54 protein-coding genes, 3 pseudogenes and 2 riboswitches (2 of these 59 cut by a window edge) are annotated in these 57,023 nt (G+C 70.0%); of the genes and pseudogenes, 37 read left to right on the top strand and 20 right to left on the bottom strand.

What is annotated here, in order from left to right; translation table 11 throughout:
- A protein-coding gene (gene nadA / locus M2283_RS18800) for a quinolinate synthase NadA (RefSeq protein WP_280877420.1) crosses the window boundary here: on the bottom strand, positions 1–676 show its 5' portion. Its footprint begins 509 nt before the window's first position; only the first 676 of its 1,185 coding nucleotides appear in the window; its start codon is at positions 674–676; its stop codon lies off the left edge, out of view.
- Positions 677–952: 276 nt separating this feature from the next.
- Here nadA and M2283_RS18795 point away from each other — a divergent pair, with 276 nt between their 5' ends.
- Positions 953–1,309 (top strand): iron-sulfur cluster assembly accessory protein, encoded by a 357-nt coding sequence (locus M2283_RS18795; protein WP_280877419.1) that lies wholly within the window; start codon positions 953–955, stop codon positions 1,307–1,309.
- A 133-nt stretch (positions 1,310–1,442) separates the two neighbouring features.
- Here M2283_RS18795 and M2283_RS18790 read toward each other — a convergent pair whose 3' ends face one another.
- Both M2283_RS18790 and M2283_RS18785 read right to left on the bottom strand, forming a co-directional pair.
- Positions 1,443–3,347: a hypothetical protein gene (locus M2283_RS18790; RefSeq protein ID WP_432423095.1), complete on the bottom strand. Its 1,905-nt coding sequence runs from the start codon at positions 3,345–3,347 to the stop codon at positions 1,443–1,445.
- Between the two features lie 169 nt (positions 3,348–3,516).
- The gene (locus tag M2283_RS18785) at positions 3,517–3,726 is read right to left on the bottom strand and encodes a hypothetical protein (protein ID WP_280877417.1); all 210 of its coding nucleotides are present in this window, start codon (positions 3,724–3,726) and stop codon (positions 3,517–3,519) included.
- A 130-nt stretch (positions 3,727–3,856) separates the two neighbouring features.
- Between M2283_RS18785 and M2283_RS18780 the strand changes: the two genes are divergently transcribed.
- The gene (locus tag M2283_RS18780; RefSeq protein WP_280877416.1) at positions 3,857–4,831 is read left to right on the top strand and encodes a carbohydrate kinase family protein; all 975 of its coding nucleotides are present in this window, start codon (positions 3,857–3,859) and stop codon (positions 4,829–4,831) included.
- A 58-nt stretch (positions 4,832–4,889) separates the two neighbouring features.
- On the opposite strand, the gene M2283_RS18775 is transcribed toward M2283_RS18780, so the two are convergent.
- Complete coding sequence (locus M2283_RS18775; protein WP_280877415.1) at positions 4,890–6,266, bottom strand: cysteine desulfurase/sulfurtransferase TusA family protein; 1,377 nt, start codon at positions 6,264–6,266, stop codon at positions 4,890–4,892.
- A gap of 258 nt (positions 6,267–6,524) precedes the next feature.
- Between M2283_RS18775 and ctaC the strand changes: the two genes are divergently transcribed.
- From ctaC to M2283_RS18755, 4 genes are all read left to right on the top strand, one after another.
- Positions 6,525–7,484 carry an aa3-type cytochrome oxidase subunit II gene (ctaC, locus tag M2283_RS18770; RefSeq protein ID WP_280877414.1) on the top strand — a complete coding sequence of 320 codons (960 nt, stop codon included), beginning with the start codon at positions 6,525–6,527 and terminating at the stop codon, positions 7,482–7,484.
- The gene (gene ctaD / locus M2283_RS18765) at positions 7,481–9,217 is read left to right on the top strand and encodes an aa3-type cytochrome oxidase subunit I (RefSeq protein WP_280877413.1); all 1,737 of its coding nucleotides are present in this window, start codon (positions 7,481–7,483) and stop codon (positions 9,215–9,217) included. The genes ctaC and ctaD overlap by 4 nt, the downstream gene beginning before the upstream one ends.
- Positions 9,214–9,612: a cytochrome c oxidase subunit 4 gene (locus tag M2283_RS18760; protein WP_280877412.1), complete on the top strand. Its 399-nt coding sequence runs from the start codon at positions 9,214–9,216 to the stop codon at positions 9,610–9,612. Before ctaD ends, M2283_RS18760 begins: the two co-directional genes overlap by 4 nt.
- A gap of 130 nt (positions 9,613–9,742) precedes the next feature.
- Positions 9,743–11,005: a L,D-transpeptidase gene (locus M2283_RS18755; protein ID WP_280877411.1), complete on the top strand. Its 1,263-nt coding sequence runs from the start codon at positions 9,743–9,745 to the stop codon at positions 11,003–11,005.
- A 101-nt stretch (positions 11,006–11,106) separates the two neighbouring features.
- On the opposite strand, the gene M2283_RS18750 is transcribed toward M2283_RS18755, so the two are convergent.
- A complete protein-coding gene (locus tag M2283_RS18750; RefSeq protein ID WP_280877410.1) occupies positions 11,107–11,508 on the bottom strand; it encodes a hypothetical protein in 402 nt (133 codons plus the stop codon).
- 178 nt (positions 11,509–11,686) lie between these two features.
- Between M2283_RS18750 and ctaE the strand changes: the two genes are divergently transcribed.
- From ctaE to M2283_RS18720, 6 genes are all read left to right on the top strand, one after another.
- The gene (gene ctaE / locus M2283_RS18745) at positions 11,687–12,307 is read left to right on the top strand and encodes an aa3-type cytochrome oxidase subunit III (RefSeq protein ID WP_280877409.1); all 621 of its coding nucleotides are present in this window, start codon (positions 11,687–11,689) and stop codon (positions 12,305–12,307) included.
- 77 nt (positions 12,308–12,384) lie between these two features.
- Complete coding sequence (gene qcrC, locus M2283_RS18740; RefSeq protein WP_280877408.1) at positions 12,385–13,194, top strand: cytochrome bc1 complex diheme cytochrome c subunit; 810 nt, start codon at positions 12,385–12,387, stop codon at positions 13,192–13,194.
- Positions 13,191–14,246 carry a cytochrome bc1 complex Rieske iron-sulfur subunit gene (gene qcrA, locus M2283_RS18735; protein ID WP_280877407.1) on the top strand — a complete coding sequence of 352 codons (1,056 nt, stop codon included), beginning with the start codon at positions 13,191–13,193 and terminating at the stop codon, positions 14,244–14,246. The genes qcrC and qcrA overlap by 4 nt, the downstream gene beginning before the upstream one ends.
- Positions 14,243–15,886, top strand: a complete 1,644-nt coding sequence (gene qcrB / locus M2283_RS18730) for a cytochrome bc1 complex cytochrome b subunit (protein ID WP_280877406.1) — start codon at positions 14,243–14,245, stop codon at positions 15,884–15,886. Before qcrA ends, qcrB begins: the two co-directional genes overlap by 4 nt.
- A gap of 134 nt (positions 15,887–16,020) precedes the next feature.
- Entirely contained in the window at positions 16,021–17,085 is a 1,065-nt protein-coding gene (gene trpD / locus M2283_RS18725; protein WP_280877405.1) for an anthranilate phosphoribosyltransferase, read from the top strand.
- Positions 17,086–17,159: 74 nt separating this feature from the next.
- Positions 17,160–17,276, top strand: a riboswitch (SAM riboswitch).
- A gap of 166 nt (positions 17,277–17,442) precedes the next feature.
- A complete protein-coding gene (locus tag M2283_RS18720; RefSeq protein ID WP_280877404.1) occupies positions 17,443–18,807 on the top strand; it encodes an aminotransferase class V-fold PLP-dependent enzyme in 1,365 nt (454 codons plus the stop codon).
- A gap of 118 nt (positions 18,808–18,925) precedes the next feature.
- Here M2283_RS18720 and M2283_RS18715 read toward each other — a convergent pair whose 3' ends face one another.
- Together M2283_RS18715 and M2283_RS18710 are read right to left on the bottom strand one after the other, a co-directional pair.
- Positions 18,926–19,207 (bottom strand): Lrp/AsnC family transcriptional regulator, encoded by a 282-nt coding sequence (locus tag M2283_RS18715; protein WP_280877403.1) that lies wholly within the window; start codon positions 19,205–19,207, stop codon positions 18,926–18,928.
- Positions 19,204–19,998, bottom strand: a complete 795-nt coding sequence (locus tag M2283_RS18710) for a rhomboid family intramembrane serine protease (RefSeq protein ID WP_280877402.1) — start codon at positions 19,996–19,998, stop codon at positions 19,204–19,206. Before M2283_RS18710 ends, M2283_RS18715 begins: the two co-directional genes overlap by 4 nt.
- Positions 19,999–20,154: 156 nt before the next feature.
- On the opposite strand from M2283_RS18710, the gene M2283_RS18705 reads away from it, so the two are divergent.
- From M2283_RS18705 to M2283_RS18685, 5 genes are all read left to right on the top strand, one after another.
- Positions 20,155–20,394, top strand: coding sequence for a hypothetical protein (locus M2283_RS18705; protein ID WP_020129990.1), 240 nt, complete (start codon positions 20,155–20,157; stop codon positions 20,392–20,394).
- Positions 20,395–20,430: 36 nt separating this feature from the next.
- Entirely contained in the window at positions 20,431–21,774 is a 1,344-nt protein-coding gene (locus tag M2283_RS18700; RefSeq protein WP_280877401.1) for an NYN domain-containing protein, read from the top strand.
- 236 nt (positions 21,775–22,010) lie between these two features.
- Positions 22,011–23,045, top strand: a complete 1,035-nt coding sequence (locus tag M2283_RS18695) for an NlpC/P60 family protein (protein ID WP_280877400.1) — start codon at positions 22,011–22,013, stop codon at positions 23,043–23,045.
- 232 nt (positions 23,046–23,277) lie between these two features.
- Positions 23,278–24,294, top strand: coding sequence for an NlpC/P60 family protein (locus M2283_RS18690; protein WP_280877399.1), 1,017 nt, complete (start codon positions 23,278–23,280; stop codon positions 24,292–24,294).
- A 33-nt stretch (positions 24,295–24,327) separates the two neighbouring features.
- Positions 24,328–25,515, top strand: a complete 1,188-nt coding sequence (locus M2283_RS18685; RefSeq protein ID WP_280877398.1) for a hypothetical protein — start codon at positions 24,328–24,330, stop codon at positions 25,513–25,515.
- Positions 25,516–25,524: 9 nt separating this feature from the next.
- Here M2283_RS18685 and M2283_RS18680 read toward each other — a convergent pair whose 3' ends face one another.
- Positions 25,525–26,760 carry a glycosyltransferase family 87 protein gene (locus M2283_RS18680; protein WP_280877397.1) on the bottom strand — a complete coding sequence of 412 codons (1,236 nt, stop codon included), beginning with the start codon at positions 26,758–26,760 and terminating at the stop codon, positions 25,525–25,527.
- Positions 26,761–26,879: 119 nt separating this feature from the next.
- Here M2283_RS18680 and M2283_RS18675 point away from each other — a divergent pair, with 119 nt between their 5' ends.
- The gene (locus M2283_RS18675) at positions 26,880–28,022 is read left to right on the top strand and encodes a glycosyltransferase family 4 protein (protein WP_280877396.1); all 1,143 of its coding nucleotides are present in this window, start codon (positions 26,880–26,882) and stop codon (positions 28,020–28,022) included.
- A gap of 117 nt (positions 28,023–28,139) precedes the next feature.
- A pseudogene (locus M2283_RS18670) lies at positions 28,140–28,544 on the top strand (GMC oxidoreductase); the annotation flags it as partial.
- Positions 28,545–28,590: 46 nt separating this feature from the next.
- Here the strand turns inward: M2283_RS18670 and M2283_RS18665 are convergent.
- Complete coding sequence (locus M2283_RS18665; protein WP_280877395.1) at positions 28,591–30,387, bottom strand: AMP-dependent synthetase/ligase; 1,797 nt, start codon at positions 30,385–30,387, stop codon at positions 28,591–28,593.
- A gap of 320 nt (positions 30,388–30,707) precedes the next feature.
- On the opposite strand from M2283_RS18665, the gene M2283_RS18660 reads away from it, so the two are divergent.
- The 6 genes from M2283_RS18660 to M2283_RS18635 all read left to right on the top strand — a co-directional run bounded on the left by M2283_RS18660 (position 30,708) and on the right by M2283_RS18635 (position 35,817).
- Entirely contained in the window at positions 30,708–31,505 is a 798-nt protein-coding gene (locus tag M2283_RS18660) for a metallophosphoesterase family protein (RefSeq protein ID WP_280877394.1), read from the top strand.
- Between the two features lie 134 nt (positions 31,506–31,639).
- Positions 31,640–32,083 carry an SRPBCC family protein gene (locus M2283_RS18655; RefSeq protein WP_280877393.1) on the top strand — a complete coding sequence of 148 codons (444 nt, stop codon included), beginning with the start codon at positions 31,640–31,642 and terminating at the stop codon, positions 32,081–32,083.
- A 133-nt stretch (positions 32,084–32,216) separates the two neighbouring features.
- The gene (locus tag M2283_RS18650; RefSeq protein WP_280877392.1) at positions 32,217–33,383 is read left to right on the top strand and encodes an ArsA family ATPase; all 1,167 of its coding nucleotides are present in this window, start codon (positions 32,217–32,219) and stop codon (positions 33,381–33,383) included.
- Positions 33,384–33,440: 57 nt separating this feature from the next.
- Entirely contained in the window at positions 33,441–33,962 is a 522-nt protein-coding gene (locus M2283_RS18645) for a DUF5304 domain-containing protein (RefSeq protein ID WP_280877391.1), read from the top strand.
- A gap of 55 nt (positions 33,963–34,017) precedes the next feature.
- Complete coding sequence (locus M2283_RS18640) at positions 34,018–34,971, top strand: ROK family glucokinase (RefSeq protein WP_280877390.1); 954 nt, start codon at positions 34,018–34,020, stop codon at positions 34,969–34,971.
- A gap of 87 nt (positions 34,972–35,058) precedes the next feature.
- Positions 35,059–35,817 carry an endonuclease/exonuclease/phosphatase family protein gene (locus tag M2283_RS18635; RefSeq protein WP_280877389.1) on the top strand — a complete coding sequence of 253 codons (759 nt, stop codon included), beginning with the start codon at positions 35,059–35,061 and terminating at the stop codon, positions 35,815–35,817.
- Positions 35,818–35,848: 31 nt separating this feature from the next.
- Here the strand turns inward: M2283_RS18635 and M2283_RS18630 are convergent, their stop codons facing one another.
- A complete protein-coding gene (locus M2283_RS18630; RefSeq protein ID WP_280877388.1) occupies positions 35,849–36,433 on the bottom strand; it encodes a hypothetical protein in 585 nt (194 codons plus the stop codon).
- Positions 36,426–37,205, bottom strand: a complete 780-nt coding sequence (locus tag M2283_RS18625; RefSeq protein ID WP_280877643.1) for an alpha/beta hydrolase — start codon at positions 37,203–37,205, stop codon at positions 36,426–36,428. The genes M2283_RS18630 and M2283_RS18625 overlap by 8 nt, the downstream gene beginning before the upstream one ends.
- 171 nt (positions 37,206–37,376) lie before the next feature.
- Between M2283_RS18625 and M2283_RS18620 the strand changes: the two are divergent.
- The 5 genes and pseudogenes from M2283_RS18620 to M2283_RS18600 all read left to right on the top strand — a co-directional run.
- Positions 37,377–38,141, top strand: a pseudogene (locus M2283_RS18620) (lysophospholipid acyltransferase family protein); the annotation flags it as partial.
- A gap of 704 nt (positions 38,142–38,845) precedes the next feature.
- Positions 38,846–40,081, top strand: a complete 1,236-nt coding sequence (gene macS / locus M2283_RS18615; RefSeq protein WP_280877387.1) for a MacS family sensor histidine kinase — start codon at positions 38,846–38,848, stop codon at positions 40,079–40,081.
- A complete protein-coding gene (locus M2283_RS18610; RefSeq protein ID WP_280877386.1) occupies positions 40,078–40,752 on the top strand; it encodes a response regulator transcription factor in 675 nt (224 codons plus the stop codon). Before macS ends, M2283_RS18610 begins: the two co-directional genes overlap by 4 nt.
- 145 nt (positions 40,753–40,897) lie before the next feature.
- Positions 40,898–41,926, top strand: a complete 1,029-nt coding sequence (locus M2283_RS18605) for a 6-phosphofructokinase (protein WP_280877385.1) — start codon at positions 40,898–40,900, stop codon at positions 41,924–41,926.
- Between the two features lie 118 nt (positions 41,927–42,044).
- Positions 42,045–43,039: pseudogene (locus M2283_RS18600) on the top strand (2-hydroxyacid dehydrogenase).
- Here M2283_RS18600 and M2283_RS18595 read toward each other — a convergent pair.
- Together M2283_RS18595 and M2283_RS51940 are read right to left on the bottom strand one after the other, a co-directional pair.
- Positions 42,991–44,871: an anthranilate synthase family protein gene (locus M2283_RS18595; RefSeq protein WP_280877384.1), complete on the bottom strand. Its 1,881-nt coding sequence runs from the start codon at positions 44,869–44,871 to the stop codon at positions 42,991–42,993. The pseudogene M2283_RS18600 and the gene M2283_RS18595 overlap by 49 nt on opposite strands.
- A gap of 90 nt (positions 44,872–44,961) precedes the next feature.
- Positions 44,962–45,018 carry a trp operon leader peptide gene (locus M2283_RS51940; RefSeq protein WP_076973970.1) on the bottom strand — a complete coding sequence of 19 codons (57 nt, stop codon included), beginning with the start codon at positions 45,016–45,018 and terminating at the stop codon, positions 44,962–44,964.
- A gap of 158 nt (positions 45,019–45,176) precedes the next feature.
- On the opposite strand from M2283_RS51940, the gene M2283_RS18590 reads away from it, so the two are divergent.
- Both M2283_RS18590 and M2283_RS18585 read left to right on the top strand, forming a co-directional pair.
- On the top strand, positions 45,177–46,529 hold the full coding sequence (locus tag M2283_RS18590; RefSeq protein ID WP_280877383.1) for a class II 3-deoxy-7-phosphoheptulonate synthase: 1,353 nt from the start codon (positions 45,177–45,179) through the stop codon (positions 46,527–46,529).
- Between the two features lie 151 nt (positions 46,530–46,680).
- Positions 46,681–46,944, top strand: coding sequence for a (2Fe-2S)-binding protein (locus M2283_RS18585; protein ID WP_280877382.1), 264 nt, complete (start codon positions 46,681–46,683; stop codon positions 46,942–46,944).
- A 12-nt stretch (positions 46,945–46,956) separates the two neighbouring features.
- Here M2283_RS18585 and bfr read toward each other — a convergent pair whose 3' ends face one another.
- Positions 46,957–47,433 (bottom strand): bacterioferritin, encoded by a 477-nt coding sequence (gene bfr / locus M2283_RS18580; RefSeq protein ID WP_019062355.1) that lies wholly within the window; start codon positions 47,431–47,433, stop codon positions 46,957–46,959.
- 178 nt (positions 47,434–47,611) lie between these two features.
- Here bfr and M2283_RS18575 point away from each other — a divergent pair, with 178 nt between their 5' ends.
- Positions 47,612–48,244 (top strand): sulfite oxidase-like oxidoreductase, encoded by a 633-nt coding sequence (locus M2283_RS18575; protein ID WP_280877381.1) that lies wholly within the window; start codon positions 47,612–47,614, stop codon positions 48,242–48,244.
- A gap of 38 nt (positions 48,245–48,282) precedes the next feature.
- Here M2283_RS18575 and M2283_RS18570 read toward each other — a convergent pair whose 3' ends face one another.
- The 6 genes from M2283_RS18570 to thiO form a co-directional block, all read right to left on the bottom strand.
- Positions 48,283–48,798, bottom strand: a complete 516-nt coding sequence (locus M2283_RS18570; RefSeq protein ID WP_280877380.1) for a DUF4396 domain-containing protein — start codon at positions 48,796–48,798, stop codon at positions 48,283–48,285.
- A gap of 86 nt (positions 48,799–48,884) precedes the next feature.
- Positions 48,885–49,757 carry a deoxyribonuclease IV gene (locus tag M2283_RS18565; RefSeq protein WP_280877379.1) on the bottom strand — a complete coding sequence of 291 codons (873 nt, stop codon included), beginning with the start codon at positions 49,755–49,757 and terminating at the stop codon, positions 48,885–48,887.
- A 100-nt stretch (positions 49,758–49,857) separates the two neighbouring features.
- Positions 49,858–51,789 (bottom strand): Stk1 family PASTA domain-containing Ser/Thr kinase, encoded by a 1,932-nt coding sequence (gene pknB / locus M2283_RS18560; protein WP_280877378.1) that lies wholly within the window; start codon positions 51,787–51,789, stop codon positions 49,858–49,860.
- A gap of 118 nt (positions 51,790–51,907) precedes the next feature.
- Positions 51,908–52,702 (bottom strand): thiazole synthase, encoded by a 795-nt coding sequence (locus M2283_RS18555; protein WP_280877377.1) that lies wholly within the window; start codon positions 52,700–52,702, stop codon positions 51,908–51,910.
- Between the two features lie 3 nt (positions 52,703–52,705).
- On the bottom strand, positions 52,706–52,906 hold the full coding sequence (gene thiS, locus M2283_RS18550) for a sulfur carrier protein ThiS (RefSeq protein WP_280877376.1): 201 nt from the start codon (positions 52,904–52,906) through the stop codon (positions 52,706–52,708).
- Positions 52,903–54,057 carry a glycine oxidase ThiO gene (gene thiO / locus M2283_RS18545; protein ID WP_280877375.1) on the bottom strand — a complete coding sequence of 385 codons (1,155 nt, stop codon included), beginning with the start codon at positions 54,055–54,057 and terminating at the stop codon, positions 52,903–52,905. Before thiO ends, thiS begins: the two co-directional genes overlap by 4 nt.
- Positions 54,055–54,166: riboswitch (TPP riboswitch) on the bottom strand. It overlaps the preceding gene by 3 nt.
- A 53-nt stretch (positions 54,167–54,219) precedes the next feature.
- On the opposite strand from thiO, the gene M2283_RS18540 reads away from it, so the two are divergent.
- The 4 genes from M2283_RS18540 to thiE form a co-directional block, all read left to right on the top strand.
- Entirely contained in the window at positions 54,220–54,570 is a 351-nt protein-coding gene (locus M2283_RS18540) for a hypothetical protein (protein ID WP_280877374.1), read from the top strand.
- Between the two features lie 32 nt (positions 54,571–54,602).
- Positions 54,603–55,832 (top strand): NAD(P)/FAD-dependent oxidoreductase, encoded by a 1,230-nt coding sequence (locus tag M2283_RS18535; protein WP_280877373.1) that lies wholly within the window; start codon positions 54,603–54,605, stop codon positions 55,830–55,832.
- A gap of 71 nt (positions 55,833–55,903) precedes the next feature.
- On the top strand, positions 55,904–56,275 hold the full coding sequence (locus M2283_RS18530; protein ID WP_280877372.1) for an Rv2175c family DNA-binding protein: 372 nt from the start codon (positions 55,904–55,906) through the stop codon (positions 56,273–56,275).
- Between the two features lie 254 nt (positions 56,276–56,529).
- On the top strand, positions 56,530–57,023 hold the 5' portion of the coding sequence (gene thiE / locus M2283_RS18525; RefSeq protein ID WP_280877371.1) for a thiamine phosphate synthase. It continues 154 nt past the right edge of the window; only the first 494 of its 648 coding nucleotides appear in the window; the start codon lies at positions 56,530–56,532; its stop codon lies off the right edge, out of view.

Below are 57,023 nucleotides of genomic sequence, written 5' to 3'. Positions count from 1 at the left end.
CGCAGTCCTCCAGGGACAGGCCCAGATCGCGCACCGCGGTGTTGCGGCCCAGGTGCTGGTCCGGCAGGAAGAGGACCTTCTCGCCCTGCTCGAAGGCCCAGTCGAGCGCGCGTTCCGCGTTCGAGGAGGTGCAGATCAGACCGCCGTGCTTGCCGGTGAACGCCTTGATGTCGGCGGAGGAGTTCATGTACGAGACGGGCACGACCTGCTCGGCGATGCCGGCCTCGGTCAGCACGTCCCAGCACTCGGCGACCTGCTCGGCGGTGGCCATGTCGGCCATCGAGCAGCCGGCCGCCAGGTCCGGGAGCACGACCTTCTGGTCGTCGGAGGTCAGGATGTCCGCGGACTCCGCCATGAAGTGCACACCGCAGAACACGATGTACTCGGCCTCCGGGCGCGCGGCCGCGTCCCGGGCCAGCTTGAACGAGTCACCCGTGACGTCGGCGAACTGGATGACCTCGTCGCGCTGGTAGTGGTGGCCGAGCACGAAGACCTTGTCGCCGAGCCTCTCCTTGGCCGCGCGGGCCCGCTCGACCAGGTCGGGGTCGGACGGCGAGGGCAGGTCACCGGGACACTCGACGCCCCGCTCGCTCTTCGGGTCGGCCTCGCGGCCGAGCAGCAGCAGGGCGAGGGGCGTCGGCTGTACGTCGAGCTCCTGGGTCTGGGCGGTGGTCACGACACACACCCTTTCTGTTCTGCGGGACATACCTTCTCGTCGAATTGACGTTATCTATCATAACTGCTTCACGTCAGTTTGACGATGCCCATAGCGTCGATGTGACATCAATCCCCGTACGCAGTCGGTGGGGGACCTTGCGGGCGTGTGCGAGCATGGATGGTGGAACAGAAGAGGAACAGGCGAAAAGAACGCCACCCGGCCCGGAATGAATCCGCGGCCACGCCGGTTGCAACTGTCGGCAAGCAGTCTCCGTACAACCCGGGAGAGATGTAGATGTCCGTATCGGACGAGACCAGCACCGTCACCGACGGCATCATCCTGTCCGACGCCGCCGCGGCGAAGGTCAAGGCCCTGCTCGACCAGGAAGGCCGTGACGACCTGGCCCTGCGCGTCGCCGTTCAGCCCGGCGGCTGCTCCGGCCTGCGCTACCAGCTCTTCTTCGACGAGCGCTCCCTCGACGGCGATGTCGTCAAGGACTTCGGCGGCGTCAAGGTCGTCACCGACCGCATGAGCGCCCCGTACCTGGGCGGCGCCTCCGTCGACTTCGTGGACACGATCGAGAAGCAGGGCTTCACGATCGACAACCCGAACGCGTCGGGTTCCTGCGCCTGCGGCGACTCCTTCAGCTAAGCCTGAAGTACCGGACTGCAGTGCCGGATCGAAGTAACTGAACACGACGAAGGCGGCGGCCCCCTCCGACTGGGCCGCCGCCTTCGTGTTGTCCGCCGGACGTCTTTCGTGTCGTCCGCCGGACCCGGGGCGGCTACTGCGCCATCGACGCCTGCGGCAGCCGCGCGCCCGCCTTCTCCAACGGGATCCCCTTGCCGCCCGACCCCACGACCTTGCGGTCACCCAGCGGCTCGTCCAGCCGGACCGTCTTCTGGATCTCCTTGGCGATCATGATGCAGACCTTGTCCTTCCACGGCGTCTCGGTCACCGTGGCGGTCACCTCGTCCCCGCTCTCGCTCGCCGTCGCCTTGTAGTCGGCGCACACCCCGCCGGTGAAGGTCACGGTCAGCTCCCGCCCGTCGGCCGAGTAACCCTGCACCTCCACGTCCCGCGGCTCCGGAGCCGCGGTCGGCTCGTCGCCCGGCGTGGACGCCGTCGGGGAGGGCTCACCGGTCGGCGTGGTCGAGGGCGAGGCCAGATACTTCGGGTCCACCGCCGGATACGTCACCCGGAAGGCGTCCGCCGCCCCGGCCGACCGCACCTGGAACAGCCACGAAGGCACCAGCGCCTGCCGCCCGTCCACGGACCGCGCGGCCAGCCCGAACACCGCGTCCCCGACGGTCACCGTCTCCCGCGTCGGCTGACTCGTCGACGACCCGCACGGCGCTTCGAGACGGTCCTTCAGCGGTACGGAACTGGCGCAGCCGCCGATGCCCATGCGGTGGTCGGTCGTCGGCGCCGCGTTCATCAGGGCCAGCGTCTTCTTGGCGCTCAGCACGGGATACGTGTCGTCCTTCACCGGCGCCTTCAACTGGCCGGTGCCGCCGACCACTTCGCCCTGCGCGCTCACCGTGATGCCGGTCGTCCAGCCGTAGGTGGGCAGCCCGCCGACCGTCGGATCGGCGTTCACGACCCGCTGGGCGCCCATGACCTGGCTCGCGTCCACCTTCGCGTCGTCCTGCCCGATCGCCTTCAGGACCGGCGCGGCCGCCTTCTTCGCGGCCGCCTCGCTCACCGTGTCGCCGGCCGGGTTCGCGGGATCCTGCGGGCACACCGTCATGCTCTTGCAGGCGTCGGTGCCGGCCGCGAACCGGTGGAAGGTCCAGGTGCCCGGCGCCGCCTTGTCGACCACCAGGCTCGGCCCCGAACCGTCCTTGTCCGGCCCGACCTGCCAGGCCTGCCCCTTCACCACCGGCGACCCGTCCACCCCGAGCGCCTTCGCCAGCCGGGTCACCTCGTCCTTGGTGACCTCACCCGTCGCCCGGTACACGGGCGCCGAGTCCGGCCCGTCGGGCAGGCTGCCGTCGACCTTGTACGTCACGCCGTAGGGATTCGGCTCCCCGGGCGCGATCCCGTTCGAACCACTCTCGGCGTAGCCGTCGAGCACGAGCTGCGGGGGAGTACCACCGTCTCCTCCGGAGGCTGCGGCCCCTGGGTCGGAGCCTCCGTCTCCGCCGGAGGCCGTGGCCGCGAGATACGCTCCACCGCCACCGACGAGCAGCACCGCGGCGGCGACGGAGGCGACGAGAACGCGGGGACGCCGTCGGTTCGGCGGGGTGTCCTCGGACTCGTGTGGGCCGGGAACTTCGGCGGACCCGAGGTCGGCTTCACCGGCATCCGGCGCCTCTTCGGGGACGGGAGCGTGTGCGTCGGCCGATGCCCCGGCGGTCTCGGCGTCACCGGCTTCCGCGCCGGGAGCCTCGGACTCGGTGTCCGCGCCGTCACGGACACCTGCTTCCGCGCCGGGGGCCTGGGACTCGGCACCCTCGTCATCACGGGCGCGCGCTTCCCCGGCACCGGAGGCCTCGACGGGCGCTTCCTCAGCGCCGGAAGCCACGGCAGGCGTTTCCTCAGCACTGGAGGTCTGCGCAGCGTCTTCGGGGGCTCCGGTTTCCGCTCCCCTCACGGCCTCACTGCCGGAGGCTCCGGCTTCCGGCTCGCCCTTTGCCGCCTCACCGCCGGAGGCAGGGGTGTCGTCATCGGGTCGCTCGGTGTTCACCGCATCGCTCCTTCGGCCGCGCAACTGTCCCTTGACCCTGACCCGGCCCTGCCAGAACGGCCGGTGGGAGGGTCGTACCCCGCATCCCCCTTAAAGGGGACGGCGATGGGACGCGGCGGGGGAGCGCGCGGTTCCCTGGAACGCGCCGATACGTACGGTCGAGCTGGTTTCAGTCGCCGTAGTCCGACATCTCGTCCAGCAGTCGAGCCGACCTCGAGGGCACCGTCACACCATGGATCAGCGACGGGGAGACCGGCAGCGCGGCGATCCGGACGGGCGCCGTCCAGTGCGGTGCCATCCGTGCGCAGTCGCCGCGCAGCGACGCGAGGTCGCCTTCCAGATCGGCCGGAGCGGGCGTGTGGACCTTGAGGTTCGTCATACCGGAACCGTAGGCACGCTTCCGCCCGCGAAGAAAGATCTACTATCGGGTAGTTTTGGCGGCTTCAGAGCCCGGCTACGACCCGGTAGCGTGAACTGTCAATCCGTCTCCCCACAGGAGAGTCCCCGCCGTGCGCATCGCAGTCACCGGCTCCATCGCCACAGACCACCTCATGACCTTCCCCGGCCGCTTCGCCGACCAGCTCGTCGCGGACCAGTTGCACACGGTCTCGCTCTCCTTCCTGGTCGACAACCTCGACGTACGCCGGGGCGGCGTCGGCGCGAACATCGCGTTCGGCATGGGCCAGCTGGGCACCAAGCCGATCCTGGTCGGCGCGGCCGGCTTCGACTTCGACGAGTACCGCGGCTGGCTGGAGCGGCACGGCGTCGACACCGACTCGGTGCGGATCTCCGAGACCCTGCACACCGCCCGCTTCGTGTGCACCACCGACTCCGACCACAACCAGATCGGCTCCTTCTACACCGGAGCGATGAGCGAGGCCCGGCTGATCGAGCTGAAGGCCGTCTCGGATCGTGTCGGCGGTCTCGACCTCGTGCTGATCGGCGCGGACGACCCGGAGGGCATGCTCCGGCACACCGAGGAGTGCCGGTCCCGGGCGATTCCCTTCGCCGCGGACTTCTCCCAGCAGATCGCCCGCATGAACGGCGACGAGATCCGGATCCTGCTGGACGGGGCCACGTATCTCTTCTCCAACGAGTACGAGAAGGGGCTCATCGAGTCCAAGACGGGCTGGAGCGACGCGGAGATCCTGGCGAAGGTCGGGACCCGGGTGACGACCCTCGGTTCGCGTGGCGTTCGTATCGAGCGGGTGGGTGAGGACCCGATCGAGGTCGGCTGTGCGGAGGAGGAGCGCAAGGCGGACCCGACGGGTGTCGGCGACGCCTTCCGTGCCGGGTTCCTGTCCGGTCTTGCCTGGGGTGTTTCTCTGGAGCGTGCCGCGCAGGTCGGCTGCATGCTGGCGACTCTCGTCATTGAGACGGTGGGTACGCAGGAGTACCAGTTGCGGCGTGGGCACTTCATGGACCGCTTCACCAAGGCGTACGGGCATGATGCTGCGGCCGAGGTTCAGGGGCATCTGGGCTGAGTTGCCGGGTGCGGCGCGTGGGGGCCGGTCGCACAGCTCCCCGCGCCCCTGCCGGCGACTAGCTCAGCCGGCGTACCAAGTACGCCGTACCCTCCGTCGCCGGTTCCTCGCCTACGTACTCCTGGTTCCGCATCTCGCACCACGCCGGGATGTCCAGGCGAGCTGCCTCGTCGTCGGACAGAACGCGGATCGTGGCGCCCACGGGGACCTCGCCGATGACCTTGGCGAGTTCGATGACGGGGATCGGGCAGCGCTTGCCCAGGGCGTCCACGATGAGGGCGTCCTCAGTCGCGATGGTGATCGGCAGGGACGCGCCCAGTTTCTCCCGCACTGCCGCCACCGCCCCCGGCAGTACCTCCAGGAACCGTTCGACATCCGCCTCCGGAGTCCCCGGCGGCAGCGAAACCCTCACATTGCCCTCACTCAGGACTCCCATCGCCCTGAGCACGTGGCTCGGGGTCAGGGTGCTGCTCGTGCAGGAGGATCCGGACGAGACGGAGAAACCCGCTCGGTCCAGCTCGTGCAGGAGCGTCTCTCCGTCGACATAGAGACAGGAGAAGGTGACGATCCCGGGCAGTCGCCGCTCCGGATCCCCGACCACCTCGACGTCCGGCACCAGCTCCGGCACCCGGGCCCGGATCCGGTCCGTCAACTCCCGTAGCCGTACCGCCTCCTGGGCCGCCTCCGCGCGCACCGCCCGCAGCGAGGCCGCCGCCGCGACGATCGCCGGCAGGTTCTCGAACCCGGCCGCCCGCCCCGACTCCCGCTCGTCCAGGGGCCCTTGCGGCGCGAACCGCACCCCTTTCCGTACGACGAGCAGCCCGACCCCCGCCGGCCCGCCCCACTTGTGCGCACTCGCCGTGAGCACCGACCAGTCACCCTCGACCGGCCCCCACCCCAACGACTGCGCCGCGTCCACCAGCAACGGCACCCCGGCCGCCCGGCACACCTCGGCCACCGCCCCCACCGGCTGCTCGGTCCCCACCTCGTGATTGGCCGACTGGAGACAGGCAAGCGCGGTGTCCGGCCGGAGGGCATCCGCGTACGACCGCACGTCCACCGATCCCGTGCGGTCCACCGCGACTTGGGTGACCGTCGCCCCGTCGGCTTCGTGGACATCGGCCGAATGGAGCACGGAGGAGTGTTCGACAGCTGACACGATCAGGTGACCCCCGACGCGCCGCCGCCCCGCCAACACGCCCGCCATTCCGGTGTGCACGGCCCGTGTGCCGGAAGGTGTGAAGACCAGTTCGTCCGGCCGACAGCCGACCGCTTCCGCAGCCGCTTCCCGGGCGGCATCGAGCAACATCCGAGCCCGCCGCCCTTCCCGGTACAACCGCGAGGGGTCAGCCCACCCTTCGTCCAGAGACGCCAACAGCGCCTGACGCGCGACGGGATGGAGGGGTGCGGAGGAGGCAGCATCGAAGTAGGACACACGGCAACGTTAAGACGCCGGGTGCGTCAACGAAGGGGCGCGGGGAACTGCGCGACAAGCCACAACGCACCCGCAGCCGCCAATCAAGCGAACCCCCAACCGAGTAGGTACCCCTCCCCGCGAACCCTCGGAGAGCGTCGGCTAGGGTTTGGTCCGCATAAACATCCAAACCCCTGCCCGACGCAGGACGGCGACCGACCACCGAGAAGGCCAGGCCGCAGCCATACCGCGCGGGCGAGACTCTCGGGAAGGCGCTACGTGAGTCCCAACGGCTCCGACCGCTCGCCGCGGCGCCCGATGCGGCGGAAGCTGCTGCAGGCAATGACCGCGGGCCTGGTCCTGGCGACCGCCACCGGTTGCACATACAAGGACTTCCCCCGCCTTGGTATGCCCACCCCGACCACGGAAGAGGCTCCGCGGATCCTCTCCCTGTGGCAGGGGTCCTGGGCCGCCGCGCTGGCCACCGGCGTGTTGGTGTGGGGCCTGATCATCTGGAGCACGATCTTCCACCGGCGCAGCCGCACCAAGATCGAGGTTCCTCCCCAGACCCGGTACAACATGCCGATCGAGGCGCTGTACACGGTTGTTCCGCTCGTCATCGTCTCGGTGCTCTTCTACTTCACAGCACGCGACGAGACGAAGATCCTCAGCCTCGACAAGAAGCCCGACGTCACGGTGAACGTCGTCGGCTTCCAGTGGAGCTGGGGCTTCAACTACATCGAGCCCGTCGACGGTTCCACAGGTGACGCGAAGACAGACGCGAACCTGGCCGCCATCCCGGACCGCTTCAAGGACGACTTCCCGGCGAACGCCGGTGGTGTCTACGACGTCGGTACGCCTGGCACGCGGAACCCGCAGACGAACAACCCCGGCCCGACGCTGTGGCTCCCGAAGGGGGAGACGGTCCGCTTCGTCCTCACCTCGCGTGACGTCATCCACTCCTTCTGGGTGGTGCCGTTCCTGATGAAGATGGACGTCATCCCGGGCCACACCAACTCCTTCCAGGTGACCCCCAACAAGGAGGGCACCTTCCTGGGCAAGTGCGCCGAGCTCTGCGGCGTCGACCACTCGCGGATGCTGTTCAACGTGAAGGTCGTCTCCCCCGAGCGTTACGAGCAGCACCTCAAGGACCTCGCCAAGAAGGGGCAGACCGGTTACGTTCCCGCCGGCATCGCGCAGACGAGCCACGAGAAGAACCGGGAGACGAACAACCTGTGAGCATCCTCAATGAACCCCAGGGTGCCGCGGCGGCTGAAGGCGGTTACGCCGACGAGCTTCCGGTCCGGCGCAAGCAGCCCGGCAACGTGGTCATCAAGTGGCTGACCACCACGGACCACAAGACCATCGGAACGCTGTATCTCGTCACGTCGTTCGCGTTCTTCCTGATCGGCGGCGTGATGGCGCTGCTGATGCGCGCCGAGCTCGCCCGGCCCGGTCTGCAGATCATGTCGAACGAGCAGTTCAACCAGGCGTTCACGATGCACGGCACGATCATGCTGCTGATGTTCGCGACGCCGCTGTTCGCCGGCTTCACGAACTGGATCATGCCGCTCCAGATCGGCGCCCCCGACGTCGCCTTCCCGCGGCTGAACATGTTCGCCTACTGGCTCTACCTGTTCGGCTCCACCATCGCCGTGGGCGGCTTCCTCACCCCGCAGGGCGCCGCCGACTTCGGCTGGTTCGCCTACTCCCCGCTCTCGGACGCGGTGCGCTCGCCGGGCATCGGCGCCGACCTGTGGATCATGGGTCTGGCGTTCTCCGGCTTCGGCACCATCCTGGGCGCGGTCAACTTCATCACCACCATCATCTGCATGCGCGCGCCGGGCATGACCATGTTCCGCATGCCGATCTTCGTGTGGAACGTGCTGCTGACCGCCGTCCTGGTCCTGCTGGCCTTCCCGGTTCTCGCCGCCGCGCTGTTCGCGCTGGAGGCGGATCGGAAGTTCGGGGCACATGTCTTCGACGCGGCCAACGGCGGGGCGCTGTTGTGGCAACACCTCTTCTGGTTCTTCGGCCATCCAGAGGTGTACATCATCGCGCTGCCGTTCTTCGGCATCATCTCCGAGGTCATCCCGGTCTTCTCCCGCAAGCCGATGTTCGGCTACATGGGCCTGATCGGCGCCACCATCGCCATCGCCGGCCTGTCGGTGACGGTGTGGGCGCACCACATGTACGTCACCGGCGGCGTGCTGCTGCCGTTCTTCTCCTTCATGACGTTCCTCATCGCCGTGCCAACCGGCGTGAAGTTCTTCAACTGGATCGGCACCATGTGGAAGGGATCGTTGTCCTTCGAGACACCGATGCTCTGGGCGACCGGCTTCCTGATCACCTTCACCTTCGGTGGTCTGACCGGCGTCATCCTTGCCTCGCCGCCGATGGACTTCCACGTCTCGGACTCCTACTTCGTGGTGGCGCACTTCCACTACGTGGTGTTCGGCACGGTCGTCTTCGCGATGTTCGCCGGCTTCCACTTCTGGTGGCCGAAGATGACCGGCAAGATGCTCGACGAGCGCCTCGGCAAGATCACGTTCTGGACGCTGTTCATCGGCTTCCACGGCACCTTCCTCGTCCAGCACTGGCTGGGCGCCGAGGGCATGCCGCGTCGCTACGCCGACTACCTGGCGGCCGACGGCTTCACCGCCCTGAACACGATCTCGACGATCAGCTCGTTCCTGCTCGGCATGTCGATCCTGCCGTTCCTCTACAACGTGTGGAAGACGGCCAAGTACGGCAAGCCGGTCGGCGTCGACGACCCGTGGGGCTACGGCCGCTCGCTGGAGTGGGCGACCTCCTGCCCGCCCCCGCGGCACAACTTCCTCACCCTGCCGCGGATCCGCAGCGAATCCCCGGCGTTCGACCTGCACCACCCCGAGATCGCGGCCCTCGACCAGCTCGAGAACGCGCCTCACGGTGACAAGGCCCTCGCGGGTGGCAAGGAGACCGGCAAGTGAAGATCCAGGGCAAGATGTTCATGTGGCTGAGCGTCTTCGTCCTCGCCATGGCAGTCGTCTATGGCGTGTGGTCGAAGGAGCCGGCCGGTACCACGGCCCTCTTCCTGGCCTTCGGCCTGTGCATCATGATCGGCTTCTACCTGGGCTTCACCGCCCGGCGGGTCGACGCGGGCGCACAGGACAACAAGGAGGCGGACGTCGCGGACGACGCCGGCGAGGTCGGGTTCTTCAGCCCGCACAGCTGGCAGCCGCTCGCCCTCGGCATCGGCGGCGCGCTCGCCTTCCTGTCGATCGCGATCGGCTGGTGGCTGCTGTACTTCTCGGCGCCGATCCTCATGGTCGGCCTGTACGGCTGGGTCTTCGAGTACTACCGCGGTGAGAGCCGCACCCAGTAGCACGCCCGGCGAGCTCTGGAGCCCGGACACTCCGTCAGGAGAGTCCGGGCTCCTGCTTTTGCCGCACGGCCGGTCCCTCGTACGAGTTACTCACCGCGCCGTCGCCGGGGTACGTCCATACCGTGATCGTATGAACCACTCTCCGCGCACCCGCACCGTCGTCAGCTGCACGCTGCTGGTGATCGCCCTCGGCGCGGGCGGCACCGCTTGCGGCAGCGGCGGCAACCCGCTCTCCGCGAAGCCGTACGACGCGACGGACCAGATCTCCTTCAACGGCCCCGCCGGCGACGGAAAGAAGGTCGACCCGGACAAGCCCCTGGAAGTGACCGCGTCGGACGACGACGGCCGCATCACGGACGTCACCGCCGTGGACGCCCAGGGCCGCTATGTGACGGGCGAACTCAGCGCCGACGGCACTCGCTGGCACAGCACCTCCCCGCTGGCCGCCAGCGCCCACTACACGGTCCGGGTGAGCACGGAGGACGAGGACGGGGCGCCCGGCCGCAAGGTGCTCGCCTTCGACACCAGCAAGCCCACCGCCAAGAAACCCCTGACGGTGAAGTTCGGGCCGGAGGGCGGCAAGTACGGCGTCGGACAGCCCGTCACGGCCGAGCTGAACAAGCCGGTCAAGGACAAGGCGCAGCGGGCGATCGTGGAACGCGCCCTGAGAGTCGACTCCGTGCCCGCCGTGCAGGGCGCCTGGCACTGGGTGGACGACAAGGAACTCCACTACCGGCCCAAGGACTACTGGCCCACCCACGCCACCGTCCAGGCCCGCAGCGAGCTGGACGGCGTGAAGATCAGCGACCGTCTCTGGGGCGGCGGCTCCAAGCCCCTCAGGCTCAGCATCGGCGACCGCGTCATCGCCGTCACGGACGCCTCGTCACACTCCATGACCGTCTACCGGAACGGCAAGGAGATCAACGAGCTCCCGGTCACCACGGGCAAGCCCGGCTTCGAGACCCGCAACGGCGTCAAGGTCGTACTGGGCAAGGAGTACTTCGTACGTATGCGCGGTACCACCGTCGGCATCGCCGAGGGCTCCTCGGACTCGTACGACCTGCCCGTCTACTACGCCACCCGCGTCACCTGGAGCGGCGAGTACGTCCACGCCGCCCCCTGGTCGGTCGGCTCCCAGGGCTACGAGAACGTCAGCCACGGCTGCACCGGCATGAGCACCAGCAACGCCGAGTGGTTCTTCGACAACATCCACGAAGGCGACGTCGTCAAGGTCGTCAACTCCTACGGCGACGAAATGGAACCCTTCGGCAACGGCTTCGGAGACTGGAACCTCGACTGGAAGAAGTGGCGGGGCGGCAGCGCCCTCATCGCCAACACCCAGGACGCCCCCAGCCCGGAGGACACGGCCCGTCTCAGGCCGACGGCGGTGTGAGAAACGCAGGGGCGCGGGGCTGTGACATGTGCGGCTCCGCCGCGTGGGCGCGAGCAACCACAACGAGCCCGCAGCCGCCAGACAACCGCGCCCCAGAACTCCTAGGCGCTCAGAGCCTTCTTGTCCCGCAACAGAGCGGCCAACGCCGACGCGAACTCCACCGGATCCACCGGCAACGTCACAGCCGCCTCAGCCCGGCTCCAGGTGGCAAGCCAGGCATCCTGAGGCCGCCCGATCAGCAGAAGCACAGGCGGGCAGTCGAAGACCTCGTCCTTGATCTGCCGACACAACCCCATGCCGCCCATGGGCGCGGATTCCCCGTCGAAGACACAGACATCGATCCCACCCTTGTCCAGCTCCGAGAGGACCGCCGCAGGGGTCGCACACTCCAGGAACTCGACCAACGGAGCATCCGGGGCCGGCCGCCGGCCGGAGGCCAACCGCACCTGCTCGCGGGTGTTGGAGTCGTCGCTGTAGACCAGCACCGTGGCGGTCGGCTGCATTCTTCCTCCGGGACGTCAGCGTCGTACGGACAGGACCGATGCCGCGGATGCTACTCCCTTGAGCACCCCGTCAACACCTGTTGGAACACCGCTTCGATGGGCCATACGGGCAGTACACACGGTGCGAACACTCCGAACGGCACCCCCCGGAGTGAGGGCGGGATAAGCGACCGACATAATGTCGGTCGTGGCGACAGCAACGACAGTAGAAACCGGGCACGCGCACCCGTCGGTCAACCGGCCGAACCTCACCAGCGTCGGAACCATCATCTGGCTGAGTTCCGAGCTGATGTTCTTCGCGGCCCTCTTCGCGATGTACTTCACCCTGCGATCGGTGACCGGTCCGGATCACTGGAAGGAGATGGCGAGCCATCTCAATCTTCCGTTCTCCGCGACCAACACCACGATCCTGGTGCTCTCCTCCCTCACCTGCCAGCTCGGCGTCTTCGCCGCCGAGCGCGGGGATGTGAAGAAGCTCCGGGGCTGGTTCATCGTCACGTTCGTGATGGGTGCGATCTTCATCGGCGGTCAGATCTTCGAGTACACGGAGCTGGTGAAGGAGGACGGCCTCTCGCTCTCCTCGGACCCGTACGGCTCGGTGTTCTACCTGACCACCGGCTTCCACGGCATGCACGTGACGGGCGGTCTCATCGCCTTCCTGCTGGTCCTCGGCCGCACCTACGCGGCCAAGAGGTTCACGCACGAACAGGCGACCGCGGCCATTGTCGTGTCCTACTACTGGCACTTCGTCGATGTCGTCTGGATCGGCCTCTTCGCCACGATCTACCTGATCAAGTAGGCGGGCCCGCTCCCGCGTGCGTCCCGCAGACGCACTTTCCAGCATCGACGCAGAAGATCCTGACACCGGGGTAATCCGTGAAAAAGCTCTCCGCACGACGACGCCATCCGCTGGCGGCTGTCGTCGTCCTACTCCTCGCGCTGGCGGCCACCGGGGGGCTGTACGCCGCGTTCGCGCCCGCGAGCAAGGCACAGGCCGATGAGACCGCCCAGTCCCTTGCCATCGACGAGGGCAAGAAGCTCTACTCCGTGGGCTGCGCAAGCTGCCACGGCACCGGGGGTCAGGGCAGTTCCGACGGTCCGAGCCTGGTGGGCGTAGGCGCCGCGGCCGTCGACTTCCAGGTCGGCACCGGCCGTATGCCGGCCCAGCAGCCGGGCGCGCAGATCCCGAAGAAGAAGGTCATCTACACGCAGGCCGAGATCGACCAGCTCGCCGCGTACATCTCCTCCCTCGGCGCCGGCCCGTCCGTCCCCACGAAGGCCGAGTACGGCCCCGACGGCGCCGACATCGCCAAGGGTGGTGAGCTGTTCCGCACCAACTGCGCGCAGTGCCACAACTTCACCGGCAAGGGCGGTGCGCTGACGCACGGCAAGTTCGCGCCGGACCTCGAAGGTGTCGCCCCCAAGCACATCTACGAGGCCATGCAGACGGGCCCGCAGAACATGCCGTCCTTCCCCGACACCACGCTGTCGGAGAAGAACAAGAAGGACATCATCGCGTACCTGAACGCGGTCAACGGCGACGACACCGAGAGCCCTGGTGGCCTCGAACTGGGTGGCCTCGGGCCGGTCAGTGAGGGCCTCTTCGCCTGGGTCTTCGGACTCGGCGCGCTGATCGCGGTCGCCGTCTGGGTCGCCGCTCGGACCGCAAAGGCCAAGAAGTCATGAGTAGCCAAGACATTCCAGAAGAGAACCTGCCCGCTGAGCAGGACGCGCACGGCGCGGTAGGCGTCGCGAACGAGCAGGACCCGTTCGCCGACCCCGGACTGCCGCCCCACGAGCACCGGGTGCAGGACATCGACGAGCAGGCCGCCAGGCGGTCCGAGCGCGTCGTCGCCTTCCTGTTCACGGTGTCGATGCTGGCCACCGTCGGCTTCATCGCCTCCTACGTGGCGATCCCGCACGACAGGGCGATCTACGTCTTCCCGATCGGTCACATCAACGCGCTGAACTTCGCGCTCGGCCTGACCCTGGGCCTCGCGCTGTTCTCGATCGGCGCGGGCGCGGTCCACTGGGCCCGCACCCTGATGTCCGACGTGGAGATCGCCGACGAGCGGCACGCGATCGAGGCCACGCCCGAGGTCAAGGCCAAGGTGCTGGCCGACTTCAAGCAGGGCGCCAAGGAGTCCGCGCTCGGCCGGCGCAAGCTGATCCGCAACACGATGTTCGGCGCGCTGGCCCTGTTCCCGCTCTCCGGCGTCATGCTGCTGCGCGACCTCGGCCCGCTGCCCGGGACCAAGCTCCGCCACACCATCTGGTCCAAGGGCAAGCTGCTCGTCAACATGAACACGAACGAGCCGCTGCGTCCCTCCGACGTCGCGGTCGGCTCGCTCACCTTCGCCAAGCCCGAGGGCCTGGAGGAGCACGACGAGGAGTTCCAGACCGAGATCGCCAAGGCGGCCCTGATGATCGTCCGGCTCCAGCCGGACAACATCAAGGACAAGCGCGAGCTCGAGTGGTCGCACGAGGGCATCGTGGCGTACTCGAAGATCTGCACCCACGTCGGCTGCCCGATCTCCCTGTACGAGCAGCAGACGCACCACGTGCTGTGCCCTTGCCACCAGTCCACCTTCGACCTCTCCGACGGTGCCCGAGTGATCTTCGGCCCCGCCGGGCACGCCCTGCCGCAGCTGCGCATCGGCGTGAACGACGAGGGCTACCTCGAGGCGCTCGGCGACTTCGAAGAGCCCGTCGGTCCTGCATTCTGGGAGCGCGGATGAGCAACAACGAGAGCCCGTCAAGCAACGAGCCCCGGCGCGGCAAAGCACCGGCGGGCGAGCGCGTCGCCGACTGGGCGGACGGCCGGCTGGGGATCTACGGGTTGGCCAAGGCCAACATGCGCAAGATCTTCCCCGACCACTGGTCGTTCATGCTGGGCGAGATCTGCCTCTACAGCTTCATCATCATCATCCTCACGGGTGTGTATCTGACGCTGTTCTTCCACCCGTCGATGAACGAGGTGGAGTACCACGGCAGCTACATCCCGCTGCAGGGCCAGATGATGTCCGAGGCCTTCAACTCGACCATGCACATCTCCTTCGATGTGCGTGGTGGTCTGCTGATCCGGCAGATCCACCACTGGGCCGCGCTGATCTTCCTCGCCGCCATGTTCGTGCACATGATGCGGGTGTTCTTCACGGGCGCGTTCCGCAAGCCGCGTGAGGTCAACTGGCTGTTCGGCTTCCTGCTGTTCGTCCTGGGCATGTTCACCGGCTTCACCGGTTACTCGCTCCCGGACGACCTGCTCTCCGGCACCGGTGTGCGCTTCATGGAGGGCGCGGTCCTGTCCGTGCCGATCGTCGGCACGTACCTGTCGTTCTTCCTCTTCGGCGGCGAGTTCCCGGGCGGCGACTTCGTGTCCCGCTTCTACTCGATCCACATCCTGCTGCTGCCGGGCATCATGCTCGGCCTGGTGGTCGGCCACCTGATCCTGGTCTTCTACCACAAGCACACGCAGTTCGCGGGCCCCGGAAAGACGAACAACAACGTCGTCGGCATGCCGCTGCTGCCGGTCTACATGGCGAAGGCCGGAGGCTTCTTCTTCCTGGTCTTCGGTGTCATCGCGGCCGTCTCGGCGATCGCCTCGATCAACCCGATCTGGTCCATGGGTCCCTACCGTCCGGACATGGTGTCCACGGGCGCCCAGCCCGACTGGTACATGGGCTTCTCCGAAGGCCTGATCCGTGTCATGCCGGGCTGGGAGATCAACGCTTGGGGCCACACGCTCGTCCTGGGCGTGTTCATCCCGCTGGTGATCTTCCCGCTGGTCCTGGTCTCGATCGCGGTCTACCCGTTCATCGAGTCCTGGGTCACCGGCGACAAGCGCGAGCACCACATCCTGGACCGTCCGCGCAACGTCCCGACGCGTACCGCGTTCGGTGCCGCGTGGATCTCCTGGTACTTCGTCCTGCTCGTCGGTGGTGGCAACGACCTCTGGGCCACGCACTTCCACCTGTCGATCAACGCGATCACCTGGTTCGTACGCGTCGGCTTCTTCGTGGTGCCGGTCCTCGTGTTCGTCGCCACCAAGCGGATCTGCCTGGGCCTGCAGCGCCGGGACCGGGACAAGGTGCTGCACGGCCGCGAGTCGGGCATCATCAAGCGCCTGCCGCACGGTGAGTTCATCGAGGTGCACGAGCCGCTCAGCCAGGACGCGCTGCACACGCTCACCGCGCACGAGCAGTACGTGCCGGCCGCGATCGGCGCGACGGTCGACGAGAACGGTGTCGAGCGCAAGGTGAAGGGTGCCGAGAAGCTGCGCGCCAAGCTGAGCGAGGCGTACTACGGCGAGGAGTCCCAGATCCCCAAGCCCACCGTCGAGGAGTACAAGGAGATCACGAGCGGCCACGGCCACCACTGATCGCTGAGGCGTCGCCACGCCACAGTCGAAGGGCCCCGTCCGAACACCGGACGGGGCCCTTTGCCGTGTCCTGGGCTGGATAGGGTGGGGCAGGTCTTTTGAAGCTTGTTTCTACGACACCCAGGAGCGGCCGTATGAGCGCTGTGACCCCCGCTGGAGGCGACATCGCGGCGGGCCGTTCCTGGCCCGAGGTACTGAACGCCCTGCTGTACGGCCGTGACCAGGACGCCGACGCCACGTTCTGGGCGATGGACCAGATCATGCGCGGCGAGGCGACGGACGCGCAGATCGCCGGGTTCGTGGTGGCGTTGCGGGCCAAGGGGGAGACCGTCGAGGAGATCACCGGTCTCGTGCGCGCGATGTACGCGCACGCGAACGTGATCGAGGTGTCCGGCAAGACGGTGGACATCGTCGGCACCGGCGGCGACGGCGCGAAGACGGTGAACATCTCCACGATGTCCTCGATCGTGATCGCCGGCACGGGCGCGAAGGTCGTCAAGCACGGCAACCGGGCCGCGTCCTCCGCGTCCGGCGCCTCCGACGTCCTGGAGCGTCTTGGCGTCAACCTGGAGCTGACCCCGCGGCGGGTGGCCGAGGTCGCAGAGGAGGCCGGGATCACCTTCTGCTTCGCGATCAAGTTCCACCCGGCCCTGCGTCATGCGGGCGCCGCGCGCGGTCAGCTGGGCATCCGCACGGTGTTCAACGCGCTGGGCCCACTGACCAACCCGGCCAAGGTACGGGCCCAGGCGGTCGGGGTCGCGGACCCGCGTATGGCGCCCATCATCGCGGGAGTCTTCGCCGAGCGAGGCAACTCCTCCCTGGTGTTCCGCGGCGACGACGGTCTCGACGAGCTGACGACCACGGCCACCTCCCGGGTGTGGATCGTCCGCGACGGCAAGGTGACCGAGGAGTCCTTCGACCCGCGGCACGTCGGTCTCGAACTGGTGCCGGTTCAGGCCCTGCGCGGCGGTGACCCGTCGTTCAACGCGGAGGTCGCCCGCCGCCTGCTCGACGGCGAGCAGGGCCCCGTACGGGACGCCGTGCTGCTCAACTCGGCGGCGGCCCTGGTGGCCCTGGACCCGACGCAGGCACCGCTGGCCGAGCAGCTGAGCGCCGGTATGGCGAAGGCGGCCGAGTCGATCGACTCGGGGGCCGCCAAGCGGTCCCTGGAGCGCTGGGTCGCCGCCAGCAAGGCGTAGCGGCACCGGTCGTCGTCCCGCGATCCGGACACGGGTTGCGGGACGACGATCACCTCACGTAAGTTTTTGGACCAGGTCATGAGTGACAGTCATGAGGCCCCGGCCGACTGTCCGGCAACCCTCCGTCCGTGGCGGGGTGCCCCGGGTGAAGACCAGGCCGTAGGCAGCGAGGTCTGCGGCAAGCGCGGGCCCCTCGAAAGACACCAGGGGTCCTGGTCATCGAGGGAGCTCTCTGTGAGCAAGCGAATGCGATAGGGCGCGAAGCCCCCACCTCCGCACATCCCCTTTCACCCTTCCCTGCGCCGAAGCCCTGTCCGCTCGCGCAGTGAGTTCGCCTGCCTCTCACGGGAGTTCACCATGTCTGTCGCCACCGTTGCCGCCGCTCAGACCATTTGTGCCCCGCTGCCCGTTCTCGGCCGGGACGTCACCGTCCCGCTCGTGACGGGCGGCGAAGTCACCTACGCGGCGCTCGACTACGCGGCCAGCGCCCCGGCCCTGCAGCGCGTCTGGGACGACGTGGCGGCCTACGCCCCGTACTACGGCAGCGTCCACCGCGGCGCCGGCTACCTCTCGCAGCTCTCCACCGACCTGTTCGAGAACGCCCGCAGGACGGTCGAGGAGTTCCTGGACTGCCGCCCCGACGACCAGCTGATCTTCACCCGCTCGACCACGGACTCCCTCAACCTCCTCGCCGCGGCCCTGCCCGCCGACTGCCAGGTCTTCGTCTTCGAGACCGAGCACCATGCCTCGCTGCTGCCCTGGCAGGACGCCCGCGTCACCTACCTCAACGCCCCGCGCACCCCGGGCCAGGCGGTCGAGACGCTGGAGAAGGCCCTCGCCGACCGCGACCCCCACGGCCCGGCCCTGGTCTGTGTCACCGGAGCCTCGAACGTGACCGGCGAGCTGTGGCCGGTCCGCGAACTGGCCGCCGCCGCGCACGCGCACGGCGCCCGGATCGTCCTGGACGCCGCCCAACTCGCCCCGCACCACCCGGTCTCCGTCCAGGACCTCGACGTCGACTGGATCGCCTTCTCCGGCCACAAGCTGTACGCCCCCTTCGGCTCCGGCGTCCTGGCGGGCCGCGCCGACTGGCTCCAGGCGGCCGACCCCTACCTCGCGGGCGGCGGCGCCAGCCGCAAGGTCACCCGGCGCGAGGACGGGGGAGTGGACGTGGAGTGGCACGAGAGCGCCGCGCGGCATGAAGCGGGCTCGCCCAACGTCATCGGCGCCTACTCCATCGCGTCGGCCTGCAAGGCGCTGACCGAGGCCGGCTTCGACACGTTGGTCGCGCGCGAGCAGCACCTGATCGAGAAGGTGCGGGTCGGCCTGGCCGAGGTCCCGGAGGTTCGCGTCCTGTCCCTCTTCGGCGACGACGCCCCGCGCGTGGGCGTGATCTCCTTCGTCGTCGACGGCTGGAACAGCTCCCACTTCGCCGCCGCCCTCTCCGCCGAGTACGGCATCGGCGTCCGGGACGGCCTCTTCTGCGCCCACCCCCTGCTCCGCACCCTCCTGGGCACCGACCCCCAGACCCAGGGCGAATGCGGTGCCCCCGAAGCGGCCCCGGGCGAGAAGTCCCTCAACGCGATCCGAGTGAGCTTCGGCGCCGGCACCCCGGACGAGCACGTGGACCGCTTCGTCAGCGCCGTGAAGGAACTGGTGACGGCAGGCGCCAAGTGGACCTACCACACGGAGAACGGCCGCTGCGTACCCGCGGTGGGCTAGAGGCTCCCTAGGGGCGCGGGGCTGTATCAATGTGCGGCTCCGCCGCGTGGGCGCGACCAGCCACATCGGACGGTCAGCCGCAAACGATCCGCGCCCCCCGCCCCACTAGGCGCTCAGCTCAGGAGTCCAGCCCAATAGCGAACGCGGCCTCAAGGTCATGCTGCGAGTACGTCCGGAACGCCACGTGCGTGTCCGTCCCCTCCACCCCGGGGATCTTGCTGATCCGCCCGGGAATGACCTCGGCGAGATCCTCGTGCTCCCGCACCCGAACCATCGCGATCAAGTCATACGTACCCGTCACGGAGAACACCTCGCTCACAGATTCCAGCGAGGCAATCGACTCCGCGATCTCGGGGATCCGGTCCACGCTGGTCTTGATGAGGACGATCGCGGTGATCACGGCTGGTTCTCTCCCTCGGGGGCCGGAGCTGGGGCGGCCTTCACTCTAGTCGCCCGCCCGTCTGCCACCACCGCCCTTCCAAGGCCGCCCTTCGGGCCTTTCCTTTTACGGAAACGGACCCACGCGTAGCCGAAGCCCAGCGAGAAGCCCACCACGTGCGCCAGATACGCCACCCCGGGCCCCTGGTCCGCCCGCCCCGCCGCCACCCACTGCAGCGCCGCCCAGAACGGCAGCACCACCCAGGCCGGAAACCGCATCGGCAGAAAGAACAGGAACGGCAGCAGGCTCGTCACCCGCGCTCCGGGGAACAAGTAGAGGAACGCACCGAGGATCGCCGAGATCGCCCCCGACGCCCCCACCAGGGACTGATCGGAGGAGGAGTTGGCGGCCGCGTACCCCAGCAGGGCGAGATAGCCGCAGCCGAGGTAGAAGAGGGTGAACTGCACGCGGCCCATCCGCTCCTCGGTCATCACGCCGAAGACGTAGAGGAAGAGCATGTTGCCGAGCAGGTGGACCCAGCCGCCGTGGATGAAGAGGGCAGTGGCGGGGGTGAGGGCGGAGCCGGCGGCGTCCGCGAAGAGGTCCACCGGAACCACGCCCCAGCGGTGGAAATAGGCGCGCTGTGCGGCGAGCAGCGCGTCCCCGGAGCCGTAGGCCGGATTCAGACCCGCGGCCGGGCCGATGGCGAAGACCAGGCAACAGGCCGCGATCAGCCCGTACGTCACCGGTGCCGACGGCATCCGGACCGTTCTGAACGTCCTGCCGACCGCCGTGCTCCAGTTGCTGATCATGGACACAGAGCATGACGTAACGGGATGCACACGCACAGACCGCCTCGCCGCCGCGGACGGACGGGCGGCGAGTACGCGCCAGGCCTTAGGGTTACGAGCCACACGCACCGGGGAAGCCGGGCGTCACGGACACTAGAAGGAAAGCGGACAGTCACGATGACGGTTCCCCTGCCCACCGCGGCCACGCGGTGGCGCTGCACTCTGTGCGGCAACCTCACGCGTTTCGACGTGACGCGCTCGTCGAAGGTCGTCGAGTACGTCCATCTCGACCTCGCCGGCGAGCCGAAGGTCGAGGAGCGCGAGGTGGTCAGTGAGACCATCGAGTCGGTGCGCTGCCGCTGGTGCAACGCCGTGGATCAGGTGGAACTCGTGGACAGGCCCGGCGCCGGTTCCTGACAGGGCCGGCCCCGCACAGGTGATGGGGTGTGACGGATGGTGGAGAGCGCAGGCGGGGGGCCGGGCGACGGCACCGCTGAGGTGCTCGACCGTCCGCTGCCCGACGGTGTGCGCCGCCGGGTCGTACAGATCGTCTCGGACGGGTTCGGCGGCCTGACCGTCGCCGAACTGCCCGCGCAGCTGCGGCAGTACGCGCGGTTCGCCCCCAACCGGCGGGCCAAGTTCGCCGGGAACGCGATGGCGGCCGCGCTGGAGACCGATCCGCTGTTCCGGCAGCGGATCGGGGAGAAGCTGAGAGAGGCCCAGGCGGAGCTGGCGGGCGCCCTCGACTCCGGCTCGCCGCCCCCGGCCGCGGACCCGCTGGATGTGGCGGCCGCGGCCTATGTGCTGCGCCCCACGGGCTGGGTGAAGCTCGTGACGGCGGCCGGCGAGGAGGCCCAGCGGGCCGACGCCGAGCGGGCCGACGAGGAGAGCCGGGCCGAGCTGGAGCGGCTGCGCGAGGAGCTGACGGCCGCCCGGGACCTGACGCGCACCGGGACCGAGCGCCTGCGCGCCGATCTGGAGGCCGCCAAGAAAGAAGCGGAATCGCTTCATCGCAAGCTGCGCGCGGCCGTCAGTGACGTCCGGCGCGGCGAGGCGGCGCTGCGCAAGATGCACGCCGAGATGGAGATCCTGCGCGCCGAGGGACAGACACAGCTGTCCGCCGCCGAGAGCGAGGCGCGGCGCGTGAAGGCGCGGCTCACCGAGGCGGAGGCCTCCCTGGAGGCCACGCGCAAAGCGGCGCGCGAGGGGCGCAGTGTCGAGGACATGCGCGTGCGCCTGCTGTTGGACACCGTACTGGACGCGGCCCAAGGGCTGCGCAGGGAACTGGCGTTGCCACCGGTGTCCGTGCGGCCCGCGGAGACCGTGGACGCGGTCGAACCGGGACGAATGACCCCGAAAGACATCGCCGCGCGGGCGCTGTCCGAGCACGACCCGGCGATTCTCGACCAGCTACTCGCCCTGCCCCAGGCGCACTTGGTCGTCGACGGCTACAACGTCACCAAGACCGGCTATCCGCAGATGCCCCTGGAGAAGCAGCGTCTGCGGCTCCTGGGTCAGCTCTCGCAGCTCGCCGCCCAGACCGGCGCCGAGGTGACGTGTGTCTTCGACGGGGCCGAACTGGCCGCGCCGGTGCTGCTCGCGCCGCCGCGCGGGGTGCGGGTGCTGTTCTCCAAGCCGGGTGTCACGGCCGACGAGTTGATCCGCCAGCTGGTGCGCGCCGAGCCGCCGGGCCGGCCCGTCATCGTCGCCTCCACCGACCGCGAGGTGGCCGACGGGGTCGCCAAGGCGGGGGCCCGGCCGGTCGCTTCGGCGATGCTGCTGAAGCGGCTGTCCTGAGCGCCGTCCCGAGCGCCTGTCCTGAAGGTCAAGCTTGCAGGTTTAACGCCCGAATTGGCGTAATCGTCACGCAACGTAGCGTCAATCGACCATGACTGCATGTTAGTTGAGTGCAAAGAATGCACTCTGTGACAAACATTTTTCACGCGAGGATTTGAACTGATCACAAGAAGGTCACTAGGGTCTGGGCTCGAACCTCCGAACGGGTGATCACTCTGAAGAAGGAGCCCGCGTCCGTGGCGTCCCACCGTCGACCCAAGCAGCCGAGTCGGGCACGTGTGACCGTGCTCACCACCGCAGCTGCTGCCGCCGTTGCCATCAGCGCCCAGGCCGCGAACGCCGCGCCGAGTGAGAAGCCCTCGAAGAACGAGGTCAAGGAGAAGGTCGACAAGCTCTACGAGCAGGCCGAGCAGGCCACCGAGAAGCTCACCGGGGCCAAGGTCAAGGAGGAGAAGCTCCAGAAGGAGATCTCCACCATCCAGGACAACGTCGCCCGCGGCCAGGAGGAGCTCAACGAGCTCCGCTCGTCCATAGGTCTGGCGGCCGCCGCGCAGTACCGCACCGGCAGCATCGACTCCTCCCTGCAGCTCTTCCTGTCGTCGAACCCCGACGACTACCTGGACAAGGCGTCCACCGCCGACCAGTTGAGCGCCCAGCAGGTCGAGGCGCTGAAGAAGATCCAGGAGAAGCAGCGCGAACTCGCGCAGGAGCGTTCCGAGGCCTCCGACAAGCTCAAGGACCTCGCCTCCACCCGCACCGAGCTGGCCAAGAAGAAGCAGGAAGTCCAGACCAAGCTCGCCGCCGCGAACAAGCTGCTCAACACGCTGACGGCCGCGGAGCAGGCGGCGCTCGCCGACGCCGACGCCCGCGCCAGCCGCAGTGCCAGCGAGCGTGTGGACCTGGGCAACACCACCTCCGCCTCCGGCCGGGCCGCCGCGGCCTTCTCCGCCGCCCAGTCGAAGCTCGGCACCCCGTACGTCTACGGCGCCTCCGGCCCGTCCTCCTTCGACTGCTCGGGCCTGACCTCCTGGGCCTACGCCCAGGCCGGCGTCTCCATACCGCGCACCTCGCAGGCCCAGGCCAACGCCGGTACCCGCATCTACAACCAGAGCGACCTGCGGGTCGGCGACCTGGTCATCTTCTACGGCGACATGCACCACGTCGGCCTCTACGCCGGCAACGGCCAGGTGATCCACGCCCCGCGCACCGGCACCGTGGTCCGTTACGAGTCGATCGGCAACATGCCGTTTCAGTTCGGCGTTCGGATCTGATCCGGTTCGGCGTCCGCTTCCGACCGGAAGCGATCGACCGTAAGGCCGCGACGCCGCACCGCCCGAACGGGCGAATTACGACAACTCCCGCTGACCCCGCGCCCCGCCCATGACCTGCGTCTGAGGCGGGGCGTTACGTTGTGTGGTCGCGGAGGTCTTTGGTGGGCCCCCGGTAGCGGGGCTACTGTCTGCCGCGTTTCCTCGTCCGTCAGCGGAAGGAGTGCGGCTTCCCGTGGGGTCCCATCGCCGACTTGCATCGCCGTCCGGGTTCAACCGGGGCGCCGGCACCGCCCTGTGCGCGTTGTCCGCCGCGGCCGCCGCCCTCGGCGCCGTACCGGCGAGCGCCGCTCCGCACGCCGACACCAAGGCCGAGGTGGACCGCCTCTACGAGCAGGCCGAGGAAGCCACCGAGGCCTTCAACAAGGCCGACGAGACCGCCGACACGCTCCGCCGCGAGGTGGGCGACTCCCAGGACCGCATCGCCCGCCAGCAGCAGCGCATCAACTCCATGCGGGAGACGCTCGGTTCGCTGGCCGGCGCCCAGTACCGGTCCGGCGGCGTCGACCCGTCCCTGGCCCTGCTGTTCTCCGACGACCCGGACGACTACCTCGACAAGGCCTCCGTCCTGGACCGGATCACCGTCCACCAGACCGGCGAACTCAGGGAACTCGAGTCCGCCATGCGCGAACTCGCCCAGGAGCGCTCCGAGGCCACCCAGAAGCTCTCCGAGCTGGAGAAGAGCCGCAAGGCGGTCGCCACCCACAAGAAGACCGTCGAGAAGAAGCTCGCCAAGGCCCGGCAACTGCTCAACTCCCTGCCGTCCACGGAGCGTGCGGCCTACGACCGCGCCTCCCGCTCCGGCCGCGTGGAGATCCCCGACCTCGGCAACGCCGTCCCGTCCTCGGCGCGCGCCGCGGCCGCCATGGCGGCCGCCCGCACCGCGCTGGGCAAGCCCTACGTCTGGGGCGCCAGCGGCCCCACCGGTTTCGACTGCTCGGGCCTGATGCAGTGGTCCTACGCGCAGGCCGGCGTCCATCTCCCGCGCACCTCGCAGGCCCAGCGCTACGCCGGCCACCAGGTCCCGCTCTCCCAGGCACAGCCCGGCGACCTGGTCACCTACCGGTCCGACGCCAGCCATGTCGCGATGTACATGGGCAACGGCCAGGTGATCCACGCGCCCTACCCCGGCGCGCCGGTGCGCTACGACCCGGTGGGCATGATGCCCGTCTCGTCGGTCACGAGGGTCTGACCACACGGCGTATCGCGGTCGTACGATCGTAAAGTGGCTGGTCGAGGGCGGGCGTCGGGATCCGGAGCGGTGGCGCTCGTTCTGCTGCTCGTCTGCCTGGTGGGCTGCGGCGGCAAGCCCGCCGCCGCCACCGACCGCAAGGACCTCCAGCGGGTCCTCGACCGGCGCGCGACCGCCGTCATGGACCGCGACCGCACGGCCTTCCTGCGCACGGGCGCGCTGAGCTGGTTCGAGAACCTGCGCGGGGTGCCGCTGGCGAGCTGGTCCTACCGCGTCACCGCCCTGCACCGCTCGGGCGACTCGGCCACCGCCGACGTCGAACTGCGCTACCAGGTCCAGGGCTACGACAAGGCCCCCGTCACCGCCGGCCGCACGCTGACCCTGAGCCGGGAGCGGGACGAGTGGTACGTGGACGCCGAGACGGCCGCCAAGAAGTCCGCCCAGCAGCTGTGGGACCAGGGCGAGGTGGCGGTCGTACGCGGCGCGCACAGCCTCGTCCTGGGGGTCGGGCAGACCAACGAGGCGCTGCACACCTACGCGGACCTCGCAGATCGCGCCGTACCGGCCGTGTCGGGGGCGTGGGGGACGGACTGGGCCGGGCACGTCGTGGTGCTCGTACCGAAGTCGCTGGACGGCATGGCGGGGCTGCTGGGCTCGCCCGCGTCCTCCTACCGGGGGATCGCGGCGGTCACCACCGGCGAGGTGGGCGGCGCGCCGAACGCGCCCGCGGACCGGGTCATCGTCAATCCGGACGCGTACGCCATCCTCGGCGACCTCGGCAAACAGGTCGTGCTCACCCACGAGACCACCCATGTCGCCACCCGCGCCCACACCAGCGCGGCCACCCCGCTGTGGCTGTCGGAGGGGTACGCGGACTGGGTCGGCTACCGCGGCACCGGCCGCACCCCGGACCAGGCCGCGCCGGAGCTGGCGCGTGCGGTGGCCGACGACGAGGTGCCGGCGGCGCTGCCGACCGACCGGGACTTCGGCTTCAGCGGCGACGCGACGAAGCTGGCGCAGGCCTACGAGGGCGGCTGGCTGGCCTGCCGGATGATCGCCGGGAAGTGGGGCGAGGCGAAGCTGGGGGAGTTCTACCGGGCCGTGGGTGATCACAGGACGCGGGCGGGGTCGGTCGAGGGGGCGCTGAAGAAGGTGCTGGGGACGACGTCCGAGGAGTTCACGGCCGCGTGGCGGGAGTACCTCGGGGACCAACTGGGCTGACCGGCACGGTCAGGGGGAGACCGAGGTCTCGTTGGCGCGGGCCGGCTGACCGGGGACCGGGGCCGGCTCCTCCCGGGGGACCGTGGCGCGCCACAGGGCGCGGGCCGCGAGGACGGTGGCGAGGACCAGGAGGCCGTTGCGGAGGGCGAGGAGGGTGATGCCCAGGGGGTCGCTCTGGACCACGTGGGAGAACCAGATCGGGAACTCCAGGACCGTCACGAAGCTCGCCAGGAGGACCAGGACCGCGGGGGTGCCCATGCGGCTGCCGCGGAAGCAGACGCTGACCGCCGCGAGGCCGATCAGCCAGACCATGTACTGAGGGCTGATCACCCGGCTGGTGACGGTGAACATCAGCACCGCGACGAACGCCGCGTCCGCCACCGTGGCCGCCTCGAACCGGGTGGCCGTCAGACGCCACATCAGCAGCCAGCCGAAGGTCATGCCGGTGAGCAGGAGGGCGGCCGTGCTGACGGCCTGCACACCGGGGCCGACGAACTCCACCGAGCCGTAGTTGAGCAGCACCTGGCCGCTCCAGCCGTGGTGGCGGGCGACGTGGAAGACCAGCGAGCCCAGCGACTCCACCTCGGTGCCGCGGTCGCGCTGGAAGGTGAGGAAGGCGAACGGGCCGGGCATCGCCACCGCGAACAGCGCGGCCACCGCGGCGACCGTGCCCACCGCCCAGGCCCACACCCCGCGCCTGCGGACGGCGACCAGGATCAGCATCGGCCACACCTTCAGCATCGCCCCGAAGCCCACCAGTGCCCCCATCACACGTGGGTGCCGGGTGCCGGCCAGCACCGCGGCGATCGCGACGGCCGTGACCATCACGTCGTAGCGGGCGTAGACGGTCGGGCCGAGCAGCGGTACGCCCACCACCCACACCCAGGTGCCGCGCAGCGACTTGCCGGGGCGCAGGCCCGCGTACAGCAGCAGGGCGAAGGCGGCCAGGTCGGCGACGAAGGCGAGCACGAAGAACGCCTGCGCGTAGCCGAGGAAGGGCAGCAGTGCCGGGGAGAGGATCGCGAGCGCGGCGGCCGGCGGGTACTGCCAGGTCACGTCGTCCAGCGGGAAGGTGCCGGTGCGCAGCACCTCGTACCAGCCCTGGTAGATGACGGACACGTCGCTGGTGACGTCCGGGCCGGGGAAGACGTAGACCTTGAACACGAAGAGCAGCAGCAACAGCCTGGTCACACCCCAGGTGCCCAGCAGCCACACCAGTGACCGCCCCGAGCCCGTCGTCTTCACGTGATCCCCTGCCGTTCGCTTCCTGTCTTGAGGGGAACATGATGGCCCGCTCTTCTGTGAGCGTGCCACAAGCACGGCCGGGCCGGCGGTGGGCGGGCGGTTCGGTAGGGTCTGCGACGATGCACAAGACCCTGATCGTCACCAACGACTTCCCGCCCCGGCCCGGCGGTATCCAGGCGTTTCTGCACAACATGGCGCTACGGCTGGACCCGGAGCGGGTCGTCGTCCACGCCTCGACCTGGAAGCGGGGGCGGGAGGGCGTCGAGGCTACCGCCGCCTTCGACGCCGAGCAGCCCTTCACCGTCGTGCGGGACCGGACGACGATGCTGCTGCCGACGCCGGGGGCGACCCGGCGGGCGGTCGGGCTGCTGCGGGAACACGGGTGTACGTCGGTGTGGTTCGGGGCGGCGGCGCCGCTCGGGCTGATGGCGCCCGCGCTGCGGAAGGCCGGCGCCGAGCGGCTGGTCGCCACCACGCACGGGCATGAAGCCGGGTGGGCGCAGTTGCCGGCCGCGCGCCAACTCCTGCGCAGGATCGGGGAGTCGACGGACACGATCACCTTCCTCGGCGAGTACACGCGCTCACGCATCGCCACCGCGCTGACGCCCGAGGCCGCCGCGCGGATGGTCCAACTCCCGCCGGGCGTCGACGAGAAGACCTTCCACCCCGGCTCGGGCGGCGCCGAGGTACGGGCCCGGCTCGGGCTGACCGAGCGGCCGGTGGTCGTCTGCGTCTCGCGGCTGGTGCCGCGCAAGGGGCAGGACACACTGATCCGCGCCATGCCGCGCATCCTGGCCGCCGAACCGGACGCCGTCCTGCTGATCGTCGGCGGCGGCCCCTACGAGAAGGACCTGCGCAAGCTGGCGCACGAGACCGGCGTCGCCGACTCGGTGCGCTTCACGGGCGCGGTGCCCTGGTCCGAACTGCCCGCCCACTACGGCGCCGGAGACGTCTTCGCCATGCCGTGCCGGACCCGGCGCGGCGGCCTCGACGTGGAGGGGCTCGGCATCGTCTACCTGGAGGCGTCGGCGACGGGACTGCCCGTCGTGGCCGGCGACTCGGGCGGCGCCCCCGACGCGGTGCTCGACGGGGAGACCGGCTGGGTGGTGCGGGGCGACTCCGTAGGAGAGGCGGCGGAGCGGATCGTCGCCCTGCTGGGGGACGCGGAACTGCGGCGCCGGATGGGGGAGCGGGGGCGCCAGTGGGTCGAGGAGAAGTGGCGCTGGGATTTGTTGGCGGAGAAGTTGAAGAAGCTCCTCTAGCCGGAAGGACATAATCCGCCGATGCTGCGCGCATGACAGCAAAACTGACGCAGCATCAGCTGACCAGACGTCAAATCCTGGGCATGGTAGCCCTCCAGACCGCCGCCGCGGACCCGGGTGAGCCTGTACCTGGCGATCGCCAAGAACCCCCAACGGGCCACGTTCACCTACGACTCCGCGAGTGACGGGGTGAAGCTGGGCTGGACCGCGGCCCAGAGCGCGGTCTCGGTCGCCATCGCCAAGAAGCTCTTCGACCGGATCAACCTGGCCAACGCCACGATCTACCGGTACGACCTGTTCGGCTCGGCCGGCAAGGTGTTCGCGGACGACTTCTGCTACCACCCGCTGGGCGGCTGCGTGCTGGGCCAGGCGACCGACAACTACGGCCGGGTGAAGGGGTATTCGAACCTGTACGTCACGGACGGCTCGCTCGTGCCCGGGAACATCGGCGTGAACCCGTTCGTGACCGTCACCGCGCTCGCCGAGCGGACGATGGAACGGGTCCTCGCCGAGGACCTGTGAGCGGACAGGCCGGTCAACTGACGTTCCACTTCCGGCAGATGACGCTCTACTTCTGGTAGATGGCCTCGATCTCGTCCGCGTAGTCCTTCGCCACCACATTGCGCTTGAGCTTCAGGGACGGCGTCAGGTGGCCCGACTCCTCCGAGAACTGGGAGGACAGAATGCGGAACTTCCGCACCGATTCCGCCTTCGACACCGCGGCGTTGCCGTCGTCGACCGCGTCCTGGATCGCAGCGGTCAGATCCGGGTCCTCGCGCAGCGACGCCGCGGTGGAACCCGCCGGCTTTCCGTGCTCGGCCGCCCAGCGGCCCAGGAACTCGTCGTCGATCGTGATCAGCGCGCCCACGAAGGGCCGCCCGTCGCCGACCACCATGCACTCCGCGACCAGCGCGTGCGCGCGGATGCGGTCCTCGATCACGGCCGGGGCGACGTTCTTGCCGCCCGCGGTGACGATGATCTCCTTCTTGCGACCGGTGATCCTGAGGTAGCCGTCCTCGTCGAGGGTGCCGATGTCCCCCGTGTGGAACCAGCCGTCGGTCAGCGCCTCCGCGGTCGCGCCCGGGTTGTTCCAGTACCCCGTGAACAGGTGCTCGCCGTGCAGCAGTACCTCGCCGTCGTCCGCGATCCTGATCACCGAGCCGGGCAGCGGCTGGCCGACCGTGCCGATCTTCGTACGGTCCCAGGGGTTGAAGGCGGTGGCCGCGCAGGACTCGGTCAGGCCGTAGCCCTCCAGGACCGTGAAGCCGATGCCGCGGAAGAAGTGACCCAGGCGCTCGCCCAGCGGGGCGCCGCCGGAGATGGCGTACTCGCCCCGGCCGCCGAGCACGGCGCGCAGCTTGCTGTAGACCAGCTTGTCGAAGGTCTTGTGCTTGATCTTCAGACCGAGCGAGGGGCCCGACGGCGTGTCCAGCGCCTTGCTGTACGCGATCGCGGTGTCCGCCGCCTTGTCGAAGATCTTGCCCTTGCCGTCCGCCTGCGCCTTGGCGCGGGCCGAGTTGTAGACCTTCTCGAAGACGCGCGGGACGCCCAGGATCAGCGTCGGGCGGAAGGAGGCGAGCTCGTCGGTGAGGTTCTTGATGTCCGGGACGTTGCCCAGCTTGATCGGCGCCATCATGGGCGCGATCTGCACCAGCCGGCCGAAGACGTGCGCCAGCGGCAGGAAGAGCAGGACGGAACACTCGCCCGTGCGGAACAGCGGGCGCAGCCGCTCCACGATGTTCCCGCACTCGGCGAAGAAGCTGCGGTGGGTCAGCACACAGCCCTTGGGTCTGCCGGTGGTGCCCGAGGTGTAGACGATGGTCGCCGGGTCGTCGGCCTTCGCCAGCGAGCCGCGCTCCTCGACCGTCGCGTCACTGACGTCCTTGCCGAGCCGGCCCAGCTCCTCGATCGCGCCGGCCTCGATCTGCCAGACCTGCTTGAGGGCGGGCAGGCTCTCGCGCACCGACTCCACGGTCGCCGTATGGCCGTCCAGCTCCACGACACAGGCGGTCGCGCCCGAGTCGGACAGGATCCACTGCACCTGCTCCGGCGAACTGGTCTCGTACACCGGCACGGTGACCGCGCCCGCGCTCCAGATCGCGAAGTCCAGCAGTGTCCACTCGTAGCGGGTGCGGGACATCAGGCCGACCCGGTCGCCAGGCTGCACGCCCGAGGCGATGAGCCCCTTCGCGGCGGCGTGCACCTCGGCCGCGAAGGCCGTCGCCGACACGTCCTGCCAGACGCCGCCGACCTTGCGGGCGATCACCGCGACATCGGGATGCTGCGCGGCGTTTCTCCGGACGATGTCGGTGAGATTGCCGTCCGCAGGGACCTCGTACAAAGCCGGAAGGCTGAACTCGCGCAAGACTGCTGCTCCTCATAGGGCGCCGGCGCCACGACGTTGTGCGATGCGACGGTGCGGTCCAAGACTCGGGCGGGTGCTCGGGATTTCGGTGGATCGGTGGTTGAAATCCTGAGTACGACTGGACTGCCCGGACGTTACCCGCCGGTATGGCCTCTTCGACAGGGGGTCCCGGCGAGATGTTCGCCGCGTCACACGGATTGCGTCACACAGGTATGGGTGTTCCTGTCCGTACGGTAGTCCACCCACTAACTGACTGGCCAGTAACCGCAAGGCCCGCCGCCACTGTTCACGTACACCCCACACGCTTACCCTTGATCGTCATGGCACCCACACCAGCCGGTAACAGCAGGACACGCGTTCATGTGGTCAGTGACGTGCACGGCAACGCCCGTGACCTGGCCAGAGCCGGCGAGGGTGCCGACGCCCTGATCTGTCTGGGCGACCTCATCCTCTTCCTCGACTACGCCGACCACTCGCGCGGCATCTTCCCCGACCTGTTCGGCGAGGAGAACGCCGACCGCCTCGTCGAGCTGCGCACCGCCCGCCGCTTCGAGGAGGCCCGTGACCTCGGCGCCCTGCTGTGGAGCGGCATCGGCACGGACCGGCGGACGGCGATCGAGAAAGCGGTGCGCAAGCAGTACGCCGAGATGTTCGCCGCGTTCCCGACACCGACGTACGCCACCTACGGCAATGTCGACATGCCGCCGCTGTGGGCGGAGTACGCCGGGCCCGGCACCACCGTGCTCGACGGCGAGCGGGTCGAGATCGGCGGCTGGACCTTCGGCTTCGTCGGCGGCGGCCTGCGCACCCCCATGAGCACGCCGTACGAGATCAGCGACGAGGAGTACGCGGCGAAGATCGAGGCCGTGGGCGAGGTCGACGTGCTGTGCACGCACATCCCGCCGGAGGTCCCGGAGCTGGTCTACGACACCGTCGCGCGCCGTTTCGAGCGGGGCAGCCGTGCGCTGCTGGACGCGATCCGCCGTACCCGGCCCCGGTATTCACTCTTCGGACATGTCCACCAGCCGTTGGTACGGCGGATGCGGGTCGGGGCGACCGAGTGCGTGAACGTGGGGCACTTCGCGGGGACCGGGAAGCCCTGGGCCCTTGAATGGTGAGTGAACGCGCTGTCCAGGTACACGGGGGTGAAGTCGGGCCCTCACGTGCGCGGTAGCCTTCACGCTGCACACACGTGCGCACGATCGCGAACCTGCGACCTCTTTACCGGCCCGCATCTGGAGGAGCCACGGCGATGGCGGAACACACCAGCTCGAGCATCACGATCGAGGCGGCACCGGCCGAGGTCATGGGGGTGATCGCCGACTTCGCCCGCTATCCGGACTGGACCGGCGAGGTGAAGGAGGCGGAGGTGCTCGCGACGGACGGCCAGGGGCGGGCCGAGCAGGTACGTCTCGTCATGGACGCCGGTGCGATCAAGGACGACCAGACGCTGGCGTACACCTGGACCGGGGCGAACGAGGTGTCCTGGACGCTGGTCAAGTCCCAGATGCTGCGGTCTCTTGACGGGTCGTACATCTTGAAGGCGGCCGGTGATGGCGCTACCCAGGTCACGTATCTGCTGACTGTCGACGTCAAGATTCCGATGCTGGGGATGATCAAGCGGAAGGCCGAGAAGGTCATCATTGATCGGGCGTTGGCGGGGTTGAAGAAGCGCGTGGAGTCTGGGGAGGAGTAAGGGGTCTCGCCGCGGGGGTGCAGGTTCGCACGCCGGGTGCGGGGCCCGTTGTGGCTGGTCGCGCCCACGCGGCGGAGCCGCACACTGACACAGCCCCGCGCCCCTGGGTGCGTCTCGGTTACCGTTCACCATCATGCGTACCCTCCTGATCACCGGCCCTGGCGGCAGTGGTCGTACCACCATTGCCGCCGCCACCGCGCTCCGCGCCGCCCGTGAGGGCACGCGCGCCCTTGTCCTCAGTGCCGATCGCACGGACACCCTCGGCTCGGTCCTCGGCGCTGCGACGGGACCCGCTCCGGTCACCGTCGCTCCGAATCTCGTCGCCTGGCGGCCGGACGCCACCGCCCGGTTCCGGGACGATCTCGGTGCCTTTCAGGAACGTGCGGCGAACGTGCTTGATCTGCTGGGGGCCTCGCGCTTGGAGGCCGAGGAGGTCACGCCCCTCCCCGGAGCCGAGGAACTCACCCTGCTGCGCGCCCTGCGCGATGCCGCCCTCGCGGAGGCGCACGACCTGCTGGTCGTCGACCTGCCGGCCGCCCCGCAGGCCCTCGCGCTGCTCGCTCTGCCGGAGGAACTGCGCCGCTATCTGCGCCGTCTGCTGCCGGCCGAGCGGCAGGCGGCCCGCGCTCTGCGGCCCGTGCTCGGGCGGCTGGCCGGGGTACCGATGCCCTCGGAGTGGCTGTACGAGACCGCCGGGCGGTGGGATCTGGAACTCGGGGCCGTCGAGGCCGTGCTCGCCGACCGGGACACCGTCCTACGGCTGGTCGCGGAGCCCGGGCCGGCCGGGGCGGATGCCGTGCGCGACACCGCTCTCGCCCTCGCGCTGCGCGGGCTGCGGCCCGATGTGCTGGTCGCCAACCGGGTGTTGCCCGAGACGGTCGCGGACGCCCTTCCGGGGCTTGTCGTCCAGCAGCGCAAGGTGGTGGAGGAGTGGCAGGAGTCGTACGAGGTGCGGGCGGTCCGTCATCTCGGGCACGACCCGCGTGGTCTGGACGACCTCGCCGCGCTGCCCGTTCCCGGCGTCAACGACACCGTCTCCACCGTCGAGTGGCCCGTCGAGGACCGGCTCGCCGACGACGGTGTGCTCGTCTGGCATCTGCCGCTGCCCGGTGCGATACGCGACGAACTCGACCTCATCCGGCGCGGTGACGAACTCGTCGTCGCCGCGGGCAGCTTCCGCCGGATCGTGCCGCTGCCGTCGGCCCTGCGCCGCTGCACCGTCGACGGGGCCTCGCTGCGGGAGGGGGAGCTGCGGATCCGGTTCGCGCCGGACCGGAATCTGTGGCCGGAGAGGCCGTGAACGACATACGCCCGTTCGGGTAACGTCGTAGAGACGAACCGTAGTCAGGAGTCCGTCATGAGCGAAGAGCTCCCTCCGTCCCAGGCCGGTACGGAGGACGCCGTGGACGAGGCGAGGGCCACCGACGCCGACGCGTGGGCGACCGCGTGCGCCGAGGACCTCGCCGCGGAGAAGGCCCGCCGCCGCGTCCAGTACGGCCAGCCGCCGGTCTCGGCCGCGGAGGAACTGCGCAAGCTCGTCGACGCCGTCGGCGACAAGCTGTCCTCACTCCAGTCGCCGTTGCTCGGCGCGGTCGCCGGACCCGCCGCCCAACAGGTGGTGAAGCAGGTCGTCCAGCAGGCGAAGGCCGCGGTCGAGCCGGTTATCGAACGCAACCCGGACGTCTTCGACCACCTCGCCGCCGCGGGCAACGAAATCCTCGCCGCCTACCGCTCCGCGGTCCAGGCGCAGGAACAGCGCTGGACGGCCCGCACGACCGACCTCCACAAGGACCTCGACGAGCATCGCGACGAACAGCACGACGAACGCGGGGAAGACGGGGACGGTACCGGCCCCGGCCAGCGCATCGACCTAGACTGATTGCCCCCTCGGGTACGGTGGCCCATAGCGGGGCTCGACCGAAACTGAGGGATTCATGGGACTCACCATCGGCGTCGATATCGGCGGCACGAAGATCGCGGCCGGCGTGGTCGATGAGGAAGGCAACATCCTCTCGACGCACAAGGTGCCGACCCCGAGTACGCCCGAGGGCATCGTGGACGCCATCGCCTCCGCGGTGGAGGGCGCCCGGGCCGGGCACGAAATCGTCGGCGTGGGTATCGGTGCGGCCGGTTACGTGAACCGGCAGCGCTCCACGGTCTACTTCGCGCCGAACATCGACTGGCGCCAGGAGCCGCTGAAGGAGAAGGTCGAGGCTCGCGTCGGCCTCCCCGTCGTGGTCGAGAACGACGCCAACGCCGCCGCGTGGGGCGAGTACAAGTTCGGTGCCGGCAAGGGCCACCGCAATGTCATCTGCATCACCCTCGGCACCGGCCTCGGCGGCGGCATCATCATCGGCAACAAGCTGCGCCGCGGACACTTCGGTGTGGCCGCCGAGTTCGGCCACATCCGGATGGTGCCGGACGGCCTGCTGTGCGGCTGCGGCTCGCAGGGCTGCTGGGAGCAGTACGCCTCCGGCCGCGCCCTCGTCAGATACGCCAAGCAGCGCGCCAACGCCACCCCCGAGAACGCCGAGATCCTGCTCGGCCTCGGTGACGGCAACCCGGACAGCATCGAGGGCAAGCACATCTCCATGGCCGCCCGGCAGGGCGACCCGGTGGCCGTCGACTCCTACCGTGAGCTCGCCCGTTGGGCCGGCGCCGGTCTCGCCGACCTCGCCTCGCTCTTCGACCCCTCCGCGTTCATCGTCGGCGGCGGCCTCTCCGACGAGGGCGAGCTCGTCCTCGACCCGATCCGCAAGTCGTACAAGCGCTGGCTGGTGGGCGGCAACTGGCGCCCGGTCGCCGACGTGATCGCGGCCCAGCTCGGCAACAAGGCGGGTCTCGTCGGTGCCGCGGACCTGGCCCGGGAGCCCGACCCGATCATGTGACGCCGGTCCGGTGACATCGCCGTCCGCACGGCCACGCCCGCCGAGCCCGTACTCCGGGACGGCGGGCTTCGTCGTATGTTGGCGACCATGGCGATTTCCACCCCGCTGCTGCCCAACTCCCGGACCGAGCCCGACGGTTCCGCCGTCCTCCGGGTCCTCAGCTACAACATCCGCTCGATGCGCGACGACACCGCCGCCCTGGCCCGTGTGATCAGCGCCTGCGCCCCCGACCTGGTCCTGGTCCAGGAGGCCCCGCGCTTCTTCCGCTGGCGCAAGAAGCTGGCCCGCCTCGCGGCCGCTTCGGGCCAGGTGGTCCTCACTGGCGGCGGCACCGCCGCGGGACCGGCGATCCTGTGCACCCTCCGTGCCACCGTCGAGCGCACCGAGGACGTCCTGCTGCCTCTCACCCCCGGCCAGCACCGGCGTGGGTTCGCCACCGCCGTCGTCCGGTTCGGCGGCGCCCGCCTGGGCGTACTGAGCTGTCACCTCTCCCTGCGGAAGGACGAGCGGCACGAGCAGAGCGGCATGCTCCTGGACCGTCTCGCCGGCCTCGGCACGGACCACGCGATCGCGGGCGGCGACATAAACGAACGCCCCGGCGGTCCCGCCTTCCAGCGGCTGGCCGAGGGCCTCCAGGACTGCCGGACCACCGTGCCCTGGGGCGGCGAGTACACGTTCAACCCGGTCACCCCCTTCCAGCGCATCGACGCGATCTTCGCCACCAAGGGCGTCGAGGTACTGGGCTGCGGGGTCCCGTTGGACCAGCCGGGGGTGACGGAGACAGACCTGAGGGCGGCCACGGACCATCTGCCGGTCCTTGCCGCCCTCAGAATCCCCGCGAACTAGCTGTCTTCAGAACTCTGGTGGACCCAGGGAGCTAGACGACCGCTCCGCGCCCCGGGTCGCCCTCGTCCTCGTCGTCCGTCTTCATCCGCATCACCAGCGTGGCGAACCCGCCCAGGAAGCCGCCGATGCCGACCGTGGTCAGCCACCAGGTCATGTCCCAGCCGAGCAGGACCGCCAGCAGGAGGAGCAGCGGGCCGCCGATCACCCCGAGCCAGGCGAACTTCGCGGTCACGTCGGCGGCGGGCAGGGGCGGCGGCTCCGGCGGGACGAAGTGACCCTCGTCGTCCTCGTCGAAGTCCGACTCGGCCGGCTCGGGCGCCGGGTAGTCGCGCGGGCCGATGCCGGGGGCGAAGGAGACGGAGCCGCCCAGTGGTCCCGACGGCTTCTTCTCCTCCTCCTTCGCCGGCTTCGAAGAGGGCTCGGCCGACGGTGCGTCGTTGGTCTCCGGCTCCAGCAGGGCCAGATCCTCGATGGACTTGAAGGGTTTGGCACCCGGCGGGTCCGGGGGCTCTTCGCCGTACCCCTCGACGATCGCCGCCCACGCGGCAGCCTCGTCGAACGGGACGCCCTGCTCTTCGGGTTCGCGGTCCTCGCGATCCGAGTCGTGCTCAGCCACCTGCGGCCGTCCCTTCCTTGCCGACACTGGGTGCGAGCCGGCCGATGAACGCGAGGCTCTCCTCGAAGATCCGGTCCGCGTCGTGGTCCAACGTCGCGACGTGGTAGCTCTGTTCCAGCAGGATCTCCGTCACGTCCCGCGAGGAGACCCGGCCGAGGATCCGGGCCGAGTCGGCCGGCGGCACCACATGGTCCTGCGGGCTGCGCAGCAGCAACAGCGGCTGTGTGACCTGCGGCAGCTCCCGGTCGACCTGGCGGAACAGGTTCCGCAGGGCGTGCGCCGCGTGCAGCGGCACCCGGTCGTACCCCAACTCCTCGCTGCCCTCCTTGGCGATGTCGCTGGCGATGCCCTTCGTCGACGGCACGAGATGGCGGACCACCGGAAGGGCGTGGGCCGCCGCGCCGTGCATCTTGTTCGCCGGGTTGACGATGATCACGCCGCTGACCGCGTCCCCGTGCTTGGCCGCGAGGCGCAGCGCGAGGGTGCCGCCCATCGACAGGCCGGCCACGAACACCTCGCCGCAGCGCTCGCGCAGGGCCCGCAGCTCGCGGTCCACCTCCGCGTACCAGTCCTGCCAGCCGGTGAGCTGCATGTCCTCCCAGCGGGTGCCGTGGCCGGGCAGCAGCGGCAGCGAGACCGTGAGTCCGTGTGCGGCGAGACGCTCCGCCCAGGGGCGCAGCGACTGGGGGGAACCGGTGAAACCGTGACAGAGGAGGACCCCGGCCTCTCCGCCCTCGTGGCGGTACGGCTCGGCTCCAGGAAGGACCGGCACCTTCGGTCTCCTGTTCATGAGAGTGGCGGTTCATGAGAGTGACGTGAAGTCCAGGTGATTCACCGTACGCGACCGCACTGACACCGACCAGGGTCGTCGGCTCCTTTGGCGGCAGGCCGCGTTAAGGTCTGATCTACAGACACAGGAGGCACTCGGTTGTTGTACGGCACGATGAAGGTCGCCATCGGGGGACCACTGAAGGTCGCCTTCAGACCCTGGGTGGAAGGCCTGGAGAACATTCCGGCCGAGGGCCCCGCGATCCTGGCGAGCAACCACCTGTCCTTCTCCGACTCGTTCTTCCTGCCCGCGGTCCTGGACCGCAAGGTCACCTTCATCGCGAAGGCCGAGTACTTCACCACCCCCGGCGTCAAGGGCCGGCTGACGGCCGCCTTCTTCAAGGGTGTCGGCCAGCTCCCGGTGGACCGCTCCGGCGCGCGCGGCGCCGGCGAGGCGGCCATCCAGAGCGGCCTGGAGGTCCTGGCCCGCGGTGAGCTGTTCGGGATCTACCCGGAGGGCACGCGCTCGCCCGACGGCCGCCTGTACCGGGGCAAGCCCGGCGGCCTCGCGCGCGTGGCGCTCGCCTCCGGCGCGCCGGTGGTCCCGGTCGCGATGATCGACACCGAGAAGATCCAGCCGCCCGGCAAGGTGATGCCCAAGCTGATGCGCCCGGGCATCCGGATCGGCAAGCCCCTGGACTTCAGCCGCTACCAGGGCATGGAGCACGACCGCTTCGTCCTGCGCGCGGTGACCGACGAGGTCATGTACGAGATCATGAAGCTCTCCGGCCAGGAGTACGTCGACATCTACGCGACCGCCGCCAAGCGCCAGATCACGGAGGCGGCGAAGGCCGACAAGGAAGCGGAGAAGGCCGCGAAGGCCGCCCTGGCACAGGCCGAGAAGGAGAAGGCCGAGCTGGAAAAGGCGGCGGCGGAAAAGGCGGCGGCAGCGCGTACGGCGGCAGCGGGCGCAACGGCGGCGCACGAGGCCGAGGCGGACAAGTCCGTAGCGGGCACGGCGCAGGCGGGCGAGCCGGCAGCAGTCGAGGTCGAGGCGGGCCAGTCCGTAGCCGACAAGGCGGCAGTGGACGCAGCGGCAGAGGATTCGGCGCAGGCTGACACTGCGGCAGCGGACGAGGCCGAGGCGGGCAAGTCCGTAGCGGGCACGGCGCAGGCGGGCGAGCCGGAAGCGGACAAGCCCGAGGCGGGCACGGTGCAGGCGGACGAGCTGGCAGCAGTCGAGGTCGAGGCGGGCCAGTCCGTAGCCGACAAGGCGGTAGCGGACGCAGCGGCAGAGGATTCGGCGCAGGCGGACACTGCGGCGGCGGACGAGGCCGAGGCGGGCAAGTCCGCAGCGGATACGGCGCAAGCGGGCGAGCCGGCAGTTGATGATGCGGCAGCGGGCACGGCGCGTGCGGACACAGCCGTAGCGGGCGGGCCGGCAGCAGACACAGCGGCAGCGGCCACGCGCGAGCTGCCGACGGACACACCGGCGGCACACAAGCCGTCCGCGGACACACCGGCGGCAGACTCGGCGGAAGCCGATCGGCAGAAGTCCGGGTCCTAGCCGCCGGGACACGGCAGGCTGGGGGCGCGCGAACGACCGCGCAAGGGCGTGTTGGAGCGCGTGGAGGGGGACGGGGCATGGCCAAGCGCGAGCAAGTGATGAGGATGTCGGTCGAGCAGCCGCTGTGGCGTGCGCTGACCGCCTACCGGGTGCTCACGATGCTGTACGCGGTCGGCCTGTTCGCCACCGCCTACGACGAGTACGACCGGCCCGCGATCGCCATCGCCTACTTCGCCGTCCTGTTCGTCTGGACCCTCGCCACCCTGCCCCGCGTCCAGAACGCGGTCGCCTGCACCAAGCGCTTCCTCGCCGTAGACCTCACCATCGCGCTCATCGGCATCCTGCTCACCCCGCTGGTCGCCGACGACCAGCACATCCACAGCGGCGGCCCCACCCTGCCGTCGATATGGACCGCCGGCTCGGTCCTCGCGTTCGCCATCAAGGGCGGCTGGCGCTGGGCCGCCTTCGCCTCGACGCCGGTCGCCGCCGCCAACCTGATCGAGCGCGGCTCCCCGGCCCGCGACACCGTCCACAACGTGATCCTCGTCTGGGTCGCCTCCATCGCCATCGGCTACGTCGTCGAGGTCGCCCGTGCCTCCGAGCGCACCCTCGCCCGCGCCCTGGAGATCGAGGCCGCCACCCGCGAACGCGAGCGGCTCGCCCGGGACATCCACGACGGCGTGCTCCAGGTGCTGGCCATGGTGCAGCGGCGCAGTGTGATCCTGGGCGGCGAGGCGGCCGAGCTGGGCCGGATGGCCGGCGAGCAGGAGGTCGCGCTGCGCATGCTGGTCTCCGGCGGCCTGGTGCCCGTATCGCGTGCTTCGGAGGACGCGGCCCAGGGGGCGCTCGTACGGGCCGTCGAGACGCCCGAGGAGGACGACGGTCCCGTCGACCTGCGTACCCTGCTCGCCCCCTACGCCGCCGCCAAGGTCAGCTTCGCCGAGCCCGGCGCCCCGGTGCCGCTGCCCGCACCGGCCGCACGTGAGCTGGCCGCGGCCGTCGGGGCCGCCCTGGACAACGTCCACCGGCACGCCGGCGAGGACGCGCGCGCGTGGATCCTGGTCGAGGACGAGCCCGACGAGGTCGTGGTGACCGTACGGGACGACGGACCCGGCATCCCCGACGGACGGCTCGCCCAGGCCGAGGGCGAGGGCCGGCTGGGGGTCGCCCTGTCGATCCGGGGCCGGCTGCGCGAACTCGGCGGCAGCGCCGAACTGATCTCGGTGCCCGGCCAGGGCACGGAGGTCGAGCTGAAGGTGCCCAAGGACCGGAAGACGGATCGCGAGAAGGACGGGAAGGCGGAGCGGCGATGAGTGAGCAGGGCCCGATCAGGGTCATGGTGGTCGACGACCACCCGATGTGGCGCGACGCCGTCGCCCGCGACCTGGACGCGTCCGGCTTCGAGGTGGTCGCCACCGCGGGCGACGGCGATCAGGCCGTACGCCGTGCCAAGGCCGTCGGCCCCGACGTCCTGGTCCTCGACCTCAACCTGCCGCTCAAGCCCGGCGTCCAGGTCTGCAAGGAACTCGTCGGCCACAACCCCGCCCTGCGCGTCCTGGTCCTGTCCGCGAGCGGCGAGCACGCCGACGTCCTGGAGGCCGTGAAGTCGGGCGCGACCGGCTACCTCCTCAAGTCGGCGTCGACCGAGGAACTGCTGGACGCGGTGCGCCGCACGGCCGTCGGCGACCCGGTGTTCACGCCGGGCCTGGCCGGACTGGTCCTCGGCGAGTACCGCCGCCTCGCCTCCGACCCGGCGCCGGCCGCGGGCAGCGACGAGCCCAAGGCCCCGCAGCTGACCGACCGGGAGACCGAGGTGCTGCGCCTGGTCGCCAAGGGTCTGAGCTACAAGCAGATCGCGGAACGCCTGGTCATCTCCCACCGCACGGTCCAGAACCACGTCCAGAACACCCTCGGCAAACTCCAGCTGCACAACCGCGTCGAGCTGGTCCGGTACGCCATAGAACGCGGCCTGGACGACGAGTAGCGGACGAGTAGCGGCGCGCGAGCGTGCCGGGAAGCAATCGAACAGCCTGACGCTTCACCGGAATTGACCTTCCCACCCATCCCGCTGTGACCTGGATCACCATTAGCGTGGCTGTCACAGGAAACTGCGGCGAAGGGAATCTTCCATGCGCGTCGGAGTACTGACCGGAGGCGGCGACTGCCCCGGGCTCAACGCCGTCATCCGGGCCATCGTCCGCAAGGGCGTGCAGGAGTACGGCTACGAATTCGTCGGCTTCCGGGACGGCTGGCGCGGTCCACTGGAGAACGACAGCGTGCGTCTGGACATCCCCGCGGTGCGCGGCATCCTGCCCCGCGGCGGCACCATCCTCGGCTCCTCCCGCACCAACCCGCTGAAGCAGGAGGACGGCATCCGCCGGGTCAAGGAGAACCTGGCCGAGCAGGAGGTCGAGGCACTCATCGTGATCGGCGGCGAGGACACCCTCGGCGTCGCCGCGCGACTGTCCGACGAGCACGGCGTGCCCTGTGTGGGCGTCCCCAAGACCATCGACAACGACCTCTCCGCCACCGACTACACCTTCGGCTTCGACACCGCGGTCGGCATCGCCACGGAGGCCATCGACCGCCTGCACACCACCGCCGAGTCCCATATGCGGGTCCTGGTCTGCGAGGTGATGGGCCGCCACGCGGGCTGGATAGCGATCCACTCCGGCCTGGCCGGCGGCGCCAACGTCATCCTCATCCCCGAGCAGCGCTTCGACGTCGAGCAGGTGTGCGCCTGGATCACCTCCCGTTTCCAGGCCACGTACGCCCCGATCGTGGTCGTCGCCGAGGGCGCGATGCCCAAGGACGGCGACCTGGTGCTCAAGGACGGGACGCTGGACTCCTTCGGGCACGTCCGGCTCTCCGGGGTCGGCGAGTGGCTGGCCAAGGAGATCGAGAAGCGCACCGGCCACGAGGCCCGCACCACCGTCCTCGGGCACATCCAGCGCGGCGGCACGCCCAGCGCCTTCGACCGCTGGCTCGCCACCCGCTTCGGCCTGCACGCCATCGACGCCGTCCACGACGGCGACTTCGGCAAGATGGTCGCCCTGCGCGGCACGGACATCGTCCGCGTCCCGATCGCGGAGGCCACCGCTCAGCTGAAGACGGTGGACCCGGCGCTGTACGAGGAGGTGGGGGTCTTCTTCGGCTGACCTCTTCGGTCGGTCCTCCTCGGGTGATCCCGGAGGCTGATCCCCGGACCGGCACGGGTGGGTTATGGGTCGTATATTCGGAATGTTCTGCCCATAACCCACCAGAGCGGGAGCGGTCGTGGAGATCCTTGCCTTCGGTGTCCAGGCCGACGAGAGGCCCCTCATCGAGCGGGCCTTCCACGGCCGACACGAGGTCCGCTGCCTCGACGTCTTCCTGAACGAGGACACCGCCCCCATCGCGGCCGGCTACGAGGCGATCTCCACCAGCGTCAACGCCGATCTGAACCCCCGCGTCCTGGAGACCCTCGCGGCCGGCGGCACCCGGATGATCGCCCAGCGGTCCACCGGGTTCAACAACATCGACCTCAAGGTCGCCGAGCGGCTCGGCATGACGGTCGCCCGGGTCTCGTACTACTCCCCGTTCTCGGTCGCCGAGTTCGCCTGGACCCTCGCCATGGCCGTCAACCGCCGTATCGTCCGCGCCTCCACGCGCACGCGTGACTTCGATTTCCGGCTGGACGGGCTGATGGGCCGGGACATGCACGGCCGCACCGCCGGCGTGCTCGGCACCGGCAAGATCGGCGAGGCGTTCGCCCGGATCGCCCACGGCTTCGGCATGGACCTGCTCGGCTGGGACGTCGCCGAGAACCCGGAGTGCGTGCGGCTCGGCATGAAGTACGTCCCCAAGGAGCGACTGCTGGCCGAGTCCGACCTGGTCACCCTGCACGTCCCGCTGCTGCCGCAGACCCAGCGGCTCATGACGCAGCCGCCCTGAAGGCGATGAAGGACGACGCGATCCTGATCAACTCCAGCCGCGGCGGCCTCGTCGACACCGCGGCCCTCGTCGCCGAACTGCGCGAGGGCCGCTTCACGGGCGTGGGACTGGACGTCTACGAGGCGGAGGCGGGCCTGTTCTTCCTCGACCGGTCCCTGGAGGCCGTCGACGACGACACCCTGGCCCGCCTGGTCACCTTCCCGAACGTCCTGGTCACCTCCCACCAGGCGTACTACACCGAGGACGCCGTCGGCCAGATCATCGAGGCCACCGTGCGCAACGTCCTCGACTACAAGGCCGGCCGCCGCTCCGAGAACGTCCTCGTGCCGCGCAGCTGACCGATCAACTCCCGCACCACCGCGGCGCCGTTCAGCGTCAGCACGGACTCCGGGTGGAACTGCACGCCCGCGAATCCAGGCCCGCGCAGGGCATGCACCTCACCGTTGGCGGCCCGGCTCACCTCGACCCCGTGCGCGGCGAGTTCGGTGAGCTCCTCGTCGTCGCAGCGCGCCACGAAGCTGTTGTAGAAGCCGACGGTCTCGGTTCGGCCGAACAGGTCGATCGCCGTCTGCGCGCCCTGGTACGGGACTTCCTTGCGTACGGTCTCCAGGCCCAGCTCGGCCGCGATCAGCTCGTGCCCGAGGCAGACGCCGAGCACACCGTGCCGGTGGTCCCGGACGACCCGCGCGGTCAGGTCCCGCAGGAAGCGCATCTTGGGGTCGGCCGTGTCGGAGGGGTCGCCTGGACCGGGGCCGAGGACGACCGGACCCTCGTGCGCGAGCACCGCCTCCCGAAGTCCCGGCTCGTCGTACCGCCGGACGGTGACGTCGAGCCCGCCGGAGCGCAGCACGTGCGCGAGCATCGCCGTGAAGGTGTCCTCGCCGTCGACGACCAGGGCGTGGCCCTCCAGGGCGTCCGTCCGCTCCTGCATCCGCAGCCAGAAGGGGGCCAGGGAGGCCCGGCGCCCGTCGAGCGCGGCACGCACGCGTGGGTCGTCGGCGAGACTCACGCGCGCGTGCTCCTCGCGCGGCCGTGACGGACGTACGCCGAGAGCCGCCAGCACGCCCGCCGCCTTCGCGTGGGTCTCCGCGACCTCGCTCGCCGGGTCCGAGCCGCGCACCAGGGTCGCGCCGACCGGCACACGCAGCCGGCCGTCGGCGGAGATGTCGGCGGTGCGGATGAGGATGGGGGAGTCGAGGGTCTGGGCCCCGCCGGAGTCCCTGCCGAGCAGGGCCAGCGCGCCCGCGTAGTAGCGGCGCCCGCCTACTTCGTGCCGCTCGATGACCCGGCAGGCGTTCTGCACCGGCGACCCGGTGACGGTCGCGGCGAACATGGTCTCCTTGAGCACCTCGCGCGCGTCCAGCGAGGACTTCCCGCGCAACTCGTACTCCGTGTGCGCGAGATGGGCCATCTCCTTCAGCCGCGGGCCGATCACGACCCCGCCCATGTCGCCGACGGTGCACATCATCTTGAGCTCCTCGTCGACGACCATCGACAGCTCCTCGATCTCCTTGCCGTCGGCGAGGAAGTCGAGCAGGTGCTCGGGGGTGGGGCCTTCGGCGGGATAGCGGTACGTCCCGCTGATCGGGTTCATCACGACCGTGCCGCCGGACATCCGCACGTGCACCTCGGGGCTCGCGCCGACCAGCGTGCGGTCCCCGGTGTGCACGACGAACGTCCAGTACGCGCCCCGCTCGCCCTCCAGCAGCCGCCTGAACAGCGCGAGCGCGTCGGCCCGGCCGAACCCCGGGATCGCGCCCTCGTACGTCCGCCGGATCACGAAGTTCGCGCCCTCACCGCTGCCGATCTCCTCGTGCAGCACGCGCCCGACGATCTCGGCGTACGCCTCGTCGGCCACGTCGAAGCCGCCGTCCTCCACGCGGACGTCGTGCGCGGGGAGTTGGGCCAGGGCGTCGGCCAGCGGGATCTCGTAGGACTCCTCCGGGGTGAGGAAGGCCAACGGGGTGCCGTCGTCGCGGACGTCGAAGCCGCGTTCTCGGATCTGGCGGAAGGGCACGAGCGCGAGGCCCTCGTCGGGGAGGTCTGCGAGGCGGTCGTAGGTGGTGATCGGGCCGAGGAACACCTCCACGGTGTTCTCGTCGTGGCCCGGCGTGCGGCGGCGCAGCACGGCGAACGGACGGTCGTCGTGCAGCAGCTGTGTCAGGTCCATGGTTCCTCTGCCATCTGTCGGTGAGGAACGACCCCGGAAACGCCGAAGGCCGCCCTCGGGCGGCCTTCGCGAAGTCTTGCGTACGCGCAGTCAGTGGGCCGCCGGATGAGCGGTCCACCACCAGTTCTGGATCGAGTGCGCGAACATGCGCGGAACCATACACCGGTTCACCGTGTGAAGGGGGACACATGGGGCGTCCCAGGCTCCGGGCGCGGTTCGCGGGGTGATGTGACGGACGAGCCGAATACGTCTCAATTGATGAGCAGAGGAATGTCCGCACGACACGACCGCGTAATGTTTGCGGGGTGACCGTGAACGCTAAGACCAGCGCCAGCGCTGGCAACACCTGGCGAGATCTGCCCGCGGCGCAGCAGCCCGAGTACCCCGACACCGAGGCTCTGCGCGCAGTGATCGCGGACCTCGAGTCGTATCCGCCGCTCGTCTTCGCGGGCGAGTGCGATCAGCTGCGCGCCCGGTTGGCTGCCGTCGCCAAGGGAGAGGCGTTCCTCCTCCAGGGCGGCGACTGCGCCGAGGCCTTCGACGCGGTGTCCGCCGACCACATCCGCAACAAGCTCAAGACCCTGCTCCAGATGGGCGCCGTGCTGACGTACGCCGCCTCGGTGCCGGTGGTCAAGGTCGGCCGCATCGCCGGCCAGTACTCCAAGCCGCGCTCCAAGGGCACCGAGACCCGTAACGGTGTGACGCTGCCGACGTACCGCGGCGACTCGGTCAACGGCTTCGCCTTCGACGAGAAGTCCCGCATCCCGGACCCCGAGCGCCTGAAGCGGATGTACAACGCCTCCGCGTCGACGCTCAACCTGGTCCGCGCGTTCACCACCGGCGGCTACGCCGACCTGCGCCAGGTGCACGCCTGGAACCAGGACTTCGTGAAGTCCTCCCCGTCCGGCCAGCGCTACGAGCAGCTCGCGCGCGAGATCGACAGCGCGCTGAACTTCATGCGGGCCTGCGGCACGGACCCGGAGGAGTTCAAGACCGTCGAGTTCTACTCCTCGCACGAGGCGCTGCTGCTCGACTACGAGTCCGCCCTGACCCGGGTCGACTCCCGCACCGGGCAGCTGTACGACGTCTCCGGGCACATGGTGTGGGTCGGTGAGCGCACCCGTCAGCTGGACGGCGCGCACATCGAGTTCGCCTCGCGGATCCGCAACCCGATCGGCATCAAGCTGGGCCCGACGACGACGACCGAGGACGCGCTGCAGTACATCGAGCGCCTCGACCCCGACCGCGAGCCCGGCCGGCTGACCTTCATCGTCCGCATGGGCGCCGACAAGGTCCGCGACCGGCTCCCCGAGCTGGTCGAGAAGGTCACGGCGTCCGGCGCGGTGGTGGCCTGGATCACCGACCCGATGCACGGCAACACCTACGAGGCGGCCTCCGGTCACAAGACCCGCCGCTTCGACGACGTGCTGGACGAGGTGAAGGGCTTCTTCGAGGTCCACAAGAGCCTCGGCACCCACCCGGGCGGCATCCACGTCGAGCTCACCGGTGACGACGTCACCGAGTGCGTGGGCGGCGGCGACGAGATCTTCGTCGACGACCTGCACCAGCGCTACGAGACGGCCTGCGATCCCCGGCTCAACCGCAGCCAGTCGCTCGACCTGGCCTTCCTGGTCGCGGAGATGTACAGGGACCAGTGACGGGGGTGCCTGTTACAGGAGCGTGAAGTGGGGCGTGGATCACATACGATCCACGCCCCACCGCACTTTTAAGGCTCCTGGGCGCCGGGTAAGGTTAGGTTAGCCTCACCGATTAGTCGGGACGGCGCGACCTTTTCAATCCCGGCGGGAGGTGAGCCGCGTGTTCGTCTGCAGTTGCTTCGGGATCACCGAGCAGCAGGTCAAGAAGCACGTGGAGGGCGGCGCCTGCAGCCCCCGCCAGATAGCGTCCGCCTGCAAGGCGGGCACGGACTGCGGCTCGTGTGTACGCCGGATCCAGGCACTGCTCGGCCGGGGCGCCTGCCCCCGCGGCGAGCTGGTCGACCAGGGCGCGTCGGTGCTCTCCAGTATTGACGAACCCGCGCTCGGGGAATCCGCGCTGGAGGAAGCCGCGTAGCTCGGCTCTCGACTAGCTCGGCTGCTCGATCTGCTGCGCGATGTAGAGCGCCTCACCGAGCTGCTCGATCAGCTGGAGCTGGGTGTCGAGGTAGTCGATGTGGTGCTCCTCGTCCTCGAGGATGTCCTCGAAGATGTTCGCGGACGTGATGTCGCCCTTCGTGCGCATCACCTCGATCCCGCGCTTGAGGCGGTCGATCGCCTCGACCTCCACCTGCCGGTCCGCCTGGAACATCTCGGTGACCGTCTGGCCGACCCGGACGTGGAACAGCCGCTGGTAGTTCGGCAGACCGTCGAGCATCAGGATGCGCTCGGTGATCTTGTCCGCGTGCTTCATCTCATCGATGGACTCTTCACGCGTGTACTTGGCGAGCTTGGTCCAGCCGTTGTTGTCCTGAATGCGGTAGTGCAGCCAGTACTGGTTGATCGCGGTCAGCTCACCGGTGAGCTGCTCGTTCAGGAACTCGAGGACCTCGGGGTCGCCCTGCATCGCAGAGGCTCCTTCCAAAACAAGGGGAACTGGCGGGTTGCGCCGCATCCTTGCACCGGGAACGGAAGATCGTCCAGTAAGTCTTCACTTAGTAAGTAAGGGCATGCTTAGTCCAATTTCGGGTGTATTGAGTTGATGTTGGTCCGATGCACCGCCTCCGGTCTGTCAGGATGGAGGCATGGGTCAGTCGGTGCAGCGGGGAAGTGGTGAAGCGGCCCACTCCGAGCTCCCGCCGGGACAGCGACTGCAACGCGGCTGGCCGGTCACCCACTACGGCCCGGTCCCCAAGTTCCGGCCCGAGCGCTGGGAGTTCCGGGTCTTCGGCGCCACCGCGGACAGCGAGAAACACTGCTGGAACCACGAGGAGTTCACGGCCCTGCCGTACGACACCGTCGTGGGCGACCTGCACTGCGTCACGAAGTTCAGCATGCTCGGCGCCGAGTGGGGCGGCATTCCCGCCCGGGCGATCCTGGAGATCGCCCCGCCCGCGCCGACGGTCACCCATGTGATGGTCTGGGCGGAGTACGGCTTCAGCTCCAACCTCCGCCTCGCGGACTTCGCCTCCGAGGGCGCGATCTTCGCCACCCACAAGGACGGCGAGCTGCTGACCGCGGAGCACGGCTTCCCGCTGCGCCTGGTCGTCCCCCATCTGTACGCGTGGAAGGGGCCCAAATGGGTCCGCGGCGTGGAGTACATGACCGCCGACCGCCGGGGCTTCTGGGAGGAGCGCGGCTACCACAACATCGGCGACCCGTGGCGGGAGCAGCGCTACTCCTACCAGGAAGAACTCGGGGACGGCCCCGAAGTCTGACTCCCGGCGAGCACTGACTCCCGGCGTCCTCCCGGTCGTCAGTGATGGTACTGGTGCACCACCGCATGGCCCTTGCCCCGGCCGATCATCCACTTGTTGACCGGCACGGTGATCACGAAGGCGATCACCAGGGACAGCGCCAGCGAGATCCAGAACAGCGCGTCGGCCAGCTCCGCGTCCATCGCGTCGGGCCACAGCACGATCACGCCGTTGTCGATCAGCTCCATCACCGCGATCGACAGGGTGTCCGCGGCCAGCGCCACCCGGAACGCGGCACGGAAGCCGAGGCCGGCCTTCAGCACCCCGCGCAGGGTGAGCGAGTAGCCGAAGAAGAACGCCAGGACGATCGCGAGAACCGTCGTCGGGGCATTGCCCCAGCCCAGCGCGGTCCCGATCATCATGCCGAGCACCTCACCGATGGCACAGCCGGTCAGGCAGTGGAGGGTGGCCTGGACAGCGGTCTGCCAGCTGGTCGCACCGGCGTGCTGGTGCTGATGCTCGGTTGAGCCCTGGTGCTCGTGCTGGTCGTGGTGCGCGTGTGCCTCGTGCTCCATGAGTGCCCCCAACGTCAGGTAGCGGTTCCTGCCTCACGCAGGAACCGTATACCCCCAGGGGGTATTCCCCAACAGGTTGTGCCGGGTCATGCGTCCCGGAGTTTCTTCAGCCGCTCCACGTCCGCCGCGTGCCCCTCCTTGCCGCCGGGTGTCTCGATGACCAGCGGGACGCCCTCGGTCGCGGGGTGGGTCATCAGCGCCCGGAACGGGTCCTCGCCGATGTGACCGGAGCCGATGTTCTCGTGCCGGTCCTTGTGCGCGCCCACGACGTCCTTGGAGTCGTTGGCGTGGATGAGCTTCAGTCGGCCCTCGCCGACGGTGTCCACCAGCAGGTCGAGGGTCTGGTGCATGCCGCTGGGGCCGGTCAGGTCGTGCCCGGCCGCGAAGATGTGGCAGGTGTCCAGGCAGACGCCCAGCTTCGGATGGGCGTCCAGCGCCTCGAAGTACGGCCCGAAGTCCCAGGTCCGCGAACACAGTGAGAAACCCTGCCCGGCCGTCGACTCCAGCAACAGGAACGGGTCGTCGTCGTGGGTGAGTTCGTCGAGCAGCGGCAGCATGTGCTCGCGCACCTGCCGCAGGGCCACGGACCGCTCCCGGCCGCCGGTCGCGCTGCCCGTGTGCACGACCACGCCGAGCGCCCCGATCTCCCGCGCGCGCCGCAACGAGTGCCGCAGCGACTCCACCGACTTCTCGACGGTGGCCTCGGTGTGCGAGCCGAAGTTGATCAGATACGGGGCATGGACGTACGCCGGGATCGACTCGGCCTCGCAGGCCGCCCGGAACTCCTCGTCCTGGCGCGGGTTGCCGTCCGGCGTGGCCCAGCCGCGCGGGTTGGCGACGAAGACCTGCACGGTCTCGGCCCGCAGCTCACGGGCGTAGGACAGCCCTACGGAGTTCAGACCGCCGGCCACGGGCACGTGACCGCCGACGGGGTTGCGGGAGGGGAACTGGCTCTTCACCCGTCCAGGGTGTCATGCGGTACGACCCGTTCCGGCACCGGATCGTGAGCCGGGCGTCCGGTGATGATCACCAGAACCCGACCCGGGCCGCCCGCGACGATCAGCGGATCTCGATGGTGATCGTCGACCCCTTGGGCGCCGTCTCCCCGCCCTCCACGGACTGGCTCTTGACGGTGTCGCCGAACAGGCCCAGCAGACCGCGGTCCTCGTCGACCTCGAAGCCGGCGTCCTCAAGAGCCTGCTTCGCGTCGTCGACGCTGTCGCCGGTGACGTCCGGGACCTCGACCTGCTCCGGACCCTTGGACACGGTCAGCGTCACCGTGTCGCCCTCGCCGACCTGGCTGTCGGCCTCCGGGGTCTGCGCGGCGACCTGGCCCTTGTCGTACTCGGAGTTGACCTGCTCGGCGGCGACCTTGACCTTCAGACCCGCGTCCTCCAGGTCGGCCTTCGCGTCGTCCAGGTCCTCGCCGGTGACGTCCGGGACGTCGACCGCGCTGCCCTTGCTGACGGTCAGCGCGATCGCCGAGCCGGCGTGCCGCTTGGTGCCCTCCGCCGGGTCCGTGGAGATCACGAAGCCCTTGGGGACGTCGTCGTCGAACTCCCGGGTGACCATGCCCGGTTCTAGGCCGTCCGTCTTCAGCAGGGCCTTCGCCTTCGCGAGGGCGTAGCCCTTCAGCGCGGGTACCGGCACGATCTCCGGGCCGTCGGAGACGGTCAGGGACACCGAGGCGTTGTCACGGATCCGGGTGCCGGGCACGGGGTCCGTGCTGATGACCGTGCCCCGCTTCACGGTGTCGCTGTAGGCGTGCTTGACCGTCCCGAGGTCCAGGCCCGCGTCGCCCAACTTCTTGCTCGCCTGGGCCTGCGTCTTGGCCAGCACCGCCGGGACCTTGGTGAACTGGCCGGAGTTGATGTACCAGACGCCCGCGCCGACGCCGAGGACGAGCAGGATCGCGACGACGATCGCGAGTGGCCCGCGCCGCCGGGCACCGCCCGCGCGACGCCGGGGCGGCAGGGGTGGGGGAGACGCCAGGACGCTGGTGCGGTGCAGCCCCCGTTGCCCCTCGTCCTCGTTGACCGGCAGCGGGCGCGGCACGGTCAGCGAGCGCGGGATGACACTCGTACGGTCCTCGGCGATGTCCCGGTCCGACGTGAGCGCCTGCGGCGGGACCGCGTCGAGCTGGTCGGGGCGGAGGGAGGCGCGCGTCTCGCGGGCGTGCGCGAGCAGCGCCACCGCGTCGTAGGGGCGCAGGTCGGGGGTGCGGGCGGTGGCCGAGGCGACCAGCTCGTCCAGCTCGTAGGCCAGGCCCGGCACGGCGGCCGAGGGCGGCGGGACGTCCTCGTGGATGTGCTTGTAGAGGACGGTGGCGGGGGAGTCGCCGTAGTGCGGGCGCTCGCCGGTCAGCATCTCGTACAGGACGACACCGCACGCGTACACGTCGACCCGGGGGTCGGCGGTGCCGTGCTCGATCTGCTCCGGCGCGAGGTAGGAGACGGTGCCCAGGACGGTCCCGGTGGTGTTGGTGACCGTGTCGACGGAGCGGACCAGGCCGAAGTCGGCGACCTTGACCCGGCCGTCGTCCCCTATGAGCACGTTCTCCGGCTTCATGTCGCGGTGCACGAACCCCGCGCGGTGCGCGGCGCCGAGCGCGGCGAGCACCGGCTCCAGGATGTCCAGGGCGGCGCGCGGCTGCAGTGCCCCGCGCTCGCGCAGCACGTCGCGCAGGGTGCAGCCGGCGACGTACTCCATGGCGAGATAGACGTACGACCCGTGGGCGCCCTGGTCGAAGACCTGCACCACGTTCGGGTGGGCCAGCCGGGCGACCGACTTCGCCTCCCGGATGAACCGGTCGACGAACGAGACGTCGGCCGCGAGCGCGGGGTGCATCACCTTCAGCGCGAGCACGCGGTCGAGGCGGGTGTCCACGGCCCGATAGACCGTGGCCATCCCGCCGACCGCGATCCGCGCGTCCACGCGGTAGCGCCCGTCGAGCACCTGCCCGACGAGAGGGTCCTGAAGGGTCGTATCCACGCAGGTGAGTGTACGAGCCGTGACCGACAGGCCTCTCGGTTCGGGCGATTTCGGGGCGTGACTGCAGCCGAGCTGTGACGGACGTCGCACCGAGTTCCGGCCATTGTCGAACGTTCGTTCAGAACGCGGGCCGCTCCGGATCGAGCCGCGCCAGCCCCTCCGCGGGCGAGGACGCGTCCGCGAAATGCCGCCGGGGAATGCGCCCCGCAAGGCGGGCCAGCCGCCCCGCCTCCACGGCGTGCCGCATCGCCTCGGCCATCAGCTGCGGCTCCTGCGCCCGCGTCACCGCAGAGGCGAGCATCACACCCGCGCACCCCAGCTCCATCGCGAGCGCCGCGTCCGAGGCGGTGCCGGCGCCCGCGTCCAGGATCACCGGCACACGCGCGTGCTCGACGATCAGCTGGAAGTTGTGCGGGTTGCGGATGCCGAGCCCGGAGCCGATGGGCGAGCCGAGCGGCATGACGGCCGCGCAGCCGACGTCCTCCAGCTTGCGGGCGAGGACCGGGTCGTCGTTCGTGTAGGGCAGCACCGTGAAGCCGTCGTCGACCAGGGTCTCGGCCGCGTCCAGCAGCTCGATCGGGTCGGGCAGCAGGGTGCGTTCGTCGGCGATGACCTCAAGTTTGACCAGGTCGGTGCCGAGCGCCTCGCGCGCGAGGCGGGCGGTGAGGACGGCCTCGCCCGCGGTGAAGCAGCCGGCCGTGTTGGGCAGCACCCGGATGCCGAGCCGGTCCAGGACGGACAGCACCGAGCCGTGCACCGAGGGGTCCACGCGCCGCATCGCGACTGTCGTCAGCTCGGTTCCGGACGTCACCAGGGCCCGCTCCAGGACGTCCAGGCTGGGCGCGCCGCCGGTGCCCATGATCAGGCGGGACGTGAAGGACGTACCGCCGATGACGAAGGGGTCGTCGGCCATGGGTCAGCCTCCTTGGACGGCGGTGAGGACCTCGACGCGGTCCCCCTCGGTGAGGGAGGTCGAGGACCACTGCCCGCGCGGGACGACGGTTTCGTTCAGGGCGGCGGCCACTCCGGAGGGGGCCGGGGTGAGGGCGCGTACGACGATGTCGAGAGCCGTGCCGGGGGCGAACTCCCGGGACTCCCCGTTGACGGAGATGTTCATGCGGGCTGCTCCAGGAGCGCGAAACGCTTCGGGGTGAAGGGGCGGGCCTCGTCCGGGAGTTCACCGGTGGCGAGGGCGTGCGCCAGGGCGTCGCCGGTGACCGGGGTCAGCAGCACGCCGTTGCGGTAGTGCCCGGTGGCCAGCAGCAGCCCGTCCAGCGCGGTCGGGCCGAGCAGCGGGGCGTTGTCGGGGGAGCCGGGGCGCAGCCCCGCGCGGGTCTCCGTCAGCGGCAGCTCGGTGATGCCGGGGACCAGCTCGTGCGCGTCCCGCAGCAGCTCGTACACCCCGCCCGCGGTGACCGTGGTGTCCCAGCCCAGCTCCTCGCTGGTGGCGCCGACGACCAGCTCGCCGCTCTCGCGCGGCACCAGGTAGACCTGGCTGCCGCGGACCATCGCGCGCACGGTACGGCTCAGGAAGGGCGCGTACCGCTGCGGCACGGTGAGCCGCAGCACCTGGCCCTTCACGGGGCGTACGGGCGGCAGCACCTCGTCCGGTACGCCCGCGAGACGGCCGCTGAGGCTGCCGGCGGCCAGCACGATCTGGTCCGCGTCCAGTTGGGTTCCGTCGGTGGTGGTGACCCCGGTGGCCCGGTCCCGTACGACGGTCAGGCGGTCGGTCCAGGTGCGGTGGAAGACCACGCCGGCCCGCTCGCAGGCGGTCACCAGCGCGCGTGCCAGGCGCCGGGGGTCGATCTGGTGGTCGCCGTCGACCCGCAGCCCGCCGCGCACGCCCGGCGCGAGCATCGGCTCCAGGCGCCGGCAGTCCCGCCCCGACAGCCACTCGGACTCCAGGCCCGACTGCCGCTGCAGGGCGTGCAGTTCGCGCAGATGGGCGCGGTCGTCGGCGTCCAGCGCGACGGCGAGCGTGCCGCACCGGCGATAGCCGAGGTCGTGGCCGGTGAGGTCGGTCAGCTCGGCCGCGAAGCCGGGGTAGCGGCGGGCCGAGGCGAGGTTCAGGCCCAGCAGGGTCTGCTCGCCGTAGTGCAGCTCCGTGACGGCGGCCAGCATGCCGGCGGCCACCTGGGCGGCCCCGCCGCCCGGTTCGGGATCCACGACGGCCGTCGCGAAGCCGCGCTGCGCGGCCCGCCAGGCCGTGACCAGGCCGATGATTCCGCCCCCGATGACGAGGACGTCTGAAGTACGTGACGACATGGGCGTCCAGCCCCTCCCTTCGCCGGCATGACCCGGATCAGGTTCGTACGGTCGGAGGCCGCCAGCCTCCCTCTCAGCCCGGTGCGTCCGGACTCCCGCGAGTGCTTGTACGTTGGCCAGCCTAGCCCTTGGTTCTACGCCTCTGTAAGGGAGCCTTCCGCCATGGCCCGCTCGCTGGACGGCCTCGTCCTCGCCCCCGTCGCCGACCAGGCCGCAGGTCAGGTGGGTACTCGTACCCGGTTCGCGTACCACGAGAAGGACGGCGAGATCTGGGCCGAGTACGCGGGTGGCGACGTCGTGCGCGGGCACCTCGTGGGCACTCGGTCAGGTGACCGGCTGGACTTCCGGTACGTGCAGCTGCGGGCCGACGGGACGACGGCCTCGGGGCACTGCGTGTCGGCGGTGGTGGAGCTGGCGGACGGGAGTGTGCGCCTTGAGGAGACCTGGGAATGGGAGTCGGGAGCGGGCAGCGGGACCAGTGTTGTGGAGCAGGTCACTGAGCACGACTCCTGACTGACTATTTGTCAGGTGTCTATGGTGATCAGGTGAGCGAGCAGACGCGGGACGAGAGCACGTCACCGAAGCGGCGCGTGGTCGTCGTCGGCGCGGGCATGGCCGGGGTGCAGACCGCGGTCGCCCTGCGGGAACAGGGCTTCACCGGCGGTGTCACCCTCCTCGGCGCCGAACCCCATCAGCCCTACGACCGGCCCCCGCTGTCCAAGGCCGTCCTGCTGGGCAAGGCCGAGGGCTCGGCCTTCGACGTCGACTTCGAGGCGCTCGGCATCGAACTGCGGCTCGGCCACGAGGTGTTGGGCGTCCGCCCCGCCGACCGCGCACTGGACACCGAGACCGGGCCGGTCCCGTACGACGTCCTGGTCCTGGCCACCGGCGCCGAACCGATCCGGCTGCCCGGCACCGACGGCGTGCCCGGCGTGCATCTGCTGCGCACCCTGGACGACGCCGAGCGGCTGCGCCCGGTGCTCGCCCGGCAGCACGACATCGTGGTCGTCGGCGCGGGCTGGATCGGCGCGGAGTTCGCCACCGCCGCGCGCGAGGCGGGCTGCGCGGTGACCGTCGTCGAGGCCGCCGACCGGCCGCTCGCGGGCGCGCTGCCCGCCGAGGTGGCGGCGCCGATGGCCGCCTGGTACGCCGACGCGGGCGTCACGCTGCGTACGCACGCACGCGTGGAGCGCGTCGAACCCGGCGAGGTGGTCCTGTCCGACGGCTCCCGGCTGCCCGCCGGCGCGGTCGTGGTCGGCATCGGCGCCCGCCCCGCCACCGGCTGGCTCGCCGACTCCGGCATCGCGCTCGGCGCCCACCGCGAGGTCCTGGCCGACGACCGGCTGCGCACCTCGACGCCGGACGTCTACGCGGTCGGCGACTGCGCCTCCTTCCCCTCCGGGCGGTACGGCGAGCGCCTGCTGGTCCACCACTGGGACAACGCCCTCCAGGGCCCGCGCACGGTCGCCGCGAACATCGTCGGCGAAGCGCCCCAGGTCTACGACCCCGTCCCGTACTTCTGGTCGGAGCAGTTCGGCCGCTTCGTCCAGTACGCCGGCCACCACCCGTCCGCCGACACGCTGCTGTGGCGCGGCGACCCGTCCGGGCCCGCCTGGTCCGTGTGCTGGCTGCGCGAGAACCGCCTGGTCGCCCTGCTCGCGGTGGGCCGGCCCAGGGACCTGGCCCAGGGGCGGCGGCTGATCGACGCGGGGGCCCTGATGGACCCGGAGCTGCTCGCGGACCCGGCGCGCCCGCTGAAGGTCGCGTCGGTCTGAGGCCGTTGGAAAACCGCAGGTAGGGCGGTCCCGGCTTCCGACTGTCAGTCCGGGATGGCAGGCTTGTCGACGTGACCGAGATTGACGCAAAGATCGATGCTCTCGTCCCCGCGTGGCTCACGCTCCCCGACATCGCCGAGCAGTTCGGCGTCGAGGTGACGCGTGTGCGGCAGCTGGTCAAGGACGGCCAAGTCATCGCCGTACGCCGTGGTGAGAACCGCGCGCTGCACGTCCCCGCCGCCTTCATCGACGAGGTCGAGCAGAAGGTCGTCAAGGGCCTGACCGGGACCCTGACGCTGCTGCGGGACGACGGCTTCACGGACGAAGAGATGCTGGAATGGCTCTTCACCCCCGACCCGAGCCTGCCCGGCACCCCCGCACAGGCCCTCGCCGAGAACCGCGGTACGGAGGTGAAGCGCCGCGCCCAGGCGCTCGCCGTCTGACCGGCAGCACCGCCTGAACAACCGCCCGGCGTACGGGCCGGGGCACGCACGACGCCACGGCCGTGGTCCCTTGCGGCCCGCGGCCACGCGACTGGTGCGGGTCGGCCCGTACGCCGGTGGCAGGGGTGGCCCGGGTGCCGGTGACGCGAGCGGACCGTGCATGAGCCGCTCGTACGCCCGGCCGGCCTCGTACGCCCGGCGACCGGGCCGGCCCCGCCGAACCGTACGCAACCGACCACCAGGGGGACCCGCACATGTCCGACACCGCACGCGCCGCGCTCGCCGGAGCCCGTGTCTACCTCTGCACGGACGCTCGCAAGCGCCAGGGCGACCTGCCGGAGTTCCTCGATGCCGCGCTGGCCGGCGGCGTGGACATCGTGCAGTTGCGCGACAAGGGCATGGAGGCGGCCGAGGAGCTGGAGCACCTGGCGGTCTTCGCCGACGCCTGCGCCCGGCACGGCAGGCTCCTCGCGGTGAACGACCGCGCGGACATCGCCCACGCCGCCGGCGCCGACGTCCTCCACCTCGGCCAGGGCGACCTCCCGGTCCCCGCGGCCCGCGCGATCCTCGGGGACGACGTCCTCATAGGCCGCTCCACGCACGCGGAGCCGGAGGCCGAGGCCGCCGCCGTCCAGGAAGGCGTCGACTACTTCTGCACCGGCCCCTGCTGGCCGACCCCCACCAAGCCCGGCCGGCACGCCCCCGGCCTCGACCTGGTCCGGCACACCGCCGCCCTCAACACCGACCG

The organism is Streptomyces pseudovenezuelae (assembly GCF_029892565.1).
Taxonomy (GTDB): domain Bacteria; phylum Actinomycetota; class Actinomycetes; order Streptomycetales; family Streptomycetaceae; genus Streptomyces; species Streptomyces pseudovenezuelae_A.
This window is presented reverse-complemented; position numbering and strand designations above follow the sequence as displayed.

Coding starts and splice junctions, on each gene's coding strand:
- M2283_RS18795 (WP_280877419.1), top strand. CDS start 953: ATGTCCGTATCGGACGAGACCAGCACCGTCACCGACGGCATCATCCTG.
- M2283_RS18785 (WP_280877417.1), bottom strand. CDS start 3,726: ATGACGAACCTCAAGGTCCACACGCCCGCTCCGGCCGATCTGGAAGGC.
- M2283_RS18755 (WP_280877411.1), top strand. CDS start 9,743: ATGAACCACTCTCCGCGCACCCGCACCGTCGTCAGCTGCACGCTGCTG.
- M2283_RS18750 (WP_280877410.1), bottom strand. CDS start 11,508: ATGCAGCCGACCGCCACGGTGCTGGTCTACAGCGACGACTCCAACACC.
- ctaE (WP_280877409.1), top strand. CDS start 11,687: ATGTCGGTCGTGGCGACAGCAACGACAGTAGAAACCGGGCACGCGCAC.
- qcrA (WP_280877407.1), top strand. CDS start 13,191: ATGAGTAGCCAAGACATTCCAGAAGAGAACCTGCCCGCTGAGCAGGAC.
- qcrB (WP_280877406.1), top strand. CDS start 14,243: ATGAGCAACAACGAGAGCCCGTCAAGCAACGAGCCCCGGCGCGGCAAA.
- trpD (WP_280877405.1), top strand. CDS start 16,021: ATGAGCGCTGTGACCCCCGCTGGAGGCGACATCGCGGCGGGCCGTTCC.
- M2283_RS18720 (WP_280877404.1), top strand. CDS start 17,443: ATGTCTGTCGCCACCGTTGCCGCCGCTCAGACCATTTGTGCCCCGCTG.
- M2283_RS18710 (WP_280877402.1), bottom strand. CDS start 19,998: ATGATCAGCAACTGGAGCACGGCGGTCGGCAGGACGTTCAGAACGGTC.
- M2283_RS18705 (WP_020129990.1), top strand. CDS start 20,155: ATGACGGTTCCCCTGCCCACCGCGGCCACGCGGTGGCGCTGCACTCTG.
- M2283_RS18700 (WP_280877401.1), top strand. CDS start 20,431: ATGGTGGAGAGCGCAGGCGGGGGGCCGGGCGACGGCACCGCTGAGGTG.
- M2283_RS18675 (WP_280877396.1), top strand. CDS start 26,880: ATGCACAAGACCCTGATCGTCACCAACGACTTCCCGCCCCGGCCCGGC.
- M2283_RS18660 (WP_280877394.1), top strand. CDS start 30,708: ATGGCACCCACACCAGCCGGTAACAGCAGGACACGCGTTCATGTGGTC.
- M2283_RS18655 (WP_280877393.1), top strand. CDS start 31,640: ATGGCGGAACACACCAGCTCGAGCATCACGATCGAGGCGGCACCGGCC.
- M2283_RS18650 (WP_280877392.1), top strand. CDS start 32,217: ATGCGTACCCTCCTGATCACCGGCCCTGGCGGCAGTGGTCGTACCACC.
- M2283_RS18645 (WP_280877391.1), top strand. CDS start 33,441: ATGAGCGAAGAGCTCCCTCCGTCCCAGGCCGGTACGGAGGACGCCGTG.
- M2283_RS18640 (WP_280877390.1), top strand. CDS start 34,018: ATGGGACTCACCATCGGCGTCGATATCGGCGGCACGAAGATCGCGGCC.
- M2283_RS18635 (WP_280877389.1), top strand. CDS start 35,059: ATGGCGATTTCCACCCCGCTGCTGCCCAACTCCCGGACCGAGCCCGAC.
- macS (WP_280877387.1), top strand. CDS start 38,846: ATGGCCAAGCGCGAGCAAGTGATGAGGATGTCGGTCGAGCAGCCGCTG.
- M2283_RS18610 (WP_280877386.1), top strand. CDS start 40,078: ATGAGTGAGCAGGGCCCGATCAGGGTCATGGTGGTCGACGACCACCCG.
- M2283_RS18605 (WP_280877385.1), top strand. CDS start 40,898: ATGCGCGTCGGAGTACTGACCGGAGGCGGCGACTGCCCCGGGCTCAAC.
- M2283_RS18595 (WP_280877384.1), bottom strand. CDS start 44,871: ATGGACCTGACACAGCTGCTGCACGACGACCGTCCGTTCGCCGTGCTG.
- bfr (WP_019062355.1), bottom strand. CDS start 47,433: ATGCAGGGCGACCCCGAGGTCCTCGAGTTCCTGAACGAGCAGCTCACC.
- M2283_RS18575 (WP_280877381.1), top strand. CDS start 47,612: ATGGGTCAGTCGGTGCAGCGGGGAAGTGGTGAAGCGGCCCACTCCGAG.
- M2283_RS18570 (WP_280877380.1), bottom strand. CDS start 48,798: ATGGAGCACGAGGCACACGCGCACCACGACCAGCACGAGCACCAGGGC.
- M2283_RS18555 (WP_280877377.1), bottom strand. CDS start 52,702: ATGGCCGACGACCCCTTCGTCATCGGCGGTACGTCCTTCACGTCCCGC.
- thiS (WP_280877376.1), bottom strand. CDS start 52,906: ATGAACATCTCCGTCAACGGGGAGTCCCGGGAGTTCGCCCCCGGCACG.
- thiO (WP_280877375.1), bottom strand. CDS start 54,057: ATGTCGTCACGTACTTCAGACGTCCTCGTCATCGGGGGCGGAATCATC.
- M2283_RS18540 (WP_280877374.1), top strand. CDS start 54,220: ATGGCCCGCTCGCTGGACGGCCTCGTCCTCGCCCCCGTCGCCGACCAG.